The organism is Bacillus sp. CDB3, assembly GCF_002081505.1.
Taxonomy (GTDB): Bacteria; Bacillota; Bacilli; order Bacillales; family Bacillaceae_G; genus Bacillus_A; species Bacillus_A cereus_AT.
In genome coordinates this window covers 57,672-115,342 of the sequence record NZ_ALBR01000096.1, presented here as the reverse complement: position 1 = coordinate 115,342, position 57,671 = coordinate 57,672, and the positions used below count along the sequence as shown (strand labels likewise).

Here is a 57,671-nt window from a genome sequence, read left to right as displayed (position 1 = left end):
TTTCGAACCTTCATGTTTTCAACTACATTCTAACATGACTTTCTATATCATAAAAGAAAAAAAAGACCGAAATCGGTCTTTTCTTTCTTCTATTATAAAGTCAGACTACATACCTTTTATCTTTCGATATAAAGCTATTATGCGACTTTATAATTTTTCACGTTTAACGGCAAGGAATAGCTTCTTCATTTGCCGCATAAACAGCACGTGCTCCACCTATTAGTTTTCCACGTGTTTTCGCCATCGTTACATGCGCACTTCCTATTTCCTTCACACTTGTACGAACCGGAACAGCTACATGTTTTAAATGCATACCGATAAATGTATCGCCGATATCCATTCCTGCATCTGCTTTAATAAACTCAATTACTACCGGATCTTTAAAATTGTGATACGCATACGTCGCTAATGCACCACCTGCTGATCTAACAGGCGTAACTGTTACAATTTCAAACTGATATTTCATCGCTACATCTCTCTCAACTACTAAAGCACGATTTAAATGCTCACAACATTGAAACGCCAATTCAATACCTGTTCCCTCTTGAAATTGCTTTAATTCAGAAAAAATCGCCTCTGCCACTTCCATCGTTCCTGATGTTCCAATTCTTTCACCTAGCACTTCGCTCGTGCTACACCCCACTACAAAAATTTGACCACTTTGCAGCGTGGCTTGTTCTTGGAAATCAGAAAGCGATATTTGTAGCTGTTCTCTTACCTTTACGATTTCTGTCATTACGCCTCTTCCTTTCACAGGTTGGTTCACCAAATTATATTTCATACTACTTATAGTTAGAATCTATTACTTTGTTTCGTACGTTTTAATTTTTCCTACGCGGTTTTCGTGACGGCCACCTTCATAGTCAGTTGTTAACCAAATTTTTGCGATATCACGCGCTAGACCAGCCCCAATTACACGCTCGCCCATTGCTAGCATGTTAGTGTCATTATGCTCTCTCGTCGCTTTCGCACTAAAAGTATCATGAACTAACGCACAACGAATACCGTTTACTTTGTTTGCCGCGATTGACATGCCGATGCCTGTCCCGCAAACTAAAATACCACGATCTACTTCACCATTTGCGACCATTTCTGCTGCTGGAAACGCAAAATCAGGGTAATCAACAGAACCAGCTTCACATTCACAACCTAAATCAATATATTCAATATTTAATTCTTCTAATAAACTTACAAGTTCTTTACGGATATTCATACCGCCGTGATCAGATGCTACTACTACTTTCATTTTTACCCCTCCAAAGTTTCAATCAATTATCTTCATTTCGCACTCGCTCCCTTAATGGAACGAAGTGATCTCCAATATCGTATTATACACGAAACATCAACCTTCTGAATGTTTTTTCAGGAAAGTTTGTACAAGTTTTTCCATCTCTTCTAGCGTTTCTTTATAAATAGAAAGCGATCCGCCAAATGGATCTGAAATATCCTTACTTATACCCTCAGTTAATCCATATAATGTATCCAATTTCTTTTCAACACTCGGATAATGCCCAAGTACAATTTGCTTATGGTTTTCCGTCATTGTTACTACAATATCCGCCCAATCAACCAAAGTTTCATTTACCTGCTGCGCGGCATGATCGATTGCAATTCCTTTTTCAGCTAAAGCTTCTTTTGCATGTACCGACGCATCGCTTCCAGGATAGGCGAAAACACCAGCAGATTGCACTTCAAATTTACCTTCTCCGTAATGACGAAGCAAAGCCTCAGCCATCGGACTACGGCATGTATTTCCAGTGCAAACAAATAACACTCGTTTCATCTAAACCCACCCCTTTTTTCTGTTTTCTACCATTTATCATAGCGTACATTAGAATAGAACAAAAGAAATGTGAATATACGAAAGGCGCATTTCTCTTATATTTTTTCTAAGAAAAATGCGCCTTATCCACATATATGTGAAACCCTATTTCCAAGTGCCCAAGGTATTTTACCATACATGATGAACACACTACAAAACAAAATAAGGAATCCATTTCATACGAAACAGATTCCTCTTATACAATAATTATTTCATTGTAACTTTCATTACTTCTGTTGAACCTTTTGTAGCTGTTACACCTACAGTTGTCTTAATAGACTCAGCTGCATCTGTGTTTGTAATAACGATTGGAGTAATTGTGCTTTTCGCTTTTTCACGAATTAATTCTAAGTCGAATGAGATTAATTTATCTCCAGCTTTTACAGCTTGTCCTTCAGAAACGTGAGCTTCGAAACCTTCACCTTCCATTTTTACAGTTTCTAATCCAACGTGGATTAAAATTTCTGTACCGTTTTTCGCTTTAATTCCAATAGCATGTTTCGTGTGGAATAATTGTACGATTTCACCATCAACTGGAGATACAACTACACCTTCAGTAGGATCGATTGCAACACCTTCACCCATCATACGACCAGCGAATACTGGATCTGGTACTTCTTCAATATTTTTCACTGCTCCAGTTAATGGAGCTACGATTGTTTCTTCATTTGTTTTTGAACCAAAACCGAATAATTTTTTAAACATAGGATAGTCCTCCTTATAATTTACCTAAAAGTTTATAGGGCAATCTCTATTCAAGATCGAAATACACGTAAGACTTCATACTTCGAATGTTATACTGTAAAAACGCTTTCGAAATAAATTATGTCATTACTAATAGACTCTTATTGTAGCGCCTCACAAAATTCCAGTCAATTCTGATTGTCTGAATAACAATAAGAAGTTAACTTCTACTTATATTTTCTCTTTTTTTACCCAACTTGTCTAGAGGTCTTTACTACATTTTGCTTTTTGTTGTTAATTTGTAAAATTTATTTAAAACTTTTTTCTAAATCCGCTTGACTAAAGTAAGTAACTATTTTATTATTACTTACATAAGGTAAGTTAATAACTTTTAGGAGGTTTTTAGAATGATGGATATCGGTCTTCTTATTATTCGTCTTATTATAGGAATTACATTCATGGGTCATGGTGCTCAAAAATTATTTGGTTGGTTCGGTGGTTACGGCTTAAAAGGAACTGGTGGTTGGATGGAGTCAATCGGCCTACGTCCTGGTGTATTTATGGCATTTATGGCTGGCGCGACTGAATTACTTGGTGGTTTCTTATTTGCATCAGGTATTTTCACTGTAATTGGTTCATTATTTATCGTCGGAACAATGTTAATGGCAATCTTCACTGTTCACGGAAAAAATGGTTACTGGGTAACACAAGACGGATTTGAATATAATTTAATTTTAATCGCCGTTGCTGTTGGTGTAGCGTTAATCGGGCCTGGTGCTTACGTTTTACTTTAAATAATGATTGAACTTACAATTAACTTAACGAGTTTTTAATATACAAGTTCATAAAAGTATTCATACCCCAAGTAAAAACTTGGGGTATTTTATTTTTATGGACTTAACAATAAATTATTAACTCCCTTTTCCCTTTTAATAGATTTTCAAGTTCCATTCTATTGAATAATTTTCTAACAATAATCATTTACAAGATCCGTAAACACTCCATCATAGAGGGCATATAATCTTTCTACTACTCTATAGGATCACCCCCCAATCACATTTAGAAATCAAACATATGCTACTAGTATTAAATATAATAGGAGGGAAAATCCTTATGAAAAAGCATGATATAAAAAATTTAGAAGAGGATATGGATCCAACTAACGAAAATGAAAATGAGAGTAAAGTGAAGGCGAAAGCTAAAAACAAAAATAAAAATAAAAACAATAATAACCTTGCAAATCAAGGTGGACAAGCAGGTCTTGAATTAACAGCGTCTGGTGGTGGACAAATTAGTGGAAAAGGTGGAACAAACGTAAGTCAAGGTGGACAAATCGCTAAAAAAGGCGGACAGAATGCAAATCAAATGGGACAAGTTGCTAGAGAAGACAGTGAGAACATAATCAAGAAAAGCGAATTTGAGGCTGGTGTTGCCGACAGCGAGCAAGACACTGATGAAAATGATTCAGCAGCAACTGAAAATGATATTTAAGCTGAGCACAACGACAGATAGGAGAGATCATTGTTATGGCGAACCGGCGTTCTCAAAAACAAAACAACAATAACACAGAAAAAACAGAAACAACCTCCTCCTTTAAACTCAGCAAAGATGATCTTCCAATTGAAATCCACATCCACGTCAATATTTACAACAACAATAATAATAACCTTGCAAACCAGGGTGGGAAAGCTGGATTTACAATAACAGCGGATAGAAATGGACAGATTAGTGGAAATGCAGGAACAAATGCCAATCAAGGTGGGCAAATTGCTAAAAAAGGCGGACAAAATACAAGGCAAGTAGGACAAACTGCTAAAAAAAATGCCGAAAATGAAATTAAAGAATCACGCCCTACACTTTTTTTGCCACCATTCTCTTAATTAGCTCCACAGATTAAGCTTCCACTTTATCTTCATTCTGTAATCGTTTGTCATTTATAAGTTAAATCCTGATTTGGCATATGAATGACAAACATATTTTGTTGCATCAAAATAGCAATACTAATTCTTATCAACGTATACATTCTTTTTTGTCTCATTCACAAAAAAGCTAAAAAAATATTTTTCCAGCAGGAGTTTCCAACTGATATCTTGTAAACAAACAGTAAGTATTCATATTTAGAAAGGGGATTACAAGCATGTTATCCATTAATCCAAACGAGCAAACTGAAAAAGATAATTACAAATTACTTACAGGAAGTATCATTCCACGCCCTGTCGCTTTCGTTACTTCTGTAACAAAAGACGGCGTATTAAACGGCGCACCATATAGTTATTTCAATATTGTCGCTGCTAATCCACCACTTATCTCAGTTTCTGTACAACGAAAAGCAGGAACACCGAAAGATACTTCTCGAAACGCAATCGAAAAGGGCGAATTTGTCGTACATATTTCTGATGAATCTTACGTAGAAGCAATTAACGAAACAGCAGCTAACCTCCCGCCAAATGAGAGTGAAATTGAACTAGCGAAACTAACGCCAATTGAAAGTGATGTCATCTCCGTTCCAGGTGTGAAAGAAGCAAATATTCGAATGGAATGCGTACTAGAACGCGCAATTCCTCTTGGTGGAACAGAAGACTCACCAGCTTGCGATCTACTAATCGGACGCGTCGTTCGTTTCCACGTCGCAGAACACCTATACGAAAATGGCCGCATTCATGCAGAAGGACTAAAACCAATAAGCCGCCTAGCAGGACACAACTACGCAAAACTAGGAGAACAATTTGAATTGGTGAGGCCTGTTTAAAAGTGGAAGCGGCTCGCCCAGAATGGGAGGGGATGGAGTTTCTGACGTAGAGGCGCTTTTTGCCTCGTAGGAAGACGCGAAGCCACCGACCATTCTAGCCACTGGAACTCGATATCACCTGAAGCAGAAGCGACTCGTTCACTTCCATCACCCAAATATAAAATCCCCCGCTTTTTAGCGGGGGATTTTTTCACTGTAATTCTTCGTTCTTCTCCTCTAATGCAGGTAATTTCTCTTTTTTCGGTTTCCCAAGCTTAATTACTAAGAAGTATAGGGAAAGCAATGTAATAAGAAAAACAATTAAAAACGGATACGGAGAATAAAAAGCACGCGCCGCTTCCGTCTTTCCTGCAACAAACTTCAATGACTCAATATCTAAAAACTCAGCAAACATTTGTACACCGAGCATACTAAACCAAAAAACAAAAAAACTAATAATAATACCAAAAACTTGCTTCAATCTCGTCATTCATCTCATCCTTTCTATATTTGCGATTTTTTAGTGCGATCAATATAGTACAAACAAAACTATGCACAGAAAGGAATCATCTTACCATTCACGAATTAATTTAATCCAACCTAACATCGAAATTTGCAAAATAATACCCCAAATTATAAGTCTTCTTAGCCATCGAGGAAAGAAGGTTAAAAACTTAACATACCATCCCAATAACTTGTTCATAATTCCCTCCTACATAAAATTATATAGGAAAAAAGGATATATAATCCAAATCCAACCAGAATGATACCACCTACTATTTCACCATATGTACCAAGCATAGCTTTCGCATGTCTACCAATTAATAAGCCAATCCATGCTAATAACATGCTTACAAATCCAAACAGTAATATCGTAATAATCGTCTGCGCCCCATAAATTCCAAGACTAAGACCTACTGAAAAACTATCTATACTGACACCGAATGCAAATACAAATAAACTAATTCCAATTGGAGCAGTTCTAGTCTCTTCACCTTCTAAAATAGACGAATATACAATATAGAACCCTAGCCCAATTAATAAAATAGCTCCTGCAAAATTCGCGACATCCCCATACTTCTCTGATAGAAAACGTCCTAGTACCATTCCGATAAACGGCATAATAATATGAAATATCCCAATCGTCATACCGATATAAAGGATTTGTCTTAACTTTAATGTTACCATCCCCATACCGAGGCTCACTGAAAATGCATCCATCCCTAGGGCGAATGCCATAATTATTAAAGGTATTAGCTGTTCAAGTGTCATTCATGTCCCCCCTCGGACGTGCTACTTCACAATATGCTTATCCGAGGAGAAATATTCTGTTTGCTAAAGGTACATTATCATTCAGTGATAATATGATGTCCCGCCGCTTTTGTTAAACGATTCATAATTGCATTTCCTATTCCTTCATTCGGGAATGATTCACTAAAGATAACATCTACTTCACTTGCATCAAATGTTCTAAGCACATCATATAATTTAGTCGCAACGCTAGCTAAATCACTTCTCATACCACAAGATAATACAACATCAGCACTATATACATGTTGATACTCTTCGGTCGTTAATACACCTACTTTAAACCCTTCTTTCTTTTTCTCATCCACAATACACTGAATAAACTCACGGGATCCTTCAACAATACTAAGTGGCGCTTTCGGTGCATAATGTGTATATTTCATTCCAGGCGATTTCGGTTTTTCTTTCTCATCCTTTAAAGCTGGATCTAAAGAAACATTTCCTATTACTGCTTCCAATTGTTCCTTCGTAATCCCACCAGGACGTAGAATCGTCGGAACTTCGCTCGTACAATCAATTACAGTTGATTCAACGCCTACTCCTGTCGCCCCACCATCAACGATACCAGCAATTTTCCCGTTTAAATCTTCATACACATGAGAAGCTAATGTTGGACTTGGGCGTCCAGAACGATTCGCACTCGGTGCTGCAACAGGCACGTTTGCTTCTTCAATAAGAGCGAGCGCTACTGGATGATCTGGCATCCTTACTCCGACCGTATTAAGTCCCGCCGTAACCCGCTCTGAAATCCCTTCTTTTCTCGGTAAAATGATTGTTAATGGTCCTGGCCAAAAATGCTCCATTAACTTTTCTGCAACAGGTGGAATTTCTCTTACAATACCATCTAACTGAGATTTTGTTCCTATGTGGACAATCAGTGGATTATCACTCGGTCTCCCTTTCGCCGCAAAAATTTTCGCTATCGCTTCATCGTCCATTGCGTTTGCTCCTAACCCATATACCGTTTCTGTCGGGAATGCCACCGCTTCATTTTCTCTTAATAATCTCGCTGCTTCTTTTAATTGTGGATAATATTTTTTTCTTTCCACAACATTATCCACAACCCACATATTTGTATGCATTTTTTCCCACGTCCTTTTCTACCATGAAATACTTGTCTATTTTTAGTTTACTATGAGATTTATCCAAAAGACAAACAAGGTTTATCCACAAAATGTGGATAAACCTTGTTTGTCCGTGGATAACTTTGTGAATAGCTGACAATTTAGTATTATTGCATTTGGCTCTTTTATATTTTTACAAAAGTGTTCTAACTGTCGAATTCCCTCTGGGACTTTCTCTTTCTCTATAATGACAAAGTTAAAAAACTGAAAGATTGTCACAGATTGTGGATGGTTTGTGAGTAAGTACAATTGTCGAATATTTTTTTCTTTCATATACTGCAAAAACATTTCAAAAAAATATAAGAAAGTCTGCTTATCCACATTAGGTGTGAATAAACAAGAACGAATAAGTGCATCTTCTTCACTTTGTTCATATCCAATTACAGCTCGTATTTCTCCCGCCTCTTCCAAAATCATAAATTGTGCGTACAACTCATTTATTTTATCATCTTTTTTATTAGCTTGTCCGAAAAAAGAATGCAATCTTTCTACATCTGCTTTCGTAGCAAAATACACGTTCTTCATAGTAAATCCCTCCTCATTTTTTATATATGAGAAGGGATTTACTAATAGTACTACTTAGAGAATAAAGATGTAAAAGCTTCGACGATAAATAATTTAACCTCTGGTTTTTCTTCTTCCTCTTCTACTTTTACATACTCATTTTGCTTTTCTTGTTTTTTCTCCACAGGTTTCTCCACTTTTTCCACAGTTTTTGTTTCTACTTTTTTTACAGGCTGTTCTTCTACTTGCGTTTCATTTTTCACTACTTTCTTCTCAGGTGCTGTTACTTTTTCAGCTTTTTCCGGCTTTACTACTTTCGTTTCTTTCACCTTATCCTCTTTCTTCTCCGGTACATCCACTACTTCCTCATCTGATTGTTTCACCTGCTCTTCTTCAGGAGATTCAGCTTTCACAACATGCTCTTCTTTCCTTACAGCTGTACCACTCGAAAAATCTAAGAAACACATCGGTGGAAATAATACACACCACCAGTTTGCACCTTCACCTTTTCCAATTGTAATAAGTACCGCTTCATATTCTCCCGCTGGGTAAATAAAATTCCCATATACCTTTGTAGGAAACTTCACATTCTTACCGAATTTCACTTGGAAATTCTCTTTACTCCCTTCTCTTTTCAGCGTATTCGCTACTGTCTTTTCAATTTCAGGAATATGATTTTGAATTACTTTTCGAGCTTCTTCAAATGACGTTAAATCCGCTACCCATCCATCAATTTGCGCTTTCACTTCATCACGCACTTTACGTTTTAATGCCTGATCTTTATCAGAATCACTATTAGCTAAAATACGTAATCGAACGGCCTCTTTCGGAATAACAGCAGGCCCTTTTGCATCAGCTTTCATATATCCAAACTGCACAAGTAACTGTGCACCAATTAATAATAAAAGAAAATAAGCAATAGCTTGTTTTTTCATTTCCTCCACCGTCCCCTCTAGAAACAGTGTGGACAGAGTTACTTCTTTCTAAACTATTAAATTCAAAATCTATATAAATTTTTTCAAAAAAAATAGAGTAAGGTTTTAACCTTACTCCATCTCTGCAAATACCATGCGATCTTTTCCATTAATATCAAAGACAACTTCAACGTGAGCGTGCGGGAAAGTTTGCTGTAATAATGCCTTTACATCTTCACCTTGCCCTACACCAATTTCAAACGCCACAATCGCCTTTTTCTTTAATACGTTCGGCAATTCCTCCATAAAACGACGATAGAAATCTAGTCCATCTTCACCGCCAACAAGCGCCCTTTTCGGCTCATGCTCTTTCACAACAGTAGAAAGACCACGCCAATCTTCCTCCGGTATATACGGAGGATTTGAAACAACGACATCTAACTTCTGACCAGTTTCATAAAACGGAGACAGTAAATCACCGTGATAGAAAGTTACTTCCGCTCCTAAAGCCTGTGCATTTTCTTTTGCAACTTCAATCGATTCTTGCGCAATATCTACCGTATACACGTGAAGATTTTTATTTTCTAAAGCGAGTGTAATAGAAATCGCTCCACTACCTGTACCAATATCCGCTACATGAAGTTTCTCATTACCGAAATGGCGCTCAATTCTCTCTAGGACTCCCACTATAAGCTCTTCCGTTTCTGGCCTTGGTATTAATACCTCTTCATTTACAAAGAACGATCGGCCATAAAACATTTCATACCCGAGCATATATTGGATTGGAGTACCATCTACATGCTTGTGGATAAATTCTGCAAAACTTTTCTCTTGTTCCGCAGTTATTTCTTCACGCATATTCATGAGCATTCCTGTTCTGTTCGTCTTTAATACATGACAAAGGACAATTTCTCCCGCATTCTCATCTCGTCCATTTTCTTGTAAAAAAGAAGAAGCCCATTTCAGGGCTTCATAGACACGCATTACTCAGCTGCCTCCATCTTTTGCGCCTGATCTTCCATCACTAAGGCATTGATGAAATCATCTAACTTACCTTGTAGGATTTGATCTAGCTTTTGAATCGTTAAGCCGATTCGATGGTCAGTAACACGGTTTTGCGGGAAGTTATACGTACGGATACGCTCTGAACGGTCTCCCGTACCAACAGCTTGTTTACGGTTTTGATCGTACTCAGCTTGCGCTTCTTGTCTGAATTTATCATAAACACGTGCACGTAATACTTTCATTGCTTTTTCTTTATTCTTGATCTGTGATTTCTCATCCTGACAAGATACAACTACACCAGTCGGTAAATGTGTTAAACGTACCGCTGACATCGTTGTATTAACACTCTGTCCACCAGGACCACTAGAAGCAAATGTATCAACACGAACATCTTTTTCATGAATATTAATTTCTACTTCTTCTGCCTCTGGTAATACAGCTACAGTTGCTGTAGATGTATGAATACGTCCACCAGATTCCGTTTCAGGAACACGTTGTACACGGTGAGCACCATTCTCGAATTTCAGCTTCGCGAAAGCACCTTTACCGTTAATCATAAAGATAATCTCTTTATATCCACCTAACTCTGTATAGCTCGCTTCGATAATTTCAGTTTTCCAACCTTGCACCTCAGCATAACGGCTATACATACGATATAAATCACCAGCAAATAAAGCTGCCTCGTCACCACCAGCAGCACCACGAACCTCAACGATAACGTTTTTATCATCATTAGGGTCTTTTGGAACAAGTAAAATTTTCAGACGTTCTGATAATGTTTTCTCTTGTCCTTCTAATTCAGAGACTTCTTCCTTAACCATTTCACGCATATCAGCGTCTAACTTATCTTCTAACATTGCTTTTGCATCTCGTAATTGCTCACGAACATCTTTATACTCACGGTACACCTCTACCGTTTCCTGCATATCAGATTGTTCCTTTGAATACTCACGAAGCTTATTTGTATCGCTAATAACCTCTGGGTCACTTAACAATTCATTTAACTTCTCATAACGATCTTCTACAGCTTGCAAACGATCTAACACACCATTCACCTCTACATCCTAGTATCTAATACAAATAGTATATGGTACTTAATCAAAAAAACGCAAATTATATTTAAAAGCGCAAGCGGCTTGCTCGGCTCTGACTGCCTAAAGTTCTTAGCTGTGCAAAGAGCTGGCCACCAATCTTCATCTATTTTCGAAAAAAACCCGCTCTACATAGCGAGTTTCATTTATCTTTGTTTTGTAGGTACTGCATGACAATGACGACAACGTGGTTCATACGATTCTGAAGCCCCAACTAAAATAATTGGATCATCAAATGCCGCTGGTTCTCCATTGATTAAACGTTGCGTACGACTTGCAGGAGATCCACATGCAGAACAAACTGCCTGCAATTTAGTTACATGTTCAGCAATCGCCATCAGCTGAGGAACTTGTCCAAATGGTAGACCACGGAAATCTTGGTCTAATCCAGCTACAATGACACGATAGCCACGATTTGCCAATACTTGCACCACTTCCACAATGTCCCCATCAAAAAATTGTACCTCATCGATTGCAATAACATCCATTTCTTCTGTTACATGGTTAAATATATCCTTTGAAGCTGAAACAGGAACTGCTTTAACCTTTAATCCATTATGTGATACAACATCTTCTTCACTATAACGATTATCAATACATGGTTTAAATACAATCGCATTTTGTTTCGCAAATTGCGTACGGCGTATACGGCGGATGAGCTCTTCTGATTTTCCAGAAAACATACTCCCGCAAATCACTTCAATCCAACCATTTTGGTTCATTAAGTACATTGAGCTCTCCTTTCATCTACTTTCCTAATCCAAAGTAGGGTAAAGGTTTAATATTTTTGCAAAAAAAACAGACAAGCGAATACATACACTTGCCTGTTTTATGTTCTTTATTACTTGATGCCGTATTTCTTATTGAAGCGGTCAACACGTCCGTCTGCAGTAGCAAACTTCTGACGTCCAGTGTAGAATGGGTGAGAATCAGAACTGATCTCAATTTTTAGTAATGGATAAGTGTTACCATCTTCCCACTCAACAGTTTCGCTAGAGCCTTTAGTAGACCCGCTTAAGAATTTGAAGCCTGTGTTCGTGTCCATAAATACAACTTTATTGTAATTTGGATGGATTCCTGCTTTCATTCTTTTCATCTCCTTCCGCCCTGAATCATTTTCGAAACAGAGTTTTTCATCTTCAGCTGCTTACACAACTATATTGATGAAACACATATGATGAAATTATAACAAGGCTAACTCCATTTTGCAACTACCTGTTTTTGTCTTTTGAAAATTAAAAGCGCAAGCGGCTCGTTTAGAATCCAGGACACTTCAAACTCTCGACCTTGAAGCGCTTTTTGCCTCCTAGGAAGACGCGAAGCCACCGACCATTCTAGCCGCTGGAGCTGGATAGCAATTTAAAGTGGAGGTGACTCGCCCAGCTCTAACACAAAATATGATTTTCATCTCAAAAAAACATAATTTTTTCCATATATTACTCTCTCTAATATTCCCTTAAAAATCATAAAAAACTCGCTTACTACGAAATAAGCGAGTCCCAATCTTTTCCCTTTACTTAGTTGTTACATACCTTTTTGAGTCTGCAACAATGTTTTGTAAAAATTCTTCATTTGTCTTTGTTTGACGAAGTTTACGTAAGAAACCTTCAACAAAGTCTGGCGTATCACGCATCGTTTTACGAATACCCCATAATTTGTCTAAATGTTCTTTCGGAATTAATAGGTTTTCTTTACGCGTACCAGAGCGACGAATATCAATCGCTGGGAAGATACGACGCTCAGCTAATGAGCGATCTAAGTGAAGTTCCATATTTCCAGTTCCTTTAAACTCCTCGTAAATTACATCGTCCATACGAGACCCTGTATCAACAAGGGCTGTTGCTAAAATTGTTAAGCTACCGCCTTCTTCAATATTACGCGCAGCTCCGAAGAAGCGCTTCGGTCTATGGAAGGCAGCCGGATCGATACCACCCGATAACGTTCTACCACTTGGCGGAATAACAAGGTTGTAAGCACGCGCTAAACGGGTAATACTATCCATTAAAATGACAACGTCTTTTTTATGTTCCACAAGACGCATTGCACGCTCTAATACAAGCTCGGCTACTTTAATATGATTTTCTGGTACTTCATCAAAAGTAGAGCTTACAACGTCACCTTTAACAGAACGTTCAATATCTGTTACTTCCTCTGGACGCTCATCAATTAAAAGTACAATTAATTCCGCTTCCGGATGATTTGTTGTGACACTGTGTGCAATTTCTTTTAACAGACTTGTTTTACCAGCCTTTGGAGGCGCAACAATTAAACCACGTTGTCCAAATCCAACTGGTGCGATTAAATCCATGATGCGTGTCGGCAACTTTTTCGTTTCCGTTTCCAACTTCATTTGGCGATCTGGGTATAATGGTGTTAATGCAGGGAAATGCACACGCTCTTTTGCTGAATCTGGATCATCTCCGTTTACAGCTTCAACTTGTAATAATCCAAAATAGCGTTCATTTTCTTTCGGAGGTCGTACTTTACCAGAAACTTTGTCTCCATTACGTAAATCGAAACGACGAATTTGCGAAGCTGAGATATAAATATCTTCTGAGCTTGGAGAATAGTTGATAGGACGTAGGAACCCAAATCCTTCTGATTGAATAATTTCTAATACACCTTCCATGAAAAAGAAACCTTCTTTTTCTGCTCGAGCTTTCAAAATAGAAAAGATTAACTCTTTTTTCGTTAACTTGCTGTAATACGAGATCTTAAATTCTTTCGCAAGCTCGTATAACTCTTTTAATTTCATGTTTTCTAATGCTGCAATTGACAAATTCATTCAGACACCACACTTTAACATTATTCTCTTTTCAAATGGGTAAAGGGAAAAAATACGGAAGGCAAATAATTAATAATGAAAGGCAATAAGTTCAAGTAGGGTAATATTCACTATTGTAACCCTTTTATCTAGTTTTAATCAATACGTTGGAACACAAATACAAGAAGCGAAGACAAGAAAATTTGTCTTCGCTTTTTATATTTCTTACTTTTTTCTACTCACCTTATTTTAAGGAAGAATAGATAAGGTATTTCTGCTTTTATTTAATCCAGCTTCAGCAGCTAGAATGGTCGGTGGCTTCGCTTCTTCCTGCCATTCTGAACGAGCTGCTTACTCTTTTTACTTAATCCAGTTCCAGCGGCTAGAATCTCCGGTCATTTCACTCTCTCACTCGAAGCAAAAAACGCTTCAAGGTCGAGAGTTCCGATGCCCTGCGATTCTGAACGAGCCGCTTGCACTTTTTATTTAATAACCAAATTCGGTTTTTTATTTAAGCTATGACGTCCGTCTACGAAGCGTACTGTACCTGACTTCGCACGCATAACAAGGGATTGTGTTGTTCCTACGCTACCTTTAAATTGAACGCCACGTAATAGTTCTCCGTCTGTTACACCTGTTGCAGCAAAGATTGCATCGTCACCTTTTACTAAGTCTTCCATACGAAGGATGCGATTTATATCTTCAATGCCCATTTTTTTACAACGTGCTAATTCAGCTTCGTCTTGTGGTAAGAGCTTTCCTTGAATTTCTCCACCTAAGCATTTTAGCGCAACCGCAGCTAATACACCTTCAGGAGCCCCACCAGAACCGAATAAAATATCTACACCTGTACGGTCAAACGCTGTATTGATTGCTCCAGCTACATCTCCATCATTAATTAACTTAATACGTGCACCAGCCTTACGAATTTCTTCGATAATTGCTTGATGACGTGGACGATTTAAAACTGTCGCTACAACATCTTCAATATCTTTATTCTTCGCTTTCGCAACGGCACGTAGGTTATCGATAATAGGTGCGTTAATATCAACTGCCCCAACTGCTTCTGGGCCAACCGCAATTTTATCCATGTACATGTCAGGAGCATGTAACAAATTACCATGATCTGCAATTGCAATAACAGCAAGTGCATTCCATCCGCCAGCTGCTACGATGTTCGTCCCCTCTAAAGGATCAACTGCAACGTCTACGCGTGGGCCATATCCTGTACCTAATTTCTCTCCGATATACAGCATTGGCGCTTCATCCATCTCACCTTCACCAATTACAACTGTACCTTTCATCGGAATTGTATCAAATACATCACGCATAGCTGATGTTGCTGCACCGTCTGCCTCATCTTTTTTCCCGAGTCCCATCCAACGCGCTGATGATAATGCTGCAGCCTCTGTTACACGTACTAACTCCATAGATAAACTTCTTTCCACGATAATCCCTCTCCTTTAAGTCTTTATATTTCTGCCGTATTTTGTGAACCGTGTTTTTTCTATAAAGTGTACTTCCGCAAGTAGTGATGCTTCGCTTCCCCCCTTGCGGAAGTATCACTTATGCGTTCTTCATCTCTTCAATTTCTTGCTTTGTCATTTGTTCTCGCCAAATGTTTGCGCCAAGCCCTTTAAGCTTGTCTACTATATTTTCATAGCCTCGATCAATATGCTCAAGTCCGGTTACTTCTGTAATTCCATCCGCCATTAATCCTGCAATAACAAGGGAAGCCCCAGCTCGTAAGTCACTCGCCTTCACTTTTGCACCTTGCAATAAAACAGGACCAGTTACAATTGCCGAACGACCTTCTACTTTAATTTGCGCATTCATACGACGCAATTCATCAATATGTTTGAAACGTGCGCCGTAAATTGTATCCGTTACAACTCCCGTCCCGTGTGCCTTTGTTAAAAGCGTCGTAAACGGCTGTTGTAAATCTGTTGGGAAACCTGGATATACAAGCGTTTTTATATCAACTACTTTTAACCTTCTATTACCGTTCACTGTAATTTGGTCATCGTTCGTTTCAACTTGGACACCAGCTTCTCTTAGCTTCGCAGTCACTGACTCTAAATGCTGAGGAATAACATTATCAACTGTTACTTCTCCTCCTGATGCAGCTCCTAAAATCATATACGTACCGGCTTCAATACGATCTGGAATGATAGTATGGTGACAACCATGCAGGGAGTCCACACCATCAATTCGGATTACATCTGTACCAGCACCTTTAATGCGCGCTCCCATACTTGTTAATAATGTGGCTACATCAATAATCTCTGGTTCTTTCGCTGCATTTTCAATAACAGTTCTACCTTTCGCTCGTATAGCCGCTAGCATAATATTAATCGTAGCTCCCACACTAACAACATCTAAATAAATACGCGCCCCGCGCAATTCATCTGCTCTTAAATAAATGGCACCTTGTTCATTTGTAACATGTGCACCTAGTGCTTCAAACCCTTTAATATGCTGATCAATCGGCCTTGGCCCTAAATGACATCCACCTGGAAGCCCAATAACAGCTTTTTTAAAACGGCCAAGCATTGCACCCATTAAATAATAAGAGGCGCGCAATTTTTTCACTTTTCCATTTGGTAAAGGCATCGCAACCATGTTAGAAGGATCGACTACCATCTCTTCTTCCTGCCCATAAGTTACTTTCCCTCCAATTTCCTCTAGTAAGTCTCCTAACATTTTCACGTCCGAAATATTAGGAACGCCACCGATAGTTACTGGAGTATCTGCTAAAATTGTCGCTGGAATTAATGCAACAGCACTGTTCTTTGCACCACTCACACGAATTGTTCCATTTAAAGCTCTTCCGCCTTCAATTAGCAACTTTTCCATATTGAGCTCCCTTCTCGTGAATGTATTTATCTTCTACTGCTTTATAAAAAGAAGTAGAAGGTTCCCCTTAAGAATCTCAATCACTCTTTCCACCCTAAAACTCAATAAGTAGAAAACCATCACCTGTAGCTCCCCTGCTGTACAAATAGATGAAGATTAACTATTCATCGAATCAAATTCCCCAATTCAGATACTCATCACATTTATTAATAGGACTATGCACATTATTTTCTATATTTGCAGGCTAAAAATTCATTTTATAAAATCTTTAGACTTGTTCACGCTTTCATTATACAACGAAAGGAAACCGTCTAAAAGACTAGACGGTTTCCAAAACGGAATTTTATTCTTACGCTTTACCGTTAGAACCGAACTCACGCATTTTACCAGCAACAGTTGCTTTAATAGCGTCGCGGCCAGGTCCAATAAATTTACGAGGATCGTAAACTTCTTGGTCTTTGTTTAATACTTCACGAACAGCTTTTGTAAACTCGATTTGGTTCTCAGTGTTTACGTTGATTTTTGAAGTACCTAAAGAGATAGCTTTTACGATATCAGCAGTTGGGATACCAGTACCACCGTGTAATACTAAAGGTACGCCAGTGAAGTCACGAACTTGTTCCATTTCAGCGAATCCTAAGTTAGGCTCACCTTTGTAAGGACCGTGTACAGAACCTAAAGCTGGAGCTAGGCAATCGATACCTGTTGCTTCAACAAGGTGTTTACACTCTGCAGGATCAGCGTAAATTACGCCTTCAGCGATGATGTCGTCTTCTTGTCCGCCAACTGTTCCAAGCTCAGCTTCAACAGATACGTTACGAGCGTGTGCGTATTCTACTACTTTTTTAGTAGTTTCAACGTTTTCTTCGAATGGGTGGTGAGAAGCGTCGATCATTACAGATGTGAAACCTGCATCGATTGCTTCTTTACATTTTTCGAAGCTTGAACCATGGTCAAGGTGAATCGCTACAGGAACAGTGATGTTCATTTCTTCGATTAAAGCTTTAACCATAGCTACAACTGTTTTGAAACCAGTCATATGACGAGCTGCACCCTCAGATACACCTAGGATTACAGGAGATTTTTCTTCTTCCGCAGCAGCTAAGATAGCTTGAGTCCACTCTAAGTTGTTCATGTTGAATTGACCAACTGCGTATTTTCCTTCTAGTGCTGTGTTTAGCATTTCTTTCATAGAAACTAAAGGCATGGTGAATCCTCCTAAAAAACGTTTTTTGTATCCGATAAGTTCTTATCGCTGGTAGTATGACCAGAATAAGGTAAAATATGTATATCTGTATACCGGACTTTTTTCTACACTCATTAGGATAACAACTTGTACTAAAAAACTCAACCGTATTCACCTGCTCAATAGTCCATGTAAACGCTTTTTTCCATATTTTTTATAAAAAATTCATTTTTTACGCCTCTACAGCAAGCTGATCTCTCACTGCTTGACGAATCTCATCAATATCAAACGGTTTAGCAAAGTGCATTAAAGCTCCTAAATCTTTCGCTTCTTGAATCATATCCAATTCTCCATAAGCAGTCATTAAAATCACTTTAATACTCTCATCAATTTCTTTTACATGTTTTAAAATCTCTATACCATCCATACCTGGGATTTTCATATCTAACACTACTAAATCTGGATTATCTTTTTTCACGATATCTAAAGCTTGAAATCCATTCGCTGCTTGGAACGTCTGATAACCTTCTTTTTGGAACACTTCATGTAATAACACACGAATGCCATATTGATCATCAACGATTAAAATTTTCCCTTCCATAACTCCCAACCTTTCTGTGTAAATACAAGATTTACAGCTTCTTATATCTTATCGATTTATTTTCGCTATTCTTTGGCAAATTCCTTCCTATTCTTTCTTATTTTACCGTTTCCTATTTTGTTATGCTACCTACGATTTCACCTTTCTAAAAAAATAAATTATAATAAAAGCCGGCAAACACGTACGAAGGGAGTAACATTATGTTAAAAATTTTTTCAACTCAATTAAGTGGTTATTTCTCCAGAGTTTCTCAAAAAGAGGAAATGAATATAGAAGATAGCGCTCGTCTACTTGCTCAAGCACTAGTTGGCGATGGTTTCATTTATTTACATGGTACAAATGAAATGGAGGGCGTTGTTGCTGAAGCTCTATTCGGTGCTGAACCAATGAAGCAAGCAAAACGCTTATTTGAAAACGGTAAAGAAGCAGAAGTAACTTCTGCAGATCGTGTACTTCTTATTAGCCGTTTTTCAACAGATGAAGAAGTTGTAGCAATTGCAAAAAAACTACAAGAAGAGGGGCACTCTATCGTTGGTATTTCAGCTATTCAAGAACATGTTGAATCACTGGAACAATACACAGATGTACATATCGATACAAAACTGTTAAAAGGCCTTATTCCAGATGATGAAGGTAACCGCTACGGTTTCCCAAGTTTAATTGTAGCTTTATTTGCTTATCATGGAATTAAATTTACAATTGATGAAATGTTAAACGAATATTAAAAAAAGCGCCCTATTTCAGGCGCTTTTTTTATTACTTGCTCTCTTTATTCGTAATAGAAGCACTTACGAAGTCATGGAACAATGGTTGTGGACGGTTTGGACGAGACACAAGTTCTGGATGGAACTGTGCTGCCACGAACCAAGGGTGGTCTTTTAATTCAATGATTTCAACTAGACGACCGTCTGGGCTTGTACCAGAGAATACAAATCCTGCTTTTTCCATATCCGGACGGAATTGATTGTTGAACTCATAACGATGACGATGACGCTCATATACAACCGGCTCGTTGTAAGCATTGTAAGCATTTGTTTCTTCAGCAAGCTTACATGGGTATAGACCAAGACGAAGTGTACCACCTAAGTCTTCTACATCTTTTTGTTCTGGTAATAAGTCGATGATTGCATAAGGTGTGTCAGGATTAATTTCAGAAGAGTTAGCTCCTTCTAATCCTAATACGTTACGTGCAAATTCGATTGATGCAAGTTGCATACCTAGGCAAATTCCTAAGAATGGAACTTTGTTTTCACGAGCATATTGAATTGCAACAATTTTACCTTCTACACCACGATCGCCAAAGCCACCTGGTACAAGAATACCATCTGTGTCGCCAACTAATTCTTTCACGTTCTCTGCTGTTACGTGCTCAGCATTTACCCATTTCACTTCTACATCTGTGTCGAATGAGTAACCTGCATGACGAAGTGCTTCTACAACAGAAATATATGCATCTTGAAGCTCTACGTATTTACCAACAAGAGCGATTTTTGTTTTCTTAGAAAGGTTACGCACTTTATTAACTAGCGCAGTCCACTCTGTCATATCTGCAGCTGGATTGTCTAATTTTAAGTGATCGCAAACGATTTGGTCCATGTTTTGTTCTTGAAGAGATAATGGAACCGCATATAAAGTATCTGCATCGCGCGCTTCGATAACTGCTTTTGTATCGATGTCACAGAATAATGCAAGCTTGTCTTTCATGTCCTGAGAAACAGGTAGTTCTGTACGAACAACGATAATATTTGGTTGAATACCTAAGCTACGAAGCTCTTTAACGCTATGTTGCGTTGGTTTTGTTTTCATTTCACCCGCTGCTTTTAAGTACGGGATTAACGTACAGTGAATGTACATTACATTGTCACGACCGATGTCGCTCTTAATTTGACGAATTGCTTCTAAGAATGGTAGAGACTCGATATCACCAACAGTTCCACCGATTTCTGTAATAACAACGTCCGCGTTTGTTTCGCGACCAGAACGATATACACGTTCTTTAATTTCGTTAGTAATGTGAGGAATAACCTGAACTGTTCCTCCTAAGTATTCACCACGACGCTCTTTTTGAAGAACTGAAGAGTAAATTTTACCTGTTGTTACGTTGCTGTATTTGTTTAAGTTGATGTCGATGAAACGCTCATAGTGACCAAGGTCTAAGTCAGTTTCTGCACCATCATCTGTTACGAATACCTCACCGTGTTGGTATGGGCTCATAGTCCCTGGGTCTACGTTAATGTATGGATCAAACTTTTGAATAGTTACGTTTAAACCACGATTTTTTAAAAGTCGTCCAAGAGATGCTGCTGTAATACCTTTTCCTAAAGACGATACTACACCGCCTGTTACAAAAATATACTTAGTCATGAAAAAGCTCCCTCCTATTTTGCTGTTATATAATCACCGTTGCAAAGCGCAACGTATGTAGATAACACTGTATCCATCTTATTGTTAGACTCTTTTTATTTTCTAAACAAAAAACAAAAAGAAAATTGCTCCCCTCATCACATAAAGTAATAAGTAGGGAGCAATTTTCTTTTATATTTACACTTTAAAAGTATTATCGTCCTGTTTTAAAGAGCCCAAAAATGATTCTACATGGACGATAATGAAAAGTCAAGAACTACAGCTCTTCCTCTTCTTCTTCAGCTTCAGCTTCATCGTACTCAAGTTCTTCTTCTGCGAAGTCTTCATCATCTTCTTCTAAATCATCAAGATCATCATCTTCGTCATCTGCGTCTTCTTCTTCAAGAACCTTGTCCAAATCTTCTACATCGTCTTCTTCGTCTGCATTTCCTTCTGCATCGCCGAATTCGTCTTCATCTTCTTCGATGTAGTCGTCAAAACCGTCCTCTTCAACTTTACGTTTCTTCTTCGGTTTTGGCTGAGGTAAGATTTCTTCATCAATTTGCTCATATGGGTACCAGCTGCGTAGCCCCCAACGATTTTCTCCTAAATTAATGAAACGTCCATCGATGTTTAAATCTGTATAAAATTGTGCGAGTTTCGCATTAACTTGCTCTTGAGATAGTCCCAGCACTTGAGCGATTTCTTGAACCAACTCGTTGAATGTCGTTGCTTGTCTTTTATCCCCTAAAACGCTATGTACAACTTCAATCATTGAACATTCTTTTAGCTCTTCTGGTGAATATTGCTTAAAATTCACTTATGCGGCACTTCCTTTCTTCAAATATAACCTTATATATAACGGTCTGCTTAAAAAAATCCATACTATTCATTATAAACAAAAGTCGCACAAATATGCTACAAAAAAAACGGGAAACTTTAATATGGTAATAAAATTATAATTTGTCCATTCCTTATTTCGGAAGCATATGCGCCCCTTGCAATACATACCTAATTTGCATTTCTGTATATTCTTCAAGCGTATACAGTTTTTGCAGGGCCCAACGTCTAAATCCCCACATTTGTCCTTGTATGAAAATATTATGTGCAAGAAGCTGTATTTCTTTTTTATTTAATGTAAATGTTCCATTTTCCGTGCACTGTTCTAAAATATTCTCGAACATTCCTACCATTTGAAACTCTTTTTCTAATACATATGGGAGTGATTCTTTCGGTAAAAAACGTACCTCTTGATACATAATTAATACTTCTTCTTGCAATTCATCCATCACTTTAAAATAATTCGTTATTGCTATCTTTAAACTTTCTATACTTCCCTTTTCTGTACACACTACTTCCTCTAACCGCTCTTTTACATGTTCATATATACTATCACAAACTAAATATAAAACATCATCTTTTGTACGAATGTACTCATAAAGTGTTCCAATACTAAACCCAGCCGCCTTCGCAATTTCTCTCGTTGTTGTACGTGGGAACCCTTTTTGCTTAAACAGTTGCACCGCACCTTTAATCATTTGTTCACGCCTTAACGCAACTAATTTTTCATCTTTCACTGATGCATGTACATTATGTTTAACCATCTCCTTCACCTCTCTCTATTATTTTTGGAAGGAAAAAGCGTAGGAAAATACCTACGCTTTCGTTCCTATTTCGTTAACATACGAGAAATTACAAGCCTTTGAATCTCTTGCGTTCCCTCATATATCTGTGTAATCTTTGCATCGCGCATATAACGCTCTACTGGATAATCTTTCGTATAACCATAACCACCAAATACTTGTACTGCTTCAGTCGTTACCTTCATCGCTGTATCACCTGCAAATACTTTTGACATCGCTGACTCTTTCCCGTACGGAAGCCCTTCAGATTCAAGCCAAGCCGCTTGATATGTTAAAAGACGCGCCGCCTCTACATCCGTTGCCATATCTGCAAGTTTAAAGCCAATTCCTTGCTGCGCCGCAATTGGCTTCCCGAACTGATGACGCTCTCTTGCATATTCTACGGAAGCATCTAAAGCGGATTGTGCAATACCAACCGCTTGCGCCGCAATACCATTACGACCGCCATCTAATGTTTGCATCGCTACCTTAAATCCTTGCCCCTCTTCTCCGAGTAGATTCTCTACAGGAATGCGGCAGTCTTCAAACATAATTTCAGTAGTCGGCGAAGAGCGAATCCCTAGCTTGCTCTCTTTTTTCCCAACTGAAAATCCCGGCGTATCGCTCTCCACAATAAATGCGCTCGTGCCACGCTGCTTCGATTCAGGGTCTGTTAATGCAAAAACAACGTAAATATCAGCAATGCCACCATTTGTAATAAAGATTTTCGATCCATTTAAAATGTAATGGTCTCCATCTCGTTTCGCAGTTGTCCTCATTCCACCAGCATCTGAACCGGAACTTGGTTCCGTTAAACCGTATGCGCCAATTTTCTTTCCTTCTGCCATCGGTCGTAAAAACTTTTGCTTTTGCTCTTCCGTTCCAAATTTAAAAATTGGCCAACCAGCAAGTGAAGTATGTGCAGACAATGTTACACCTGTAGAAGCACATACACGGGATAATTCTTCAATGGCAATTACATACGCCAAGTAATCGCTTCCAATTCCACCATACTCTTCAGGCCACGGAATGCCGGTTAAACCAAGCTCTGCCATTTGATCAAATAAAGCGCGATCAAATCGCTCTTCCTCATCACGCTCTGCCGCCGTCGGTGCTACTTCATTTCTTGCAAAATCCCGAACCATTTTTCTTATCATTTCATGTTCTTCTGATAATTTAAAATGCATTCCCGTCTCCCCCTCGTCTTTTTATAAAGCTCGGCTAATTACAAGCTTTTGTATTTCGCTCGTTCCTTCATATATTTGCGTGATCTTCGCATCACGGAAAAATCTTTCTACTGGATAATCTTTCGTATAACCGTAACCGCCAAATACTTGCACCGCTTCAATCGCAACTTCAACAGCCGTCTTAGAAGCAAATAATTTCGCAATAGAAGCTTCTTTACCACATGGTAATCCTTGCGCTCTTAGCGATGCCGCTCTGTATACAAGTAATCGCGCTGCTTCTACGCTAGTCGCCATATCTGCAAGTTTGAATCCGATTCCTTGCTGCGCCGCAATTGGCTTGCCGAATTGCTCGCGCTCTTTCGCATAATCAATCGCACATGCAAGCGCCGCTTCCGCGATTCCTAATGCCTGCGCTCCGATCCCAATTCGTCCAACATCTAAATTCGCCATTGCCACCTTAAATCCTTGTCCTTCTTCACCAAGTAAATTCTCGGCCGGCACTTTCATATCTTCAAACGTAAGTTGTACTGTACGAGAACCAAGAAGCCCCATCTTATGCTCATCTTTTCCGATGATTAAGCCTGGTGTATCTTTCTCTACAATAAATGCAGAAATGCCACTTTTCCCCGCCTCTGGATTTGTAGAAGCGAATACAATGTATGTACTTGCTTCGCCGCCATTCGTAATAAATACTTTCGATCCATTGATAATATAGTGATCGTCTTTTTTTACAGCTCTTGATTTCAAACTACCTGCATCTGATCCTGCATTTGGTTCTGTTAGAGCAAATGCGCCTAAATACTCACCAGTCGCCAATTTAGAAACATATTTCTGCTTCTGTTCTTCTGTTCCGAAGTATAAAATCGGATTCATTCCAACTGACGTATGTACAGCTAAAATTACACCAACCGTTGCACTTACCTTTGAAATTTCCTCAATTGCTAGAATGTAAGAAATAAAATCCATTTCTGCCCCGCCATATTTTGCAGGCGCTGGAATACCCATTAGTCCAAGCTCACCCATCTTTTGCAAAATCTCTTTCGGGAACACCCCTTGTTCCATACTAGGAACAAAGGGAGCTATTTCCTTCTGCGCAAAATCTCGAACCATTTTCCTCATCATTTGTTGCTCTTCAGTAAAGTGAAAATTCATGTACTTCGCCTCCGTTTGCTATATATCTTTTTAACAATTTGGTAAGACCACTATTTTAATAAAGGGAGGACTTTATTCGTAAACGTAGAAACCACGACCCGTTTTACGTCCTAACCATCCTGCATTCACATACTTGCGTAATAATGGACATGGGCGATATTTACTATCTCCTAATCCTTCATGCAACACTTCCATAATGTATAAACACGTATCTAAACCGATAAAATCAGCTAATGTAAGTGGCCCCATCGGATGATTCATACCGAGCTTCATTACTTCATCAATCGCTTCTTTCGTTGCTACACCTTCATATAACGTATAGATTGCTTCGTTAATCATTGGTAATAAAATACGGTTCGATACAAACCCTGGGAAATCATTTACTTCAACTGGCACTTTCCCGATTTTTTTCGTAATATCTTCAATCGTTTCGTACACTGCATCATCTGTAGCTAAACCACGAATAATTTCAACGAGTTTCATAACTGGAACTGGATTCATAAAGTGCATGCCAATTACTTTCTCAGGACGTTTCGTTACCGCTGCAATTTCCGTAATTGGTAACGATGACGTATTCGTTGCTAAAATTGCGTGTTCTGGAGCGATTTCATCTAGATTCGCAAAAATTTTCTTTTTAATATCCATTTTCTCAACAGCAGCTTCAATAACAAGATCCGCTTCTTTTACACTATTTAAATCGAGTGTCCATGTAAGACGATTTAAAGTCGCTTCTTTCTCTTCTTCCTTCATACGACATTTTTCTACTTGACGAGCTAAATTTTTTGTAATAACAGCTAGCCCTCTATCTAATTGCTCTTGCTTTAAATCTTGCACTTTCACATCATAGCCTGCCATTGCACACACTTGTGCGATACCTGAACCCATTTGTCCTGCACCAATTACAACTATTTTTTGTACACCCATTCTTTCTTCCCCCTTAATATAAGTTGTTAATAAACCAAAATCCTCTACACGTAAATTAACGAACTTCAATCATAATTGCGTCACCTTGACCGCCACCGCTACAAATAGAAGCAATTCCAATTCCGCCGCCGCGCTGCTTCAGTGCATGGATAAGTGTAACGATAATACGTGCTCCGCTCGCTCCAATTGGATGCCCCATTGCTACAGCACCGCCATTTACATTCAATTTTTCCGGATCAATCCCTGCAATTTCAGTACTTGCAATTGCTACCGCCGCAAATGCCTCATTGATTTCAAATAGATCGATTTCTTCAATTGTCTTACCTGTCTTTTTCAACAATTCATTAATTGCATAACCTGGCGTTCTTGGGAAATCCTTCGATTCTACCGCAATTGCTGTATGCGCCAAAATTGTCGCTAATGGCTTTCTTCCCTCTTGCTTCGCTCTATCCTCGCTCATTAATACAAGCGCCGCACCGCCATCATTTAGTCCAGGAGCATTACCAGCTGTCACCGCTGACGTCTTATCAAATACAGGCTTTAATTTCGCTAATTTTTCAATCGTTGTATCCGCGCGTGGCGCCTCATCCTTAGCCACGACGATAGGATCACCTTTTCTTTGCTGAATTGTTACTGGTACAATCTCCTCTTCAAAACGACCTTCCTTATGTGCTGAAACCGCACGTTGATGGCTACGATATGCCCATTCATCTTGTGCTTCGCGAGAGATCCCATCTTCTTTTGCAACTTCTCCGCCATAAACACCCATGTGTATACCTGAAAATGCGCATGTTAAACCGTCTGCAACGTTTAAATCGATAACTTCGTTGTTGCCCATTCTGTATCCCCATCTTGCTCCTCGTAAAATGTAAGGACTGTTACTCATCGATTCCATTCCACCAGCTACAATCAGTGATTGGTCACCAGTACGAATAATTTGATCCGCTAAAGTAACTGCGCGAAGCCCTGATGCACAAACCTTATTTACTGTTTCTGTCTGCACTTCCCAAGGAATCCCAGCCGCTCTTGCTGCTTGGCGTGATGGAATTTGTCCTTGTCCTCCTTGGATAACCGTTCCAAATATAACTTCTTCAACATCACTCGCGGAAACATTCGCCCTTTCAAGCGCTGCCTTAATTGCGATTCCTCCAAGTTCTGTTGCTTTCACGTCTTTTAAAGTCCCTCCAAATTTTCCAACCGGTGTTCTTGCAGCACTTAAAATAACTGTTTTACTCATGTTTCTTTCCCCCATTTCTTTTTTTAACGCCGAGCGCTCGCTCGGTATTCCTACGTTGAGAAGAGGTGCAATAATTGCACCTCTTTCTAAAGTTGTATGCATTCCCACAAACTAGATTGCTTCTTTCTTCTGTCCGATAACTGAGCGTTCTAAAATCTCTGTTACGTCCAGCGTTTGAACTGTTTCTTCAACTTCTTTCGCTTTCGTACCGTCACTAATCATCGTTAAGCAATATGGGCATCCTGTACCGATAATTGACGGTTGTACAGCCAGCGCTTGTTCTGTACGAGCAACGTTAATACGAGAACCAGCCGTTTCTTCCATCCACATTAAGCCGCCACCTGCACCACAGCACATTCCCGTTTCACGGTTACGCGCCATTTCTACAAGGTTTACACCTGGAATTGCTTTTAGAATATCGCGCGGTGCCTCATATACTTCGTTGTATCTTCCTAAGTAACAGGAATCATGGTACGTAACTGTTTCTTCAATAGAATGGACAGGTTTTAAACGTCCTTCCTTCACCCACTGGGCTAGTAATTCTGTATGATGATAGACTTCTGCTTGTAAGCCAAAGTCCGGGTACTCATTTTTAAAAGTGTTATAAGCATGAGGGTCAATCGTAACGATTTTCTTCACTCCTGCTTTTTCAAATTCCTCAATGTTTTTCGTTGCCATCTCTTGGAATACGAATTCGTTTCCGAGGCGGCGCGGTGTATCACCAGAGTTCTTTTCCTTATTACCAAGAATTGCGAATGAAATGCCTGCTTCGTTCATTAGCTTCGCAAATGATATCGCAATCTTCTGACTGCGGTTGTCATACGAACCCATTGATCCAACCCAGAATAAGTATTCAAACTCTTCGCCAGCTTTTGATTTCTCTTTTACAGTTGGAACTGTTACTTCATCATCACCTTGACGCCATGTTTCACGCTCTTTACGGTTCAGTCCCCACGGATTACCTTGACGCTCGATATTTGTCATTGCACGCTGTGCCTCTGCATCCATTTTCCCTTCTGTTAAAACGAGATAGCGGCGTAAATCAATAATTTTATCAACATGTTCATTCATAACTGGACACTGATCTTCACAGTTACGGCACGTTGTACATGCCCAAATCTCTTCTTCTGTAATAACATCTCCGATTAAGCTCGGATCGTAAGCGAGCGCTGTAGCTGCTGATTCTTGTTGTCCTTTTCCAGCTGCCATCATCGCTAACTGATTTCCTTGTGTATTATTAAAAGCAACAACTGGAACCCACGGTGCTTTTGATGTTACCGCTGCCCCTTTATCCGTTAAATGGTCGCGAAGTTTTAAAATTAAATCCATCGGTGATAACATTTTGCCTGTTCCTGTTGCCGGACACATATTTGTACAACGGCCACATTCTACGCAAGCATATAAATCAACGAGCTGATTTTGTCTAAAGTCTTCAATTTTACCAACACCGAACGTTTCTTGCGTTTCATCTTCAAAATCGATTTTTTCAAGTTTTCCCGGATTTGAAAGACGACCAAAAAACACGTTAACTGGTCCAGCAATTAAATGCGCATGTTTTGATTGTGGAACATAAACTAAAAACGTTAGCAAGATTAATAGATGCACCCACCAAGAGAAATAGAACACTGAAATGGCTACGGTTTCATTTATCCCTGAGAAAACGTAAGCGATTGCAGAAGCAATTGGTTCACTCCATGAAAGCTCCTCACCGTGCCATATAATTCCCATCCCATTACCAAGTAGCACAGAAATCATTAAGCCACCAATAAAGATAAGAACAAGACCTGATTTGAAATTACGTTTTAAACGAACAAGCTTTTCAACATAGCGTCTATGAAAAGCCCAAAAGACTGCGATTAAAATAACAAGTGTGACAATTTCCTGGAAGAATGTAAATGCAGGGTATAGTGGTCCAAGTGGAAGATGTGATCCTGGTGCGAGCCCTTTCCAAACGAAGTCAATTGCTCCAAATTGGACAAGAATAAATCCGTAAAAAAACATAACGTGAATAATGCCGCTCTTTTTATCTTTCAGCAGCTTTTTCTGACCGAATACATTGACCTTAAGAAGATCCCAACGCTCTTTAAAACGACGGTCAAATTCAATCTTTTTTCCTAATTGTATGTAGGCCATCCTCGTTCGTATAAGATATACAAACAAATATCCCGCATAAGCAATAACAGCAATGGCAGCCAGCCAATTAATGATTAGTAAGCTATTCATTTTTATGCTACCCCTCTCTTTGTAAGCCCTCTTTCTTTTTTAGAATCTTCGAAAATATATAATTTTCTGAATTGTATCCCCTATTCCCATTATATAATGAGTGAGCATTCAGTCAACAGTTTTTTGTTATACAACAACACATTTTTTAATAAAGCTGTTTATTTGGGTGAAACTATAAAGTGAAACTTTAATCAGCGGGCTGTTTATTCCCTACTGATTATTAGCCCACACCAATCGGGATACAGTGACATTTTGATTTGTAAAAAACTGATGGTGAAAAGACCGTGAAGGAGGGAATTTACTTATGTTCTTCTTATCTCTCTTGTTAATAGGTAGCGCTCTCTGGATTACAATCGACCTTTCATATGGGAGAATTGTTCATTTAAAGCGTGTACGTTCTCGTTCTTTCCCTTTACGTCAAAGTGATTTTCACCTTTATACATACGGAAAAGATTTGTATGACGCCCTATTTATTGATATAAAACAAGCTAAACACCATGTGCACGTTTTATTTTTCATTGTAAAAAATGATGAGATAAGTCGTAAGTTTTTAAAGCTACTTATCGATAAAGCACAAGAAGGAATTGAAGTAAGACTTTTGCTCGACCGGTTTGGAAGTCATTATTTATCAAAAGAAGCGATTCATTCGCTACAAAAGCATGGTGTCTCTTTTTCATTTTGTCACAAAGTGAAATTTCCTTTTCCTTTCTTTTCTGCAAATCAAAGAAACCATAGAAAAATTACAGTTATTGACGGGAAAATTGGCTATATTGGTGGATTTAATATTGGCGAGGAATATTTGGGGCATAATCAAAAGTTAGGATTATGGCGAGATTATCATTTACGTCTTACAGGAGAAGGGATACAAGATTTACAAAAACAATTTTTACATGATTGGTTCGACGATACAGGTCAAAATTTATTAGATTCATCTCTTTATTTTCCTAAACAACAACCAGGGATCATTCTACATCGTTTTGTCCCTACTGATGGTGCCTATTTACAAAATACATTTTTACAATTAATCGAAAGCGCGAAAAAAGAAATCTTTATCGGTACACCATATTTCATTCCTGGAAAAAAAATGATGAACGCATTATTAAACGCACGAAAACGTGGAGTTCAAATAACTATTCTCGTTCCACAAAAGGCTGATCACGCCCTCGTTCGAGAAGCAAAATTCCCATATTGCCGAAAGTTAATACAAGCTGGTTGTAATATTTACGCTTTTCAACAAGGATTTTTTCACGCAAAAATCATTATAGTGGACGATCATATTTGTGATATTGGGACTGCTAATTTTGATATGAGAAGCTTATATATTAACCATGAAATCAACTGTCTTTTATACGATAAACATTTCATACAAGAAGTAAAAAATAAATTCCATGAAGATCTAAAAAACGCGTCATTACTTTCCTTTGATGATGTCAGCCCACTTTCCCTTATTGATAAGGGCAAAGAATGGATAGGAACGATACTTGCGTTCTTCTTATAGGAAAGGCGATAAATAAAAGAGGTGTATCCTTTATGATTATGCGGTTTGGATATGTCTCACATGCAATGGCATTGTGGGACTGTTCTCCTGCTAAAACGATGACATTTACAAGCTTTAAAAAACTCAATAAACAAGAGCGAGAAGATAAATTGTACCATGTTACAAGGCAGAATCTAGAACACACAATACGCATCCTTCATTACAATATTGCACACGAAATTCCATTATATCGTTTATCATCTTCTATCGTTCCACTTGCAACACATCCTGAAGTTGAATTTGATTACATTCAACTATTTGCTCCACTATGGCGTAAAATAGGAGCATTAATTCAAGAACACAATTTACGCGTAAGTTTTCACCCAAACCAATTCACACTATTTACAAGCGACAAACCACATATTACAACTAATGCAATTACAGATATGACCTATCATTATAACGTGTTAAATGCTATGGGAATTGCAGATTCTTCCTACATTAATATCCATGTAGGTGGCGCGTATGGAAATAAGGAGAAAGCAATCGAACGTTTTCATGAAAACATACAGAAACTTCCTGACCATATAAAAAGACAAATGACTCTTGAAAATGATGATAAAACATATACAACTTCTGAAACTTTGGCTATTTGCCAAAAAGAAAAAATCCCTTTCGTGTTCGATTATCATCATCACATAGCGAACCTTTGTAATGAACCACTAGAAGAATTACTTCCTATGATATTTAAAACTTGGTCACATACAAATGTCCCTCCTAAAGTTCATATTTCTTCTCCTAAATCAGAAAAAGAATTTAGGTCCCACGCAGATTATATTGATTTAGACTTTATTAAACCTTTTTTACACATTACAAAAAAAATTGATCATAATTTCGATATTATGATTGAAAGTAAACAAAAGGATTTAGCACTTCTTCAGTTAATAGATGAAATCTCTTCTATAAGAGGGATAAAAAGAAAAAACGGCGCAGTGTTACAATGGTAATTTGTAATACTGCGCCATTTTTTTCATAAGAAAGTGATTCCTATAGTAAAAAACATCCCAATTTATATGCTATTATTTAAATTAGCATTTTCCCCCTGAGATTCAACTTTATTGAAATGGAGTCATAATATGATTAATCAAAAGAAATATGTACAATTTGTCATGATATATATAATTATATTTTCTCTTTGGATATTCCTTATCCCTAGGAATTTAAATATAAAAGAAATTGGAATTCTCTTCTTATTTTGTTTTGCGGCAATCTTTTCTTGCTATTGCTTATATAAAGCAATTAAGAAGATGAAAAGCAGTGACAAACTATTTTGGGTTTTACTACTATGTACTTGCATATGTGGACTAATTATGGAAATAACTTTATTTCTTCAGTCACTTTCTATTTATGATCAAGTCATATTCTCATATAAAGCACTACCTTTTTTCATCATACAATATATTTTGCTTTTTTCTGGCTTTGCTATAAAGTTTATAAAGCATTACTCCATTAGAGGTCTTGCTCAATTTTCATTCGATAGCATCTTCATTGTTATTATGAATATTTATTTTATCCTAACCTTTATTTTAGATATTTCTAGCTTTCGTATGTTGACGACGGACACGTGGCTTTTGATTGGGTATTTTATCGCACAATCATTAGTAATTTACGCCGTTATTAGCCTATATAGGAGAGAACAATATTCTTCTAGTAGAATCTCATTAATTATCGGCTTTACTATCATACTTGTGTACGGATATATACATCTGTTCCAATTAAACAAAGGAATGAAAACTTCTTCTGAAGTCTCTTATTTAATACATACTGCTTCGATTTTACTAATCGGTTTATCGTCCATACTGTACATTTTGAATAAACCAATGCAACATGAAACGAAAATGAAGTATTATCGATTCGATTATGTACGCTTTATATTACCTTATTTTAGTATAATCATTACTTTTTCCTTTATTGTCATTCAGCCTTGGGACGATAAGTTCATGCTAATCGGTCTAGTATTATCACTAATCTTATTATTCCTACGACAACTTTACGTGTGGAAAGATAATCAAGTATTAATCGATACGTACGAACAGTTGACTACACAACTAGAAGGAAAAGTCGAAGAAGGTGCATCTGCCCTATCAAAAAGTGAACAGCGTTATAAGTCTTTATTCGAAGATCATCCTGATGCTGTTTTTTCTTTAAATATGAACGGGATTTTTCAACAATCTAATAAGGCTTGTGAAAGTTTATTTACAGCCTATTACTGTGAAGTAACAAGCTATTCTCTTCTACACTTCATTGATTCACAAGATCATGAATTATTGAAGAAATCTTTACAAAGTACAAAAGAAGGTAGACCACAAACTCTAGAAATTCGGACAAAAGAAAAAGAAGGCTATTATTATTATCTTCACATTACATTCATCCCTATTTTTATAAATAAAGAAGTTGTTGGGATGTTTGGTATAGCACGTGATATTACAACTTTATATGAAAAACAAAAACAAGTAGAGCATTTGGCTTTCCATGATGCACTTACAGGACTACCGAATCGACGAAAATTCGAAAAAGATTTAAAAACGATTTTAAATACAGCGCAAAACAACACTAATGACGTTGCCGTCATGTTCCTCGACTTAGATCGATTTAAAAAAATTAACGATCGACTCGGTCATGATGTCGGAGATCTATTATTAATTGAAGTAGCAAAAAGATTACGTGGATGTTTGCGTTCAAAAGATATCGTTGCCCGCCAAGGCGGAGATGAATTTACGATCCTATTACCAGATATGTACTCTGAAAAAAGTGCTGCTTTTATAGCCGAACAAATTTTAACCATCTTAAATAAGCCTTACTTCATTAAAGATGCAGAACTTTCTGTTACACCGAGTATCGGAATTGCAATGTTTCCGGAATACGGAACCGATGTAACCGAATTAATGAAAAATGCAGATATGGCTATGTACCGAGCAAAAGCTAATGGAAAAAATAGATTCATTTTCTTCTCAAAAGAAATGAGTGTTGCGCAAAATGAACTACACTTCCTAGAAGGTGAACTTTCAAAGGCTCTGCAACAAAATGAATTTTTCCTTGAGTATCAACCGCAAGTAAATACAAAAACAAAACAAATTATCGGTTTTGAGGCATTAATTCGCTGGAAACATTCAAAACTCGGAATCGTATCACCTGCCCAATTTATTCCTCTAGCAGAGGAAACAGGATTTATTATTGAACTTGGTAATTGGATTTTACGTACCGCCTGCTTAGAAGCAAAAAAGTGGCATAACCAAGGATTTTCTCACTTAAAGGTTGGTGTAAATTTATCTGTTGTTCAATTTAATCACGTAGATTTAATATCAACTATTTCAAAAGTCTTGGAAGAAACAGAACTAAAGCCAGAAGCGCTAGATATTGAGATTACAGAAAGCATCGCGATTAATCAAAATCACTCTGTAATTGCTAAACTAGAAGAACTTCAAAATCTCGGTATCCAAATTTCAATCGATGACTTTGGAACTGGTTATAGTTCTTTAGCTTATTTAACGAAATATCCAATCAATACATTAAAAATTGCTCGAGAGTTTATTTGTGGAATTACAAATAGCCCTTTAGAAGAAGCGATTATCGCCTCCATCATTAAGCTATCGAAAGAATTAAATTTAGAGGTTATTGCGGAAGGTGTAGAAACAGAAGAACAATGGAAGTTTTTACACGAACAAAACTGTGACCACATCCAAGGATTCCTATTTAGCAAGCCTGTTTCTAGTAAAGATGTTTGGATGTTACTCCACGAAAAAACAACCGTCTAAGTAAGACGGTTGTTTTTTCAGAGTGTTGGGAAACCCTTTAGGGTTCCCAACACTCTGAAATCTTTTTGATTTTAGCAAATGAAAACAACATAAAATAATAGAATTTAGAAAAATAGCCCTCCACCAGACCCTTTTTGGTCAGATGGAGGGCTATTTTTTTCATATTTTGACAAGCTGAGGTGAGATAAGCCTGCATTTGGACAGACTTCAGCCCCCGAAACCGAGCATATCGATAGCCATGGAGTTCTTTGGCGTCCGCAAAGCTTCGCTCTATAGTTGAACAGCGTACTTTATACAACTTTTTCCCTGTAACTGTTAGCTTGTTTTTTCTAGCGATATGACCTGGTCAAGAAAAACTGGAACACAAATTAGATTACGCAATTGATTTTGAATATTGATAAGGAGTCATTCCGTTTAATGTTGAATGAGGACGAACAGAATGATAGTACATATAAATAAATTCAGCTACTAACTGATTCACTTGGGACAGGGAAATGAGCTTTTCTCCATGTAAGCATTCTCGCTTACAGATACTAAAGAAAGATTCTATTACTGCATTATCCCAACAGTTTCCTTTTCGGGACATACTTTGTTGAATTTTTTGCTGTTTACAAAAATCAGTCACTTGGTAACTGCTAAATTGTGATCCTTGATCGCTATGAAATAATATGTTTTCTCGTTTCCCATATGTGTTTTTTACTTGTTGAATTGTGTCTTTTACTAATTGAGCATCTTGACAAGTATCTAACGAATAACCAAGCACCCGTCGGGTGCTAATATCTAATGCCGCACAAAAATATACTTTCATCCCATTCATCAAACGGAATTCCGTAATATCACATACTACAGTTGGTATGTCTTTCTTACCAGGTTTAAAGGATCGCTTTAATACATTGGGAAATGTACGGTGTTCTTGTTTTCGTTTCTTATAATAAGTGACAACTTTTGACTGCAAGCCGGCTTTGCATAACGCTTGTCTTACTTGTGACAACGTAACCTTGACTCCCTTGTTTACAAGATAACGGTACAACTTTCGATACCCCATTCTTCCTTTTAAACATTTAAATTGCATGACAATATAAGCCGCTGTCTTTTTACGTTTTTTCTGATTTTCAGTGGGTTTACGATGAATATAGTCGTAAAAACCACTAACAGACACTTGTAATCGATGGCAAAGCCAGCGCACTCCAAATATTTGATTATATTGTCTTATAAACTGAAAGCGTGTTAGTTTTGGTTGCTGGCAAAGAAGGTTGCCGCCTTTTTTAGAAATTCATTTTCCTTTTTTAACGCCTGGATTTCTCTTCGTAAAGAACGTAGTTCTTCCAGTTCATTGCTTTCACAGGAGGAAATCTGTGTAGAATATTTTTTAATCCATACATTTAGAGTTCCGTTACCCAAGTCAAATTCTCTCTGGATACTTGAAATAGAACGACCTTCTTTGATCACCAATTCAACACATTGTCTTTTAAACATTTCATCATACTGTTTTTTCATCTGAAACACCTCTTCATATAGAATAATTTATCTCTATACTGTGTTCCAGTTTTACTGTACCACCTCATTTTTTCCGTGTACCTCACGATCTTCGATTACCGCAGCTTCTAGTTCATCTATATAAAACTTTGCCTTTTCTTTTTTATATTTATGTACAAATTTATTTTTATTAGCATTGGCCTTAATATATGTAGAATCTGTCATCAGTGCACGTCCTCCCACCATCCGGTTCTCCGTCGCTTGCCTCACAATCTCATCAAAAATTTCTTCGAAAATATTTGTATGAATAAAACGGGTACGGCGATTCCAACTGATTGTAGAATGATCTGGAATAGTATCTGATAGAGAAAACCCTAAAAACCAACGGTAGGCGATATTCGTTTTAATCTCCTTTTCCAATTGACGCTCAGAACGAATACCATAAAAATATCCAATAAACATCATTTTGAATAAAACGATAGGATGGATTGACGGACGTCCATTGTTTTCACAGTAATAGGGGCGTAACTTCTCCTCAATAAAATCAAAACGAATTGTCGCTTCAATCGCACGAAGGAAATGATCTTGTGGAACTAACTCTTCTACAGAAACAGATACACGTTCATCACGATGATTTTTTAAAGCACCCATCATAAGAAATCTCTCCTTTTCCTCTTTTTTATCAGTGTTGACACATAAAAAGAGGTTCAGACACAAAAACAGGCTGTGGAGAAGACTTTCTCCACAGCCTGAAAAAACAACCGTCTAAGTAAGACGGTTGTTTTTTAATATTCAAAAGGTAGGTCTGAAGCTAGTTGTACCTCTTGATTGTTATGAGAAATTACTTGGTTTTTCTCTAAAGCTGTATCTCCTAATGAAATACCCCATGCCATCGCTAACGTTAATAGACTACCAATAAGTAGTTTTTTCATATTCCATCACCCATATTTTTTCTTTTAATATATCATGAAAATTTATCCATATCGTATGCAATTATGCATATCCATTTTTTAGGGTGTTTATCGGTTGATTTTATTTACGAGCGCCTCTTTATATGCATGCATTTCTAATATATCAAAAAAGAAACTTGCCTTCTTATATGCATCTTCAATCTCTGCCTCATCATGCTCCAACTTCTCTAGACACTCACCTCTTTGATAGTACAGCTGTCCAATTAATGCCATACTATTAATTCGGCACGATATTTCAATCGCCTTATTCACTTGATATAGGGCTTCTTCATATTGATTATCTAAGTATAATGCTTTTGCATGATTATACCTTACCTTCACATCAAATTCTTCGTTATCATGCAATGTTTCTAATTGCTTTAATATATCTTCAAATAACTCAATACTCTTTTTAAAATAGCCATTTTCAGCATAAATATTTGCAATTGCGTTTTCTATATACAGATTTTGATATACGTCTATTCCAGCTAGTTGTTGATTTAGCAATTTCTTTAATTCTAAAATACAATATTCATAATCAATTTTCTTCAATATGTAAGCTGCTACATGATATTGCCATTGAAGAAACTGTTGAAATTCAGGATGATATTCTTCCTTTTTCAACTCATTCCACACTCTAGTGTAAATTTCTTTATACTTTTTTTGCTTACAGAGTATAATAATTTGATCTTTAAACTGCTTTTTCCTCTCAATATCGGAATAAATGAGTACTTCATAAAAATGAATAATGGGAACTTGTAATTTTGCTGCTATACCTTGCAGTATATCCATACTTGGGTATACCGCGCCCGATTCAATTCGGCTCACTTCCGATTGATGACATATATTATCGGATAACTGTTTTTGTGTTAATCCCCTCATCGCCCTAATTTTCTTTATTTCACTTCCTAATTTTTCTGCGTGCATACTTACTCACCATCCCATTATAACAATCTAATTTTTTTCAAGTTGTCATACCACTACAATAATGTGAATTCGACAATTTTTGATATGAAATAATGCATAATATATATAAAATTCCGCAAATTCTTTGTGCAATTCATCTCACATACACTAGGAGTACTATAAAAAACCATTAGTACTTTCGTTACATCCAGTATTCTCTGTCCTTTATCAACAGAAGCTTTTCACACTTCAAAATTATATAGAAATGACGTAATCAGAACTGCCTACAGTTAATAAAATCCAATTCAAAAACCAACAACTTAATCCTACTATAACAAATTTTTTGTCGAAAAATGAAGTGAAATCTACGCTATGTAACGCACGAAAAATTCCAAACGATGCGATAAAAACGGTATTCTCTAGTAAAAACATCGTTTATAACAAAAAAGAAGTTTACCGACTATAGGTAAACTTCTTCTTATATCCATCCCTTTTCTTCCGCAATTGTAATTGCCTCAATTCTATTTTTCGCATCGAGTTTCGTTAATACTTCAGAAATATAATTACGTACTGTACCGGGTGAAAGATAAAGTGTCTTCGCAATTTCATTTGCCGTCTTTCCTTCTTTCGCAAGTAACAATACTTCTTTTTCACGATCTGATAACGGATTTTGTTCCTGCCATAAGCCGAACATTAAATCTTGAGAGACTTCTCGCTTTCCTTTCATTACATTACGAATTGCTGCCGCTAAATCTTCGCTCGGGCTATCCTTTAATAAATAACCTTGCACACCAGCTTTCATCGCTCTTTCAAAATAACCTGGTCGTGCAAACGTTGTTAATATCATTACTTTACATGATGATTTTTCTTTCTTTAAAGTTTCGGCAACATCTAAACCACTTTGAATCGGCATTTCAATATCCATAATACTTATATCAGGCTTTAGCGATTTTATTAATTGTAGCGCCTCTTCCCCATTCGCTGCTTGCCCAATTACTTCAATATCATCTTCTAGATCAAGCAGGGCCCCTAACGCGCCACGAAGCATTCGCTGATCTTCTGCAATAATAATTCGAATCATGCCCTCACCTCATCTTTTCCTGTTCTAATAACAACTGGAACTTTTACTGTTAACAGCGTTCCTGGATTGACTGTATCTAGTTCAACAAACCCATCAATAAGAGCAATTCTCTCTTTCATACCACGAATACCATTTCCATCATGATTTTGATCCGTTAAGCCGATTCCGTTATCTTCTACTTTCAAAATCAACTCACCTTGCGATTCTAATACAGAAACTGTGCAACGCGATGCCTTACTATGTTTTACAACGTTCGTCACTGCCTCACGTAAACACATTCCTACAATATTTTGTTCAATTGGTGATAACGAACTCGAACTTGCTTCCTGCTTCACCTCTAACTCAATATTAGCAGCTTGTAAAATCGCCTTTATTTGCTCCAGCTCTTCTTCTACTGTAATCATACGCATATCAGAAATTAACTCTCTTAACTGCTTTAAAGCTGTACGAGATGTTTGTGTAATTTCCTTTGCTTCCATACTTGCACGTTCTGGATTTTTCACAATTAACTTCTCCACGAGCTGACTTTTTAAAGTAATAAGAGATAACGTATGCCCTAACGTGTCGTGAAGATCCCTTGCAATTCGCTGCCGTTCTTCGCGTTTTACTAAATCTTTAATTTGCTCATTCGCTTCATTTAATTGATTCTTTAACATCTTTTTTTGATTAAAATTACGCATTCCAAATGGTGTAAGAAGCATTAAAATAAACATTGGAATGATGTTCACTAAACTTGGAATTGTTAGTTGGTTAATATTTATAAATATAAAAGCTCCTAGCATTACAACTAATAAACATAACAACACACGAAACGCTTTCTTATTTGGCGCAAATCCCATCGCACTGGCCGTGAAATATCCAAACAATATCATGAAAGGATTATAAAATAAAGCAAATAAAAAAGTGAGTATCATTTGAATACACGCCCACAAAATGAAGGTCTTTTGAACAAAATAAAGTTGACGGTATGTGACAGTGAAAACTATCAACATACCGATTCCTATTACCAGCTTCCATCCTGATTCTTGTGTTAAATTATAAATTGGAAATAGCAAATACACGAGCCACATATACGGGAAGAACCCCATATGTTTCGGGAAAATCTCAATCCTTTTCTTCTCTATCATTTATACCGCTTCCTGTCTTTTTCTTATATATATTGATACTACAACAAATATAAGGAAATAACCTCCTAGTACCGCGATATTTTCCCAACCAATTGACTTTCCAGCTACAATATCCCACGCACCACTTCCGAAATGATATGTTGGCGTCCATTCACCAATCGTTCTTAATATTTTGGGGAATATTTCAATTGGCATCCATAAACCGCCAAGAATCGCTAAGCACATATTTAAAATATTCGCTAAACCAGCAGCTGCATCTGCCTTCTTAATTGAACCTATTACTGTTCCGAGCGCTAAAAATGGTGTCACGCCTAATAATAACCATAACCCAGCACCAATCCATTGTCCTACTGTTAACTCGACGTTATTAATTAATATTCCTGCCATAAAAATCACGAAGATTGAAAAAGCATTCACTACTGTTTGAGCAATAATTTTAGCTGTTATATATGCACCCTCTGGAAGTGGTGGGATTTTTAAAAGGTGTGTCCACCCTTGCCCTTTTTCCTGAGAAAGTCTCACGCCGAAACTAAAAAGTGCAGTCCCTACAATACTGAAAGTCGCCATTGAAATTAAATAATGTGCTTTCCAAGCATCTCCGTTCTCTGGCACTTGAACTACATTTGTAAAGATGTAATAAAACATAACTGGCATTAATAATGAGAAAAAGATAAATAATTTATTACGAAACGTACGTAAAATTTCTATTTTGCACTGCATCCATAAAGCTTTCATGCGATTCCCTCCTTCTGATTTGCAACAAACTGCTCAAACGCTTCATCAAGACTTCCACGTTCAACTGAAATGTCCATAACAGGTAAATCTTTCTTGAAAATTGCTCGCAATGTCGCATCTGTATCATCCGTCGTTAAAATAATACGCGGTTCATGAGACTGAACCCCCGTCACATTTGGCAATCCTTTTAATAAAGCTGTCGGTATTTTCTCCGTTGCAACAAACGAAACTGTTTTTTGCGAGATTGTCGCTTTCATTTCATCCGGAGTACCATCTGCGATAATCTTTCCGTTCGCAAATAATAAAATTCGATCTGCTAACGCATCCGCTTCTTCTAAATAATGTGTTGTTAAAATAATCGTTTTCCCTTCACTTGCTAATTTTCTAATCGTTTCCCAAAACGTTTTTCGAGATGTTATGTCCATCCCTACAGTTGGTTCATCTAAAAATAACAAGTCTGGATTTCCTGCAAGTGCGAGCGCAAAATTTAACCTTCTTTTTTGACCGCCCGATAATTTCTCACATCTTTGCTTTCGTTCTGTTTCTAAGTTTGACAACTGCAGTAATGTTTCTTTCTCTACAGGATTCGTATAATAACTACGGAATAACTCGATTGCCTCTTCTACCGTGATGCTATCAATCACACTTACTTCTTGCAGCATCGCACCGAGGCTATTGCGAACCTCTCTATGCTTCGGACTCTTTCCAAATATGGAGATATTCCCTTCTGTTGGATCTTTTAATCCGAGCATCATTGAAATTGTCGTTGTTTTCCCCGCACCATTCGGTCCGAGTAATGCTACTATTTGCCCTTTATTCACATGAAATGAAACGTTATTTACTGCTTTTTTATGTTTAAATGTTTTAGAAACACCATTTACTTCAATAATCTTTTCCATCTCTCCACCCCCGCCGTTTCTTATATTTACATTGTACGCTCTGGAAAAGTTAGGAAACAGTATGATGCGTCATGACATCCATATGACAATTGTCATGTATTCTCTATGAGAGGAATCAACCCGCATACCGCACGCGAGTAGCAGTACAAAAACAAACATGATACAATCGGATAAGACATATATTCGAGGAAGGACAGTGGTTTTCATGATTATTCGTAATGAACAAGATTTAGAAGGTTTACGAAAAATCGGCCGCATCGTTGCACTTGCACGCGAAGAAATGAAAAAGCAAGCGAAGCCAGGTATGACAACGAAAGAGCTTGATTTAATTGGTAAAAAAGTATTAGACGAGAACGGTGCTATTTCAGCGCCTGAAAAAGAATATAAATTCCCAGGTGTAACTTGCATTAGTGTAAACGAAGAAGTTGCTCACGGTATTCCAGGCGATCGTGTATTAAAAGAAGGCGATTTAGTAAACGTAGACGTATCAGCAGCACTTGACGGCTATTATGCAGATACAGGTATCTCATTTGTTCTTGGAGAAGATGAAGAAAAAGAAAAGCTATGCCAAGCTGCAGTAGATGCATTTTGGGAAGCAATGAAAAAAATAAAAGCTGGATCAAAACAAAATCAAATTGGTCGTGCTGTTTCTAACTTTGCACATAAAAGTGGATATAACGTAATCCAAAACTTAACTGGTCATGGCATTGGCCTTAGTTTACACGAAGCTCCAAACCACATTTTAAGCTACTATGATCCAATGGATAATGCACTTCTAAAAGACGGTCTTGTTATCGCTGTAGAGCCATTCATCTCAATGAAAGCAGATCATATTATTGAGCGCGGTGATGATGGTTGGACATTCGTTACACCAGACAAAAGCCTTGTTGCACAATGTGAACATACAATCGTTGTAACACGCGGTGAACCGATTATTTTAACAGAAATATAATAAAAAACAGCCGTTTTGTAGATTCCTGCTACTGAAACGGCTGTTTTTTTATTATTTTTATGCATGTAAAAGCTTATATAAATAAAAAGGTGGTGCATCAAAGCATCACCTTTTTAACGGGGTGAGGCTGTCCAAAAGTACGGAAAACCTTTGAACAGCCTCGTATTTTCATATGGATGCCTTACATATATCACTGATGATAATTATGAAATGCGGAAACATAGTTACCATCATATGATTCAAACAAAAGAAAAGAAACCCTATAACGGATCTCTTTTCCCTACATAATCTAAAGTTTGGGTACACTAGATTCATGCAATGTAGGAGCCTTCAGAACAGAAAGCGATCCTTCATTTAAAATGATAGCATACATATATCCACTAAAAATATACAAATGTGCATATAGCGTTTTTTATTTCTCAACATACATTTATTGAAAATTCATACATATAAAGGTAAAATTAAGTCGTTATCCGTCTTCTTTTGTCAGTCAGAGAGAATAGAAGAATGGGAGAGGAAAAATGAGAAAATCACTGAAACAAAAAATAGTAAGCTCCTTGCTTGCTGTATCACTCGCCGTTAGCTTAGCTCCAATCGGACAAGTAAAAGCTGATTCCACGTCAGAAATTACACAGACTCCACCTATTACAAAACAAGTTGATGCAAGCCGCGTCATCGAGCATATCCGTTTCTTATCCGAAACAATCGGTCCCCGTCCAGGTGGTACAAAATCAGAAGAATGGGCCTCTCGCTACGTTGGTATGCAGCTTAAATCAATGGGATATGAAGTAGAATATCAACCCTTTCAAGTACCGGATCAATACGTTGGATTTATCGAATCACCATTAGGGACAAAGCGTAATTGGCAAGCTGGTGCTGCTCCAAATGCACTAATTTCTACAGAGGCTGTTACAGCTCCGCTTATCTTTGTTCAAGGTGGTACAAAATTGGACGATATTCCAAATGAGGTAAACGGAAAAATCGTTTTATTCGAAAGAGGTACGACAGTAGCAGATTATAATAAACAAGTTGAAAATGCTGTTAGTAAAGGGGCAAAAGGTGTTCTTTTATACAGCTTAATTGGAGGTCGTGGAAACTACGGACAAACCTTCAATCCCCCCTTAACTAAAAAGCAATCTATCCCTGTATTTGGTCTTGCTTATGCTCAAGGAAATGCGTTTAAAGAAGAAATCGCTAAAAAAGAGACAACAATGCTTTCCCTAAAAGCGAGACATGAATCTAATTTAACATCCCTAAATGTCATCGCTAAAAAGAAACCAAAAAATAGTACAGGTAATGAAAAAGCTGTTGTTGTAAGTTCACACTATGATAGTGTCGTTGGAGCACCTGGGGCAAATGATAATGCTTCTGGTACAGGATTAGTATTAGAATTAGCTCGTGCTTTTCAAAATGTAAAAACTGATAAAGAAATTCGTTTTATTGCTTTTGGTTCTGAGGAAACTAGCTTACTTGGCTCTGATTATTATGTTAATAGTCTGTCCCAAAAGGAACGCGATCGAATTTTAGGTGTCTTTAACGCAGACATGGTTGCAACAAATTATGATAAAGCAAAGAATTTATATGCAATGACTCCTGATGGATCAACGAACCTTGTAACAGATGCTGCCTTACAAGCAGGTAAACAATTAAATAATGATCTCGTTCTTCAAGGAAAATTCGGCTCTAGTGATCACGTACCATTTGCTGAAGTGGGCATTCCTTCTGCACTATTTATTTGGATGGGTGTCGATAGTTGGAATCCATTAATCTATCATATCGAAAAGGTATATCACACGCCTCAAGATAATGTATTTGAGAACATTTCACCAGAACGTATGAAAATGGCATTAGAAGTTATCGGAACTGGTGTTTATAACACCCTTCAAAAACCTGTTACTCAAACAGGTCAAAAAGCTGCTTAATACAGATCAAAAAAGGCAACCACATGTTATTGTGATTGCCTTTTTTGATCTGTATGTCTAGCTCTGCCTCCTAGCCCCTTCCGTCTAAGAACCTTCCCCATGAGAAGATAAACTGCATCTTCTGTGGAAAAGAACCTTAGCCTTCGGGACTAAACAGTCGGCTCCGCTTTTCTTTATTGTCCAGCTCCAGCGGCTAGAATACTCGGTGGCTTCGCGCCTTCTTCCGAGGCAAAGTGCGCCTCTCTGTCAGGAGCTCCATCCACCTCCTATTCTAAGCAAGCCGCTTCTGCTTTTCTTTATCCCGCATTAACGGGCAGTAAGACCCCCACCTCAAAATTCAGCGAAAGCAAAGAAGTTTGGTTGGGATCAACTGCCGTAAAAGCCCGATTGGTTCAACTAATAATCAGTGGGGGATAAACACCCCCCACTGATTAAAGTTTCACTGTATTACATTTTTTCTGGTGCAGATACTCCTACGATTGCTAATGCATTTTGAAGTGTAGTGCGTACTGCTTTCATTAATTCGTAACGAGCTTTACTTAATTCTAAGTTATCTTGGTTTAATACTTTTTCTGCATTGTAGAAGCTGTGTAATGCTGCTGCTAATTCAAATGCATAGCTTGTAATGCGGTGTGGCAGACGTTTTTGCGCTGCATCCGCAACTACAGCTGGGAATTCACCAAGTTTTTTCAGTAACTCTACTTCTTTCTCAGAAGTAACAAGTTTGTAATTCACGTCTCCGCCTGTAGCTAATCCTAACTCTTCACCTTGACGAAGGATACTGCATACGCGAGCATGAGCATATTGTGCATAGTATACTGGGTTTTCATTAGATTTTGATACAGCTAAGTCCATATCAAAGTCTAAATGAGAATCACCGCTACGCATTGCGAAGAAGTAACGCATTGCGTCCACGCCTACTTCTTCCATAAGCTCACGAAGTGTAACTGCTTTACCTGTACGCTTACTCATCTTCATTTTTTCACCATTTTGGTACAGTTGTACCATTTGGATGATTTCTACTTCAAGTGTTTCTTTATCGTAACCAAGTGCTTGAATAGCAGCTTTCATACGAGGAATGTAACCGTGGTGGTCAGCACCCCAAATGTTGATTAGCTTATCGAAACCACGCTCTAATTTATCACGGTGGTAAGCGATATCTGGCGTTAAGTATGTGTAAGAACCGTCGTTTTTAATTAATACACGGTTTTTGTCGTCACCGTAAGTCATAGAACGGAACCAAGTTGCACCGCCTTCTTCAAAGATCTCGTCACGCTCTTTTAATACTGCAAGTGCAGCATCAATTTTTCCGTTTTTGTATAATGATGTTTCTGAGAACCATACATCAAATTTAACACGGAAGCTTTCTAAGTCTTTTTGAAGTTTTGCTAATTCATATTTTAAACCGTATTCACGGTAGAATTCATAGCTTTCTTTCTCATCAGCTTTCGCATAACGATCGCCAAACTCTTCAGCTAAACGTTTACCGATTCCAATGATGTCCGCACCATGATAACCGTCTTCTGGCATTTCTTTCTCTAAGCCTAAAGCTTGCATGTAACGAGCTTCAACAGAAAGAGCTAAGTTATGAATTTGGTTACCAGCGTCATTAATGTAGTACTCACGAGATACATCGTATCCTGCTTTTGCTAATACGTTACATAAAGTGTCACCTACTGCCGCACCACGTGCATGTCCTAAGTGAAGGTCACCTGTTGGATTCGCAGATACGAACTCAATTTGTACTTTTTCACCTTTACCAGTATTCGTTTCACCGTAAGCTTCGCCAGCGTTAACGATTGTTGGGATTAAGTCTGTTAAGTAGCTATTATCCATGTAGAAGTTAATGAAACCAGGACCTGCGATTTCAATTTTTTCAATAGAAGCTTTTGCTTTATCGAAGTTTGCAACTAATTCTTCTGCAATCATACGAGGTGCTTTTTTCGCAACGCGTGCAAGTTGCATTGCCATATTTGTAGAGAAGTCACCATTTGTTTTATCTTTTGGAGATTCTAATACAACGTTTGGAATCTGTTCTTCTGTCGCTAATTCTGCCTTTAATACAGCAGCTTGAATTTCTTCTTTAATCAATCCTTTTACTTGTTCTAAAGAATTCATTATTTTGCCTCCTTCAAATTAATTGTAATTGTATATCTGCCAGCTTCTTGTTCGCTTAGAAGCAATGCGTACGTTAAGAAGAGTTGTCCTTTTTTCTTTTCATCCGACCATTTAAAAAGAACGTTATCAGTTTTCGTTTGCAACGCAAACGTACCAAGTTCACTCGTATACGTACCAGTTGTCCATTCACCTTTCACATGCGTCTGACGCATAGAAATAGCACCTGAACGCATAATGAGAACTTGTTCATCTTGGATTTTAATAATTGTTTTCACTTCGCCTTGTTCGTTCGGCTCTTGGAATGTTACGTATGTACCTTGACCTTTTACATAGTATTGACCACTTGCTTCAAAAGCAACGGTTTCCTTCCTCGCCCCTTCACGGATTTCTGTTACGAAATGAACGTGTACTGGCAAGCCTGCAAGTTGTTTCTTCACGTCTTGCACACCTTTCAAATGTTATAGATATTAAATACTACTTATAATAAATCACTTTTCCTATCATATCAAAAAAAGACTCTGTCTGTCTGCTGAAAAATCAGGAAAACTCCTTTTCAAAAAATAATTCACCTTCGCTTTATTTCATAGGATAAAATATTTTTAAAATCAAAATATTCTTTTATTTAAAGGAGGGAATTTGGTGCTACCAACAAAATTAAAAAAAGGTGATGAAATAAGGGTTATTTCACCATCTTGTAGTTTAAGTATTGTCTCAAATACGAACCGAGAGCTTGCTATAAAAAGATTAACCGATATGGGCTTCCAAGTTACATTCTCAGAATATGCTGAAGAGATAGATCGATTCGCTTCCTCTTCTATTTCTTCACGCGTTCAAGACCTCCACGAAGCATTTAGAAACCCTAATGTAAAAGGGATTTTAACGACACTTGGAGGATACAACTCTAATGGTTTATTAAAGCATCTCGATTACGATTTAATTCGAGAAAATCCGAAGTTTTTCTGTGGCTATTCTGATATTACCGCTTTAAATAATGCAATTTACACAAAAACAGGCTTAGTTACATATTCGGGACCTCACTTCTCTTCATTCGGAATGAAGAAAGGACTCGATTATACGACCGATTACTTTTTTAAATGCTTAACTTCTAATGATTCTATTGAAATTCTACCATCTGAAACGTGGAGCGATGATTCTTGGTATATAGATCAGGAAAATCGAGAATTTATTAAAAATGAAGGATATATTTCGATTCAAGAAGGAGAAGCTACAGGAGATATTATCGGCGGAAATATGAGCACTTTGAATTTACTACAAGGTACACCATATATGCCAAGCTTAAGAAATAAAGTTTTATTTCTTGAAGAAGATAGTTTAACAGGAAAAGCTACACTTAAAACTTTCGATCGATATTTACATTCTCTTATGCAGCAAACTGATTTTGAATACGTAAAAGGCATCGTTATAGGAAGAATGCAACAAGGAGCAGAATGTATGATAGAGGACATTCAAGAAATGATTGCTTCAAAGCCTGAACTTGCACATATCCCTATTATTGCGAATGCAAGTTTCGGACATACAACTCCAATCTTTACTTTCCCAATTGGTGGACGTGCAAAAATCATTTCTAATAAAAAAAATTCAGCTATCACTATTTTAACGCACTAAAAAAGGAGCGAACGATTCGCTCCTTTTATGGTTTTTCTATTTTTTGCAACGCTTTTTGCGGGATTGATTCTTTCGGGATTTCAGCCCATCCTTTTCCCTGCATACCTTTTGCATAAATTTTTATAAAAGTACCCGTATGCAATTCACGGTTCACCATTCTTTTAATAACTTGTAGCTTTCCATCTTCTGTATACCCTTTAAATGTATACAAATATTCATCGTCTTTTTTCTCACTTTTATCTATAACAGCATAATAATCTTGTATTTCTTTATTTGAAAAGAAGTTGTCTACAAAAGCATGCACACCTTCTGTTTTTGTGTTTAAATAATACGCTGTTCCTCCTAAAATAATGGCGAACACAGCTAAAACTTTAATTACCAATTTCATAAATGCGCCTCCTGTTTGCACTGCTTTCTCACTAACCGTATGTCTATACCTGTATTATACGAAAAAAAGCATACTATACTCTATCGAAATGCCTTACACTTTCCTTACATTATTGTAAGAGTTTTTCACCTTACAGCAATTTCCCAATAAAAAATTTTTCCGTTTAACAAACTTTTATATTATTATTGAATGATACAAATTTTTATTACAAAAATCAAAGGAGACAGTTTTCAAATGGCTATCTTGCAAGGTTTAGCACTATTACTTGTTGTACTCTGTCTATTTACACTTTTTAGTTACCGTGCTCCTTACGGAATGAAAGCAATGGGTGCTTTAGCTAATGCAGCAATCGCAAGTTTTCTTATTGAAGCATTTCACCATTATATCGGTGGGGAAATGTTTCATAATGACTTTTTACAATCAGTAGGAGAAGCTTCTGGTAGTATGAGCGGTGTCGCAGCGGCAATTTTAGTAGCATTAGCAATCGGTGTCTCACCCGTATACGCGGTTTTAATCGGTATCGCTACTAGCGGATTCGGTATTTTACCAGGTTTTTTCGCTGGATACGTTTGTGCCTTCGTCGTGAAATTTCTCGAAAAGAAATTGCCAGCTGGTGTAGAATTTTTAGCAATCCTATTTATCGCTGCACCAATCTCACGTGGAATGGCCATGCTTATGGATCCACTCGTTAACGCAACACTTGGTAAAATCGGTTCTATGATTTCAGTTGCAACTACAGAAAGTCCTATCATTATGGGTATTATGCTTGGTGGATTAATAACAGTTATTTCTACCTCTCCATTAAGTTCTATGGCACTAACTGCAATGCTTGGATTAACAGGTTTACCAATGGCTATTGGTAGTCTTGCCGTAGCAGCTTCTGCCCCAATGAATTTTATTTTCTTTAAACGACTAAAAATTTGTTCAAAGAAAGATACAATCGCTGTCGCAATCGAGCCGTTAACACAAGCCGATGTTGTCTCAGCAAACCCAATTCCAATTTACGCGACAAACTTTGTTGGCGGTGCACTTGCCGGTATTATTACGTCGTTATTCCAGCTCGTTAATAATGCACCAGGGACAGCATCACCAATTCCAGGACTACTTGTCTTATTCGGATTTAATGACGTTATAAAAGTAACGATTGCTGCCGTATTATGCGGAATCGTTACCATAGTGGTCGGATACGTCGGATCAATTGTGTTCCGCAAATATCCAATTCGTTCCGCTGATGAAATTCGTGGTATTACTTCGGAAGAAAAAGTTGCATAAGAAAAAAGAGCTATTCTCAAATGATGAGAATAGCTCTTTTTTTATGTCACATGACGTTAAGTGAAATTATATCGGCGATTTTGAGCGAGTCGTTTCCGCTTTTACTTTATCCAGCTACAGCGGCTAGAATGATCGGTGGCTTCACTTCTTCCTTCGAGGCAAAAAGCGCCTCTACGTCTGAAGCTCCATCCCCCTCACATTCTGAGCGAGTCGTTTCCGCTTTTACTTTATCCAGCTACAGCGGCTAGAATGATCGGTGGCTTCACTTCTTCCTTCGAGGCAAAAAGCGCCTCTACGTCTGAAGCTCCATCCCCCTCACATTCTGAGCGAGCCGCTTCCGCTTTTACTTTATCCAGCTACGGCAGCTAGAATCTCCGGCCATTTCACACTCTCGGCCTGCGCCAAAAGCGCTTCTCGGTCGAGCGTTCCAATGACCTGCGATTCTGAGCGAGCTGCCTCCGCTTTTATTTCACCCAGCCGAGCAGCATTTCCCGCACGAATTTGCTTGCTGCGACTGGTGTTTGATCACTATGGTCGTAGACTGGAGCTACTTCTACTAAATCTGCTCCAACTACATTTATATTTGAATTTGCAATTGCTACGATGGAATCTAATAGTTCTTTAGATGTGATACCTCCAGCCTCTAACGTTCCGGTTCCAGGAGCGTGAGCTGGGTCTAATACGTCAATGTCAATTGTGACATAGACTGGGCGTCCTGCAAGTTTCGGTAATACTTCTTTTAACGGTTCTAACACGTCAAATTTGTATAAGTTCATACCTACTTCTTTTGCCCATTCGAATTCTTCCTTCATTCCAGAACGAATACCGAAAGAATATACGTTTTCCGGACCAATTAAATCGCACACTTTACGAATTGGTGTAGAGTGGGATAAAGGCTCTCCCTCATATGACTCACGTAAGTCAGTATGGGCATCCATATGGATGATTGCTAAATCCGGATATTTTTTTGCCATTGCCTTAAAAATTGGCCAAGACACTAAGTGCTCACCGCCGAGACCTAGTGGAAACTTACCGGCATCTAAAAGTTTTGATACATACTCTTCAATCATGTCTAAGCTGCGTTGTGCATTTCCGAATGGTAATGGGATATCACCCGCATCAAAATATTTTACCTCTTCTAGTTCACGATCTAAATACGGACTATATTCTTCAAGACCAATTGATACTTCACGAATACGTGCAGGGCCAAATCGAGATCCTGGACGGAAACTTACTGTCCAATCCATAGGCATCCCGTAAATAACTGCCTCTGACTCTTCAAAACTTGGATGACTTTTAATAAATACTTTACCTGAATAAGCTTCATCAAAACGCATACTCTTTTCCTCCTTATGTGGAACTTAAGGTATCCCAACCTTTCACTATTTCTCAAATTTGGAGCGCATTACTCCTCTTTCTCGATTTACCGGTGTCTTCTTTTTTAACGATAAGAAGACGATTTTCTTTACAGAGGTGCAAGTAGCTAGCATGCTCAAGTCTTCTGGACAAACACCTTAAATGAGCTACTTACACTTTATTTGTTCAAACTCGATTTCTTACTTAATTAAATCGCCAACAAATTTCGGTAATGCGAATGCTGCATTGTGTAATTCTTTTGTATAGTATTTCGTTTCGATTTCGTGGAAACGCTCTTCACTTACTTCTAGTGGATCATGTTTTTTAGATCCGATTGTGAATGTCCAAAGTCCACTTGGGTAAGTTGGAATGTTCGCTGTGTATAAACGAGTAATTGGGAAAATCTCTTTTACGTCTTTAAACACAGTTGTAATTAGTTCTGGTGTAAACCAAGGGTTGTCCGTTTGAGCAACGAAAATACCATCTTCTTTTAACGCTTTAGAAATCCCAGCGTAGAAGCCTTTTGTAAATAGGTTTACTGCTGGTCCTACTGGCTCAGTAGAATCTACCATAATTACATCATATTCATTCTCGCTTTCTGCGATGTGTAGGAAACCATCTCCTACTTTTACTTCTACACGCTCATTATCTAATGCGCCTGCAATTGATGGTAAGTATTGTTTAGAGTACTCAATTACTTTTCCATCGATTTCAACAAGAGTTGCTTTCTTTACGCTTGGGTGTTTTAACACTTCACGAATAACACCGCCATCGCCACCGCCTACAACTAATACGTTTTCAGGGTTTGGATGTGTAAATAAAGGTACGTGCGCTACCATTTCATGATAAACGAACTCGTCCTTTTCTGTTGTCATAACCATGCCATCTAAAATAAGCATGTTTCCGAACTCTTCCGTTTCAACCATATCAAGTTTTTGGAATTCTGTTTGCTCCGTATGTAATGTGCGGTTAATACGCGCCGTAATTCCAAAATGCTTTGTTTGTTTTTCAGTGAACCATAGTTCCATCGTACAATCACGCCTTTCAATGCAAATTTATAATAGGGACATCATTAATGTCCCCTAACAAAAATAAAACAAAACATCCAAAAAGTATAGTTAAAAGTACAAAAATACCGAAAATATATTTTAGTCAGAGGGTTCTAACATATATGCGAAAAGGGTTTGCTCTGTAATAGGAAAGAAAACCCTTTCTTAAGAAAGGGTTTTTGTCTCTATTTCTACCGGTTTACGAATCGGAATTAAGATTATTACGCAACCAACTAACACAACAATTCCACCGACTAAAAACGGACTTTGTGGTGAAACTGTATGACCGATGACTCCTGATAAAATTGGAGCAATCGCGCCTCCTAACCAACGAACGAAGTTATAAACACCTGATGTAACAGATCTTTCATAAGGTGAAATATCCATTACATAACTTGTAAATAACGCGTTATTTAATCCTGATGCTAATCCTGATAGAACGATTAACACGATTTGTAACCACATGATTTTAACGAAGAATAGTGCAATTAAGAAAATCGCAAATACGAGTAAACTACCTTTTAACAATGTTTTTGGTTCATATTTACCTTCTAGCTTATGCGCTAAAATTGCTGATCCGTAAGCTAATGCTAATCCCCATCCGCAAAATACAAATCCTAATTGAATAGCAGATAAATGCATAATCAGTGGTGAATATGCTAACACGACGAAAAATCCGTAGTAGTATAACATTCCCGAAATTGCACCTTGCATAAACGGTTTATATTTCACCAGGTTAAGTAATTCCCCTACGCCTGCCGCTTTACGCTTCACTTTTCGCTCCGGTTCTTTTACAAAAAAGAAAACTAAAATAAATGCTAAAGAAATTAAAATACTCGTCGCAAAAAATGGGTAACGCCAAGAATAGCCACCTAATATCCCGCCTAATAGTGGTCCACCTGCCATCCCTAAACCAATGGCTGCTTCATATAATCCTACTGCTTCATGAACTTCTTTACTTAATGCAATTAATAATGTCATCGCCGTTGCGAAGAACATCGCATTTCCTAATCCCCATCCAGCGCGGAAAAGAGATAATTGAGCAATCGTTTGCGATATACCACATATAAATGCAAATACAGTTACAATCGCAAGACCGATCGTCATCATTCGTTTATCACCAAATCTTGATGCAAATATTCCAGCTGGTAACATCATAATTGCCATCGTTAAAATATAAGCTGTAAATAACATCTCGACTTGCCAATGCGAAGCACCAATTTGTTCAGCAATACTTGGTAAAATTGGGTCGACCACTCCTATACCTGAAAAGGCAAGGAAGGTAGCCACCACTGTAATCAATCTCCCTAATTTTTGTTTACTCTCCATTTTGCTCATTCTCCTTTTGTATTCTCTAAAAATGTGACCGCTCGGCTTAAACTATCCTCTAGCTCCGCCTTCACACGCTGCATTTGCTCCATCTTCTCGTCTAACGTTTGCACTTGTTTTTCAAGCATCTCTTTAATCTCATGAATAACTTCACGGTCACGAGGATTTTCACTATTTCTTCTTTGTTCCATTCTTTCTTTTAACGATAAGAAATGTTGCATTTCTTGAAGCGTAATTCCTAACACTTCTTTCGCTTCCACAATCTTTTTAATTCTTGCAATGTCCTCATCTGTATACAGACGAATATTCCCCTCGCTGCGTTCTGGGGGATGAATTAAACCAATTTCCTCATAATAACGAAGTGTACGCTTTGTTAAACCAACTTGCTTTGTTACTTCATCGATTTTATACATGTTTATTCCTCCCTTCACTTGATTATTACATTTTACGTTAACGTTAACTTTTATGCAACTGTTAGACTTTTGTAAATGTTTGTCCTATTCAATTGTATTTTTCCCGAGGCAGTTTCATAATGAAGAAAAAGAGATGATAAGGAGATTTTCACATGAATAAACCACTTATTTTCGCTCACCGCGGGGTAAAAGGGACACATCCAGAGAATACGATGATTGCCTTTCAAGAAGCCGAACGCATTGGTGCTCATGGAATTGAACTTGATGTCCATTTATCAAAAGATGGTGAACTTGTCGTAATTCACGACGAAACCGTCGATCGTACAACAAATGGCATAGGACTTGTCTCTGAAAAAACTGTAGAAGAATTACAAGCTTTAAATGCCGGTAGCCATAAAGACCCTTCTTTCCATGAGGCGAAAGTCCCAACTTTACGAGAAGTATTTATTTGGCTCTCTACAACAAATTTACAACTTAACATTGAATTAAAAACAGATGTTATTCACTATCCAAATATTGAAGAAAAGGTCGTTGCCCTTGTTCGTGAATATCATCTATCCAATCAAATTGTATTTTCATCATTTAACCATGATTCCGTTTCATTATTAGCAGAAATTGCGCCAGAAATTCCAAGGGCGATTTTGTACGATACACCACTTGCAGATCCAATTGCTGAAGCAAAAAAACGTGAGGCAACTGGATTACATCCAAACTTTCAATTATTAACGAAAGAGTTTGTCCAATTAGCACAGGGGCAAGGATACATTTTTCGCCCTTACACCATTAATGAATATAAAGATTTACAAACTATGATTGATTATGGCGTAGACGTCATTATTACTGATTGGCCAGCACGTGCTTTTGAGCTCCTTTCTTAAATGAAGGGGCTCTTTTTATTTTGGAAATTTCATTGTTTAAAATAAACAAAAACCCTCAATACTAATACAATAATGCTTGTATTAATGAGGGGCTGAAAAAGATGGATCAAACTATGAATCCAAAACTTAAAAAATATAAACGTCTTTTCTTCACCGTAATGTTTTCTTGTATTCTTTTTTTCGTTTTTTCCTTTTTCATTATCATTATAGCTGCAAAAATTATGGGACCCCCACCTGTTGCGGTTCCGCAAACGAGTGTCTTTTACGCTAATGATGACACTGTTATAGGGCAGAGTAATGAAATGCAAAAACGCTATAATGTATCTCTTGATAAAATTTCTCCTTATGTAAAAGAGGCGACACTATCTATTGAAGATCAACGATTCTACAAACATCATGGCTTTGATATGAAGCGCATTGTTGGTGCCATTGTTGCCGATTTAAAAGCAATGGCAAAAGTACAAGGTGCTAGTACTATTACACAACAGTATGCTCGTAACCTATACTTAGATCATGATAAAACGTGGAAACGTAAACTATTAGAAGCAATGTATACCGTTCGTCTTGAAGTAAACTACAATAAAAATCATATTTTAGAAGGATATTTAAATACAATTTATTACGGGCATGGTGCTTACGGAATCGAAGCTGCTTCTCGCCTGTATTTTGATAAAACTGCAAAAGAATTAACATTAGCAGAGGCTAGTATGCTCGCAGGTATTCCGAAAGGACCTAGCTTCTATTCTCCCTTTTTTAAAGAAGAGCGTGCTAAAGGGCGTCAGTCTCTCATACTAGATGAAATGGTAGAGCAAGGTTATATTACAAAACAGCAAGCTGCCTCAGCAAAAAAAGAAACACTTACTTTTGCCTCATTGGATACGAAAAAAGTTGCAGAAATTGCACCTTATTTCCAAGATGCTGTACAAGCTTCTCTTCTTCGTGATATCGGATTAGATGAGCAAGCCTTACAGCGGGGTGGCTTGCGTATTTATACAACGCTAGACCCTAAATTACAATCTGTAGCAGAGCAAGCTGTAAAAAATCATATTCCTGACACAACAAACATACAAACTGCTCTCGTCTCTATGAATCCGAAAACGGGTGAAGTGGCTGCCCTTGTTGGAGGAACTGATTATAATACGAGTCAATTTAACCGGGCTACACAAGCCGTTCGTCAGCCCGGTTCTACATTTAAGCCATTTCTATATTACGCAGCTTTGGAACGGGGATTCACCCCTGCTACGCGCTTAAAAAGCGAATACACTGTATTCACTTTAGGTGACGGCGTTTCAAAGTATAAACCGAAAAACTATAAAGATTATTATGCAGATGATTTCGTAACTATGGCACAAGCTCTCGCAGTCTCTGATAACATATATGCCGTGAAAACGAATTTGTTTTTGGGAGATGACACTCTCGCGAAAACTGCGAAGCAATTCGGAATTACGAGTGCATTAAAAGATGTGCCTTCTCTAGCTCTCGGTACGTCTCCTGTAAAACCGATTGAAATGGTGAATGCTTATAGCATGTTCGCAAATGGTGGAAAAGAAATAAAACCTATATTTATTCGCCGCATTATGGATCATGAAGGGAACATGTTATACGATGCCCATTTGGAGAGTAAACAAGTTCTCGATAAAAGCAAAGCGTTTGTGATGGAAGAGATGATGACTGGTATGTTTAATAAAAAACTAAGCAGCTATGCCGCTGTAACTGGGCAATCGATGTTATCAAAGCTATCAAGAACATATGCCGGAAAGTCTGGTTCTACTGAAACTGATAGTTGGATGATTGGATTTACCCCACAGCTCGTAACTGGTGTATGGGTTGGATATGATCAACCTAAATCCATTTCAAATGTAGCAGAACAAGGATACGCGAAAAAAATATGGACAGATACAATGGAAAAAGGATTGGATGGACAGCCTAAAAAAGAGTTCAAACAACCAACAGATGTTGTTGCTGTCGACGTTAACCCAGAAAACGGCAAGATCGCTACAAAGAACTGTCCAATTTCAGTTAAAATGTATTTCGCAAAAGGTACAGAGCCAACAGAGTATTGTATGGATCACGTTGATGATAAAGAAGAATTCGACAAGGCTAGTGAAGAGAAGAAAAAGACGGGCTGGTGGAAAAAATATCTCCCGTGGTAAGAAAGAAGGCTATTGTCATTCATTGTCGGTAAATCGATATTCCTTGGCGAATCGTTGATATATTTTCATATACCATGGTCCTAGTCACTAAATAAAAAGGATGTCACCTAGTCAAAAACTCGACTTACGGGACATCCTTTTCTTTTATTCACCTCGTAATGCACGGCGCAATTCTTCACTAGATTCGTTCCAAATTGCTTCATTATGCTCTTTTAAGAATGTACCAAGTACTTTTTTAGATGATTCATCCATATGATCGATCATGATGTGACGCTTTAATGATTTATCCATTTTGTTTACATGCTCTGGAAGTGATTTATATCCGCGGCGAATTTCACGATCAACTGTCATTTCACAAGCAGTTACACCTGCGTAATATGCACCGTTTGGTGTTCTTTCAATCGTTACCCAAACAAGCCAAAATGGTTTTCCGTTTGGAACTTCATCTTTATTTGTTAAAAATTTAATACCTTT

Annotated in this window: 57 protein-coding genes and 3 pseudogenes (1 of these 60 only partly in view); 15 read left to right on the top strand and 45 right to left on the bottom strand. The window is 37.7% G+C overall.

Annotation, left to right across the window (positions count from 1 at the left end):
• Nucleotides 1-163: 163 nt before the first annotated feature.
• From CDB3_RS23975 to CDB3_RS23960, 4 genes are all read right to left on the bottom strand, one after another.
• Nucleotides 164-736, bottom strand: coding sequence for a TIGR01440 family protein (locus CDB3_RS23975; protein WP_128856206.1), 573 nt, complete (start codon nucleotides 734-736; stop codon nucleotides 164-166).
• Nucleotides 737-802: 66 nt separating this feature from the next.
• Nucleotides 803-1,246, bottom strand: a complete 444-nt coding sequence (gene rpiB, locus CDB3_RS23970) for a ribose 5-phosphate isomerase B (RefSeq protein ID WP_000869917.1) — start codon at nucleotides 1,244-1,246, stop codon at nucleotides 803-805.
• 96 nt (nucleotides 1,247-1,342) lie between these two features.
• A complete protein-coding gene (locus CDB3_RS23965) occupies nucleotides 1,343-1,783 on the bottom strand; it encodes a low molecular weight protein arginine phosphatase (RefSeq protein WP_097831473.1) in 441 nt (146 codons plus the stop codon).
• A gap of 246 nt (nucleotides 1,784-2,029) precedes the next feature.
• Nucleotides 2,030-2,527, bottom strand: coding sequence for a PTS sugar transporter subunit IIA (locus CDB3_RS23960; protein ID WP_000473647.1), 498 nt, complete (start codon nucleotides 2,525-2,527; stop codon nucleotides 2,030-2,032).
• 386 nt (nucleotides 2,528-2,913) lie between these two features.
• On the opposite strand from CDB3_RS23960, the gene CDB3_RS23955 reads away from it, so the two are divergent.
• The 4 genes from CDB3_RS23955 to CDB3_RS23940 all read left to right on the top strand — a co-directional run bounded on the left by CDB3_RS23955 (nucleotide 2,914) and on the right by CDB3_RS23940 (nucleotide 5,255).
• Nucleotides 2,914-3,300 (top strand): DoxX family protein, encoded by a 387-nt coding sequence (locus tag CDB3_RS23955; RefSeq protein WP_128856205.1) that lies wholly within the window; start codon nucleotides 2,914-2,916, stop codon nucleotides 3,298-3,300.
• 319 nt (nucleotides 3,301-3,619) lie between these two features.
• Nucleotides 3,620-3,997: a hypothetical protein gene (locus CDB3_RS23950; protein WP_128856204.1), complete on the top strand. Its 378-nt coding sequence runs from the start codon at nucleotides 3,620-3,622 to the stop codon at nucleotides 3,995-3,997.
• 35 nt (nucleotides 3,998-4,032) lie between these two features.
• The gene (locus CDB3_RS23945; RefSeq protein ID WP_128856203.1) at nucleotides 4,033-4,386 is read left to right on the top strand and encodes a hypothetical protein; all 354 of its coding nucleotides are present in this window, start codon (nucleotides 4,033-4,035) and stop codon (nucleotides 4,384-4,386) included.
• A 257-nt stretch (nucleotides 4,387-4,643) separates the two neighbouring features.
• Nucleotides 4,644-5,255, top strand: a complete 612-nt coding sequence (locus tag CDB3_RS23940; protein WP_128856202.1) for a flavin reductase family protein — start codon at nucleotides 4,644-4,646, stop codon at nucleotides 5,253-5,255.
• 190 nt (nucleotides 5,256-5,445) lie between these two features.
• Here the strand turns inward: CDB3_RS23940 and CDB3_RS23935 are convergent, their stop codons facing one another.
• The 15 genes from CDB3_RS23935 to spo0F all read right to left on the bottom strand — a co-directional run bounded on the left by CDB3_RS23935 (nucleotide 5,446) and on the right by spo0F (nucleotide 18,587).
• Nucleotides 5,446-5,724, bottom strand: a complete 279-nt coding sequence (locus tag CDB3_RS23935) for a DUF3935 domain-containing protein (protein WP_097831471.1) — start codon at nucleotides 5,722-5,724, stop codon at nucleotides 5,446-5,448.
• 81 nt (nucleotides 5,725-5,805) lie between these two features.
• Nucleotides 5,806-5,937, bottom strand: a complete 132-nt coding sequence (locus CDB3_RS32585) for a hypothetical protein (RefSeq protein ID WP_002144729.1) — start codon at nucleotides 5,935-5,937, stop codon at nucleotides 5,806-5,808.
• Nucleotides 5,934-6,506 (bottom strand): manganese efflux pump MntP, encoded by a 573-nt coding sequence (locus tag CDB3_RS23930; RefSeq protein ID WP_128856201.1) that lies wholly within the window; start codon nucleotides 6,504-6,506, stop codon nucleotides 5,934-5,936. Before CDB3_RS23930 ends, CDB3_RS32585 begins: the two co-directional genes overlap by 4 nt.
• Nucleotides 6,507-6,583: 77 nt before the next feature.
• Entirely contained in the window at nucleotides 6,584-7,624 is a 1,041-nt protein-coding gene (locus tag CDB3_RS23925) for an L-threonylcarbamoyladenylate synthase (protein WP_097831469.1), read from the bottom strand.
• Nucleotides 7,625-7,705: 81 nt separating this feature from the next.
• Nucleotides 7,706-8,191: a GNAT family N-acetyltransferase gene (locus CDB3_RS23920; protein WP_128856200.1), complete on the bottom strand. Its 486-nt coding sequence runs from the start codon at nucleotides 8,189-8,191 to the stop codon at nucleotides 7,706-7,708.
• 50 nt (nucleotides 8,192-8,241) lie between these two features.
• On the bottom strand, nucleotides 8,242-9,105 hold the full coding sequence (gene spoIIR, locus CDB3_RS23915) for a stage II sporulation protein R (protein WP_128856199.1): 864 nt from the start codon (nucleotides 9,103-9,105) through the stop codon (nucleotides 8,242-8,244).
• Nucleotides 9,106-9,216: 111 nt separating this feature from the next.
• Nucleotides 9,217-10,068: a peptide chain release factor N(5)-glutamine methyltransferase gene (gene prmC / locus CDB3_RS23910; protein ID WP_128856198.1), complete on the bottom strand. Its 852-nt coding sequence runs from the start codon at nucleotides 10,066-10,068 to the stop codon at nucleotides 9,217-9,219.
• A complete protein-coding gene (gene prfA / locus CDB3_RS23905) occupies nucleotides 10,068-11,135 on the bottom strand; it encodes a peptide chain release factor 1 (RefSeq protein ID WP_128856224.1) in 1,068 nt (355 codons plus the stop codon). The genes prmC and prfA overlap by 1 nt, the downstream gene beginning before the upstream one ends.
• 191 nt (nucleotides 11,136-11,326) lie before the next feature.
• Nucleotides 11,327-11,911: a thymidine kinase gene (locus CDB3_RS23900; RefSeq protein ID WP_128856197.1), complete on the bottom strand. Its 585-nt coding sequence runs from the start codon at nucleotides 11,909-11,911 to the stop codon at nucleotides 11,327-11,329.
• Between the two features lie 110 nt (nucleotides 11,912-12,021).
• Nucleotides 12,022-12,267 carry a type B 50S ribosomal protein L31 gene (locus CDB3_RS23895; protein WP_000643447.1) on the bottom strand — a complete coding sequence of 82 codons (246 nt, stop codon included), beginning with the start codon at nucleotides 12,265-12,267 and terminating at the stop codon, nucleotides 12,022-12,024.
• Nucleotides 12,268-12,693: 426 nt separating this feature from the next.
• Nucleotides 12,694-13,965, bottom strand: coding sequence for a transcription termination factor Rho (gene rho, locus CDB3_RS23890; RefSeq protein ID WP_128856196.1), 1,272 nt, complete (start codon nucleotides 13,963-13,965; stop codon nucleotides 12,694-12,696).
• A 461-nt stretch (nucleotides 13,966-14,426) separates the two neighbouring features.
• A complete protein-coding gene (glpX, locus tag CDB3_RS23885; RefSeq protein ID WP_128856195.1) occupies nucleotides 14,427-15,392 on the bottom strand; it encodes a class II fructose-bisphosphatase in 966 nt (321 codons plus the stop codon).
• Between the two features lie 118 nt (nucleotides 15,393-15,510).
• Entirely contained in the window at nucleotides 15,511-16,800 is a 1,290-nt protein-coding gene (gene murA, locus CDB3_RS23880; protein WP_128856194.1) for a UDP-N-acetylglucosamine 1-carboxyvinyltransferase, read from the bottom strand.
• A gap of 349 nt (nucleotides 16,801-17,149) precedes the next feature.
• Nucleotides 17,150-18,007 carry a class II fructose-bisphosphate aldolase gene (locus CDB3_RS23875; RefSeq protein WP_001131859.1) on the bottom strand — a complete coding sequence of 286 codons (858 nt, stop codon included), beginning with the start codon at nucleotides 18,005-18,007 and terminating at the stop codon, nucleotides 17,150-17,152.
• Nucleotides 18,008-18,218: 211 nt separating this feature from the next.
• On the bottom strand, nucleotides 18,219-18,587 hold the full coding sequence (gene spo0F, locus CDB3_RS23870) for a sporulation initiation phosphotransferase Spo0F (RefSeq protein WP_000398592.1): 369 nt from the start codon (nucleotides 18,585-18,587) through the stop codon (nucleotides 18,219-18,221).
• 200 nt (nucleotides 18,588-18,787) lie between these two features.
• Here spo0F and CDB3_RS23865 point away from each other — a divergent pair, with 200 nt between their 5' ends.
• Nucleotides 18,788-19,312: a DUF2529 domain-containing protein gene (locus CDB3_RS23865; protein WP_128856193.1), complete on the top strand. Its 525-nt coding sequence runs from the start codon at nucleotides 18,788-18,790 to the stop codon at nucleotides 19,310-19,312.
• 31 nt (nucleotides 19,313-19,343) lie between these two features.
• On the opposite strand, the gene pyrG is transcribed toward CDB3_RS23865, so the two are convergent.
• The 8 genes from pyrG to CDB3_RS23825 form a co-directional block, all read right to left on the bottom strand.
• A complete protein-coding gene (gene pyrG / locus CDB3_RS23860) occupies nucleotides 19,344-20,951 on the bottom strand; it encodes a CTP synthase (RefSeq protein ID WP_000170445.1) in 1,608 nt (535 codons plus the stop codon).
• 256 nt (nucleotides 20,952-21,207) lie between these two features.
• Nucleotides 21,208-21,750 carry a DNA-directed RNA polymerase subunit delta gene (rpoE, locus tag CDB3_RS23855; RefSeq protein ID WP_098403680.1) on the bottom strand — a complete coding sequence of 181 codons (543 nt, stop codon included), beginning with the start codon at nucleotides 21,748-21,750 and terminating at the stop codon, nucleotides 21,208-21,210.
• Between the two features lie 154 nt (nucleotides 21,751-21,904).
• On the bottom strand, nucleotides 21,905-22,534 hold the full coding sequence (locus CDB3_RS23850; protein ID WP_000238599.1) for a TetR/AcrR family transcriptional regulator: 630 nt from the start codon (nucleotides 22,532-22,534) through the stop codon (nucleotides 21,905-21,907).
• 65 nt (nucleotides 22,535-22,599) lie between these two features.
• Nucleotides 22,600-23,739, bottom strand: coding sequence for an acyl-CoA dehydrogenase AcdA (gene acdA, locus CDB3_RS23845; RefSeq protein ID WP_071744053.1), 1,140 nt, complete (start codon nucleotides 23,737-23,739; stop codon nucleotides 22,600-22,602).
• Between the two features lie 21 nt (nucleotides 23,740-23,760).
• On the bottom strand, nucleotides 23,761-24,891 hold the full coding sequence (locus tag CDB3_RS23840; protein ID WP_001009064.1) for an acyl-CoA dehydrogenase: 1,131 nt from the start codon (nucleotides 24,889-24,891) through the stop codon (nucleotides 23,761-23,763).
• A 72-nt stretch (nucleotides 24,892-24,963) separates the two neighbouring features.
• Nucleotides 24,964-25,815 carry a 3-hydroxybutyryl-CoA dehydrogenase gene (locus tag CDB3_RS23835; protein ID WP_128856192.1) on the bottom strand — a complete coding sequence of 284 codons (852 nt, stop codon included), beginning with the start codon at nucleotides 25,813-25,815 and terminating at the stop codon, nucleotides 24,964-24,966.
• 55 nt (nucleotides 25,816-25,870) lie between these two features.
• A complete protein-coding gene (locus tag CDB3_RS23830; RefSeq protein ID WP_128856191.1) occupies nucleotides 25,871-27,154 on the bottom strand; it encodes an acetyl-CoA C-acetyltransferase in 1,284 nt (427 codons plus the stop codon).
• A 9-nt stretch (nucleotides 27,155-27,163) separates the two neighbouring features.
• On the bottom strand, nucleotides 27,164-29,275 hold the full coding sequence (locus CDB3_RS23825) for a (Fe-S)-binding protein (RefSeq protein ID WP_097831455.1): 2,112 nt from the start codon (nucleotides 29,273-29,275) through the stop codon (nucleotides 27,164-27,166).
• Between the two features lie 304 nt (nucleotides 29,276-29,579).
• On the opposite strand from CDB3_RS23825, the gene cls reads away from it, so the two are divergent.
• From cls to CDB3_RS23810, 3 genes are all read left to right on the top strand, one after another.
• A complete protein-coding gene (cls, locus tag CDB3_RS23820; protein WP_128856190.1) occupies nucleotides 29,580-30,773 on the top strand; it encodes a cardiolipin synthase in 1,194 nt (397 codons plus the stop codon).
• A 32-nt stretch (nucleotides 30,774-30,805) separates the two neighbouring features.
• Nucleotides 30,806-31,759, top strand: coding sequence for a UV DNA damage repair endonuclease UvsE (gene uvsE, locus CDB3_RS23815; RefSeq protein WP_128856189.1), 954 nt, complete (start codon nucleotides 30,806-30,808; stop codon nucleotides 31,757-31,759).
• Between the two features lie 129 nt (nucleotides 31,760-31,888).
• Nucleotides 31,889-34,567: a DUF4084 domain-containing protein gene (locus tag CDB3_RS23810; protein ID WP_128856188.1), complete on the top strand. Its 2,679-nt coding sequence runs from the start codon at nucleotides 31,889-31,891 to the stop codon at nucleotides 34,565-34,567.
• A 37-nt stretch (nucleotides 34,568-34,604) separates the two neighbouring features.
• On the opposite strand, the pseudogene CDB3_RS23805 reads toward CDB3_RS23810, so the two are convergent.
• From CDB3_RS23805 to plcR, 6 genes and pseudogenes are all read right to left on the bottom strand, one after another.
• Nucleotides 34,605-34,901 (bottom strand): annotated as a pseudogene (locus tag CDB3_RS23805) (transposase); the annotation flags it as partial.
• A 39-nt stretch (nucleotides 34,902-34,940) separates the two neighbouring features.
• Complete coding sequence (locus CDB3_RS23800) at nucleotides 34,941-35,840, bottom strand: IS3 family transposase (protein WP_128854753.1); 900 nt, start codon at nucleotides 35,838-35,840, stop codon at nucleotides 34,941-34,943.
• Nucleotides 35,795-36,064, bottom strand: coding sequence for a transposase (locus CDB3_RS23795; protein WP_128853850.1), 270 nt, complete (start codon nucleotides 36,062-36,064; stop codon nucleotides 35,795-35,797). The genes CDB3_RS23800 and CDB3_RS23795 overlap by 46 nt, the downstream gene beginning before the upstream one ends.
• A 60-nt stretch (nucleotides 36,065-36,124) precedes the next feature.
• A pseudogene (locus CDB3_RS23790) lies at nucleotides 36,125-36,697 on the bottom strand (transposase); the annotation flags it as partial.
• A gap of 131 nt (nucleotides 36,698-36,828) precedes the next feature.
• On the bottom strand, nucleotides 36,829-36,975 hold the full coding sequence (gene papR / locus CDB3_RS23785) for a quorum-sensing peptide PapR (RefSeq protein WP_128856187.1): 147 nt from the start codon (nucleotides 36,973-36,975) through the stop codon (nucleotides 36,829-36,831).
• A gap of 87 nt (nucleotides 36,976-37,062) precedes the next feature.
• Nucleotides 37,063-37,920 (bottom strand): transcriptional regulator PlcR, encoded by an 858-nt coding sequence (gene plcR / locus CDB3_RS23780; protein WP_128856186.1) that lies wholly within the window; start codon nucleotides 37,918-37,920, stop codon nucleotides 37,063-37,065.
• Nucleotides 37,921-38,179: 259 nt separating this feature from the next.
• Here plcR and CDB3_RS32580 point away from each other — a divergent pair.
• Nucleotides 38,180-38,356: pseudogene (locus CDB3_RS32580) on the top strand (bacillolysin); the annotation flags it as partial.
• Nucleotides 38,357-38,377: 21 nt separating this feature from the next.
• Here the strand turns inward: CDB3_RS32580 and CDB3_RS23775 are convergent.
• The 4 genes from CDB3_RS23775 to CDB3_RS23760 are packed head-to-tail and all read right to left on the bottom strand — an operon-like array spanning nucleotide 38,378 to nucleotide 41,741.
• On the bottom strand, nucleotides 38,378-38,980 hold the full coding sequence (locus CDB3_RS23775; protein ID WP_128856185.1) for a response regulator transcription factor: 603 nt from the start codon (nucleotides 38,978-38,980) through the stop codon (nucleotides 38,378-38,380).
• Nucleotides 38,977-40,107, bottom strand: coding sequence for a sensor histidine kinase (locus CDB3_RS23770; RefSeq protein WP_128856184.1), 1,131 nt, complete (start codon nucleotides 40,105-40,107; stop codon nucleotides 38,977-38,979). Before CDB3_RS23770 ends, CDB3_RS23775 begins: the two co-directional genes overlap by 4 nt.
• The gene (locus CDB3_RS23765; protein WP_128856183.1) at nucleotides 40,108-40,842 is read right to left on the bottom strand and encodes an ABC transporter permease; all 735 of its coding nucleotides are present in this window, start codon (nucleotides 40,840-40,842) and stop codon (nucleotides 40,108-40,110) included.
• Nucleotides 40,839-41,741 carry an ABC transporter ATP-binding protein gene (locus CDB3_RS23760; protein ID WP_128856182.1) on the bottom strand — a complete coding sequence of 301 codons (903 nt, stop codon included), beginning with the start codon at nucleotides 41,739-41,741 and terminating at the stop codon, nucleotides 40,839-40,841. Before CDB3_RS23760 ends, CDB3_RS23765 begins: the two co-directional genes overlap by 4 nt.
• A gap of 157 nt (nucleotides 41,742-41,898) precedes the next feature.
• Here CDB3_RS23760 and map point away from each other — a divergent pair, with 157 nt between their 5' ends.
• Together map and CDB3_RS23750 are read left to right on the top strand one after the other, a co-directional pair.
• Entirely contained in the window at nucleotides 41,899-42,693 is a 795-nt protein-coding gene (map, locus tag CDB3_RS23755) for a type I methionyl aminopeptidase (RefSeq protein ID WP_128856181.1), read from the top strand.
• A 521-nt stretch (nucleotides 42,694-43,214) separates the two neighbouring features.
• A complete protein-coding gene (locus CDB3_RS23750; RefSeq protein WP_128856180.1) occupies nucleotides 43,215-44,615 on the top strand; it encodes a M28 family metallopeptidase in 1,401 nt (466 codons plus the stop codon).
• A gap of 447 nt (nucleotides 44,616-45,062) precedes the next feature.
• On the opposite strand, the gene argS is transcribed toward CDB3_RS23750, so the two are convergent.
• Nucleotides 45,063-46,733: an arginine--tRNA ligase gene (gene argS, locus CDB3_RS23745; protein WP_128856179.1), complete on the bottom strand. Its 1,671-nt coding sequence runs from the start codon at nucleotides 46,731-46,733 to the stop codon at nucleotides 45,063-45,065.
• Nucleotides 46,733-47,170 (bottom strand): YwiB family protein, encoded by a 438-nt coding sequence (locus tag CDB3_RS23740; protein ID WP_128856178.1) that lies wholly within the window; start codon nucleotides 47,168-47,170, stop codon nucleotides 46,733-46,735. The genes argS and CDB3_RS23740 overlap by 1 nt, the downstream gene beginning before the upstream one ends.
• Before the next feature lie 202 nt (nucleotides 47,171-47,372).
• Between CDB3_RS23740 and CDB3_RS23735 the strand changes: the two genes are divergently transcribed.
• On the top strand, nucleotides 47,373-48,359 hold the full coding sequence (locus tag CDB3_RS23735) for a S66 family peptidase (RefSeq protein ID WP_128856177.1): 987 nt from the start codon (nucleotides 47,373-47,375) through the stop codon (nucleotides 48,357-48,359).
• Between the two features lie 25 nt (nucleotides 48,360-48,384).
• Here CDB3_RS23735 and CDB3_RS23730 read toward each other — a convergent pair whose 3' ends face one another.
• Nucleotides 48,385-48,747 carry a YxeA family protein gene (locus CDB3_RS23730; RefSeq protein WP_128856176.1) on the bottom strand — a complete coding sequence of 121 codons (363 nt, stop codon included), beginning with the start codon at nucleotides 48,745-48,747 and terminating at the stop codon, nucleotides 48,385-48,387.
• Between the two features lie 234 nt (nucleotides 48,748-48,981).
• On the opposite strand from CDB3_RS23730, the gene CDB3_RS23725 reads away from it, so the two are divergent.
• Nucleotides 48,982-50,019 (top strand): PTS sugar transporter subunit IIC, encoded by a 1,038-nt coding sequence (locus CDB3_RS23725; protein WP_128856175.1) that lies wholly within the window; start codon nucleotides 48,982-48,984, stop codon nucleotides 50,017-50,019.
• A gap of 464 nt (nucleotides 50,020-50,483) precedes the next feature.
• Here the strand turns inward: CDB3_RS23725 and speB are convergent, their stop codons facing one another.
• The 4 genes from speB to CDB3_RS23705 form a co-directional block, all read right to left on the bottom strand.
• Nucleotides 50,484-51,356 carry an agmatinase gene (speB, locus tag CDB3_RS23720; protein WP_001209821.1) on the bottom strand — a complete coding sequence of 291 codons (873 nt, stop codon included), beginning with the start codon at nucleotides 51,354-51,356 and terminating at the stop codon, nucleotides 50,484-50,486.
• A 219-nt stretch (nucleotides 51,357-51,575) separates the two neighbouring features.
• On the bottom strand, nucleotides 51,576-52,403 hold the full coding sequence (gene speE, locus CDB3_RS23715) for a polyamine aminopropyltransferase (RefSeq protein ID WP_000424696.1): 828 nt from the start codon (nucleotides 52,401-52,403) through the stop codon (nucleotides 51,576-51,578).
• 186 nt (nucleotides 52,404-52,589) lie between these two features.
• Complete coding sequence (locus CDB3_RS23710) at nucleotides 52,590-53,753, bottom strand: MFS transporter (RefSeq protein ID WP_097831436.1); 1,164 nt, start codon at nucleotides 53,751-53,753, stop codon at nucleotides 52,590-52,592.
• A gap of 5 nt (nucleotides 53,754-53,758) precedes the next feature.
• Nucleotides 53,759-54,166 (bottom strand): MerR family transcriptional regulator, encoded by a 408-nt coding sequence (locus CDB3_RS23705; RefSeq protein WP_070145622.1) that lies wholly within the window; start codon nucleotides 54,164-54,166, stop codon nucleotides 53,759-53,761.
• 152 nt (nucleotides 54,167-54,318) lie between these two features.
• Between CDB3_RS23705 and CDB3_RS23700 the strand changes: the two genes are divergently transcribed.
• Nucleotides 54,319-55,044: a glycerophosphodiester phosphodiesterase gene (locus CDB3_RS23700; RefSeq protein WP_128856174.1), complete on the top strand. Its 726-nt coding sequence runs from the start codon at nucleotides 54,319-54,321 to the stop codon at nucleotides 55,042-55,044.
• A 101-nt stretch (nucleotides 55,045-55,145) separates the two neighbouring features.
• On the top strand, nucleotides 55,146-57,197 hold the full coding sequence (locus CDB3_RS23695) for a transglycosylase domain-containing protein (protein ID WP_128856173.1): 2,052 nt from the start codon (nucleotides 55,146-55,148) through the stop codon (nucleotides 57,195-57,197).
• A 144-nt stretch (nucleotides 57,198-57,341) separates the two neighbouring features.
• Here the strand turns inward: CDB3_RS23695 and CDB3_RS23690 are convergent, their stop codons facing one another.
• Nucleotides 57,342-57,671 carry the 3' portion of a YwhD family protein gene (locus CDB3_RS23690; protein WP_128856172.1) on the bottom strand. Its footprint extends 180 nt past the window's final position, so 330 of the gene's 510 nt are visible here — the last part of the coding sequence; its start codon lies beyond the right edge, outside the window — the gene reads right to left on this strand; its stop codon occupies nucleotides 57,342-57,344.

What these genes read in the sequence shown, in the direction of transcription:
- papR (WP_128856187.1), bottom strand. Translation starts at nt 36,975, where the DNA reads ATGAAAAAACTACTTATTGGTAGTCTATTAACGTTAGCGATGGCATGG.
- acdA (WP_071744053.1), bottom strand. Translation starts at nt 23,739, where the DNA reads ATGCATTTTAAATTATCAGAAGAACATGAAATGATAAGAAAAATGGTT.
- speE (WP_000424696.1), bottom strand. Translation starts at nt 52,403, where the DNA reads ATGGAACTATGGTTCACTGAAAAACAAACAAAGCATTTTGGAATTACG.
- uvsE (WP_128856189.1), top strand. Translation starts at nt 30,806, where the DNA reads ATGATTATGCGGTTTGGATATGTCTCACATGCAATGGCATTGTGGGAC.
- CDB3_RS23710 (WP_097831436.1), bottom strand. Translation starts at nt 53,753, where the DNA reads ATGGAGAGTAAACAAAAATTAGGGAGATTGATTACAGTGGTGGCTACC.
- CDB3_RS23840 (WP_001009064.1), bottom strand. Translation starts at nt 24,891, where the DNA reads ATGAATTTTCACTTTACTGAAGAGCAACAAATGATGAGGAAAATGGTT.
- pyrG (WP_000170445.1), bottom strand. Translation starts at nt 20,951, where the DNA reads ATGACTAAGTATATTTTTGTAACAGGCGGTGTAGTATCGTCTTTAGGA.
- rho (WP_128856196.1), bottom strand. Translation starts at nt 13,965, where the DNA reads ATGAATTTGTCAATTGCAGCATTAGAAAACATGAAATTAAAAGAGTTA.
- CDB3_RS23865 (WP_128856193.1), top strand. Translation starts at nt 18,788, where the DNA reads ATGTTAAAAATTTTTTCAACTCAATTAAGTGGTTATTTCTCCAGAGTT.
- CDB3_RS23955 (WP_128856205.1), top strand. Translation starts at nt 2,914, where the DNA reads ATGATGGATATCGGTCTTCTTATTATTCGTCTTATTATAGGAATTACA.
- rpiB (WP_000869917.1), bottom strand. Translation starts at nt 1,246, where the DNA reads ATGAAAGTAGTAGTAGCATCTGATCACGGCGGTATGAATATCCGTAAA.
- CDB3_RS23960 (WP_000473647.1), bottom strand. Translation starts at nt 2,527, where the DNA reads ATGTTTAAAAAATTATTCGGTTTTGGTTCAAAAACAAATGAAGAAACA.
- CDB3_RS23695 (WP_128856173.1), top strand. Translation starts at nt 55,146, where the DNA reads ATGGATCAAACTATGAATCCAAAACTTAAAAAATATAAACGTCTTTTC.
- CDB3_RS23705 (WP_070145622.1), bottom strand. Translation starts at nt 54,166, where the DNA reads ATGTATAAAATCGATGAAGTAACAAAGCAAGTTGGTTTAACAAAGCGT.
- CDB3_RS23920 (WP_128856200.1), bottom strand. Translation starts at nt 8,191, where the DNA reads ATGAAGAACGTGTATTTTGCTACGAAAGCAGATGTAGAAAGATTGCAT.
- CDB3_RS32585 (WP_002144729.1), bottom strand. Translation starts at nt 5,937, where the DNA reads ATGAACAAGTTATTGGGATGGTATGTTAAGTTTTTAACCTTCTTTCCT.
- CDB3_RS23700 (WP_128856174.1), top strand. Translation starts at nt 54,319, where the DNA reads ATGAATAAACCACTTATTTTCGCTCACCGCGGGGTAAAAGGGACACAT.
- CDB3_RS23760 (WP_128856182.1), bottom strand. Translation starts at nt 41,741, where the DNA reads ATGGAAAAGATTATTGAAGTAAATGGTGTTTCTAAAACATTTAAACAT.
- CDB3_RS23945 (WP_128856203.1), top strand. Translation starts at nt 4,033, where the DNA reads ATGGCGAACCGGCGTTCTCAAAAACAAAACAACAATAACACAGAAAAA.
- map (WP_128856181.1), top strand. Translation starts at nt 41,899, where the DNA reads ATGATACAATCGGATAAGACATATATTCGAGGAAGGACAGTGGTTTTC.
- CDB3_RS23940 (WP_128856202.1), top strand. Translation starts at nt 4,644, where the DNA reads ATGTTATCCATTAATCCAAACGAGCAAACTGAAAAAGATAATTACAAA.
- cls (WP_128856190.1), top strand. Translation starts at nt 29,580, where the DNA reads ATGTTCTTCTTATCTCTCTTGTTAATAGGTAGCGCTCTCTGGATTACA.
- murA (WP_128856194.1), bottom strand. Translation starts at nt 16,800, where the DNA reads ATGGAAAAGTTGCTAATTGAAGGCGGAAGAGCTTTAAATGGAACAATT.
- speB (WP_001209821.1), bottom strand. Translation starts at nt 51,356, where the DNA reads ATGCGTTTTGATGAAGCTTATTCAGGTAAAGTATTTATTAAAAGTCAT.
- CDB3_RS23900 (WP_128856197.1), bottom strand. Translation starts at nt 11,911, where the DNA reads ATGTACTTAATGAACCAAAATGGTTGGATTGAAGTGATTTGCGGGAGT.
- argS (WP_128856179.1), bottom strand. Translation starts at nt 46,733, where the DNA reads ATGAATTCTTTAGAACAAGTAAAAGGATTGATTAAAGAAGAAATTCAA.
- CDB3_RS23850 (WP_000238599.1), bottom strand. Translation starts at nt 22,534, where the DNA reads ATGGTTAAACATAATGTACATGCATCAGTGAAAGATGAAAAATTAGTT.
- CDB3_RS23725 (WP_128856175.1), top strand. Translation starts at nt 48,982, where the DNA reads ATGGCTATCTTGCAAGGTTTAGCACTATTACTTGTTGTACTCTGTCTA.
- CDB3_RS23925 (WP_097831469.1), bottom strand. Translation starts at nt 7,624, where the DNA reads ATGCATACAAATATGTGGGTTGTGGATAATGTTGTGGAAAGAAAAAAA.
- CDB3_RS23875 (WP_001131859.1), bottom strand. Translation starts at nt 18,007, where the DNA reads ATGCCTTTAGTTTCTATGAAAGAAATGCTAAACACAGCACTAGAAGGA.
- CDB3_RS23825 (WP_097831455.1), bottom strand. Translation starts at nt 29,275, where the DNA reads ATGAATAGCTTACTAATCATTAATTGGCTGGCTGCCATTGCTGTTATT.
- CDB3_RS23835 (WP_128856192.1), bottom strand. Translation starts at nt 25,815, where the DNA reads ATGGGTGTACAAAAAATAGTTGTAATTGGTGCAGGACAAATGGGTTCA.
- CDB3_RS23965 (WP_097831473.1), bottom strand. Translation starts at nt 1,783, where the DNA reads ATGAAACGAGTGTTATTTGTTTGCACTGGAAATACATGCCGTAGTCCG.
- CDB3_RS23930 (WP_128856201.1), bottom strand. Translation starts at nt 6,506, where the DNA reads ATGACACTTGAACAGCTAATACCTTTAATAATTATGGCATTCGCCCTA.
- CDB3_RS23935 (WP_097831471.1), bottom strand. Translation starts at nt 5,724, where the DNA reads ATGACGAGATTGAAGCAAGTTTTTGGTATTATTATTAGTTTTTTTGTT.
- spo0F (WP_000398592.1), bottom strand. Translation starts at nt 18,587, where the DNA reads ATGGAAGGGAAAATTTTAATCGTTGATGATCAATATGGCATTCGTGTG.
- CDB3_RS23775 (WP_128856185.1), bottom strand. Translation starts at nt 38,980, where the DNA reads ATGATTCGAATTATTATTGCAGAAGATCAGCGAATGCTTCGTGGCGCG.
- CDB3_RS23950 (WP_128856204.1), top strand. Translation starts at nt 3,620, where the DNA reads ATGAAAAAGCATGATATAAAAAATTTAGAAGAGGATATGGATCCAACT.
- prmC (WP_128856198.1), bottom strand. Translation starts at nt 10,068, where the DNA reads ATGCGTGTCTATGAAGCCCTGAAATGGGCTTCTTCTTTTTTACAAGAA.
- CDB3_RS23975 (WP_128856206.1), bottom strand. Translation starts at nt 736, where the DNA reads ATGACAGAAATCGTAAAGGTAAGAGAACAGCTACAAATATCGCTTTCT.
- CDB3_RS23770 (WP_128856184.1), bottom strand. Translation starts at nt 40,107, where the DNA reads ATGATAGAGAAGAAAAGGATTGAGATTTTCCCGAAACATATGGGGTTC.
- spoIIR (WP_128856199.1), bottom strand. Translation starts at nt 9,105, where the DNA reads ATGAAAAAACAAGCTATTGCTTATTTTCTTTTATTATTAATTGGTGCA.
- plcR (WP_128856186.1), bottom strand. Translation starts at nt 37,920, where the DNA reads ATGCACGCAGAAAAATTAGGAAGTGAAATAAAGAAAATTAGGGCGATG.
- CDB3_RS23750 (WP_128856180.1), top strand. Translation starts at nt 43,215, where the DNA reads ATGAGAAAATCACTGAAACAAAAAATAGTAAGCTCCTTGCTTGCTGTA.
- CDB3_RS23810 (WP_128856188.1), top strand. Translation starts at nt 31,889, where the DNA reads ATGATTAATCAAAAGAAATATGTACAATTTGTCATGATATATATAATT.
- CDB3_RS23830 (WP_128856191.1), bottom strand. Translation starts at nt 27,154, where the DNA reads ATGCATACAACTTTAGAAAGAGGTGCAATTATTGCACCTCTTCTCAAC.
- CDB3_RS23795 (WP_128853850.1), bottom strand. Translation starts at nt 36,064, where the DNA reads ATGAAAAAACAGTATGATGAAATGTTTAAAAGACAATGTGTTGAATTG.
- CDB3_RS23895 (WP_000643447.1), bottom strand. Translation starts at nt 12,267, where the DNA reads ATGAAAGCAGGAATCCATCCAAATTACAATAAAGTTGTATTTATGGAC.
- CDB3_RS23765 (WP_128856183.1), bottom strand. Translation starts at nt 40,842, where the DNA reads ATGAAAGCTTTATGGATGCAGTGCAAAATAGAAATTTTACGTACGTTT.
- CDB3_RS23730 (WP_128856176.1), bottom strand. Translation starts at nt 48,747, where the DNA reads ATGAAATTGGTAATTAAAGTTTTAGCTGTGTTCGCCATTATTTTAGGA.